The sequence below is a fragment of the Arthrobacter sp. H35-D1 genome (assembly GCF_030063185.1).
Taxonomy (GTDB): Bacteria; Actinomycetota; Actinomycetes; order Actinomycetales; family Micrococcaceae; genus Specibacter.
This window is the reverse complement of the sequence record NZ_JASISP010000012.1, coordinates 1-56,049: the sequence shown is the minus strand read 5'-3', so window position 1 is coordinate 56,049 and position 56,049 is coordinate 1. Positions and strand designations below refer to the sequence as shown.

At 62.6% G+C, this 56,049-nt stretch carries 59 protein-coding genes and 1 pseudogene (1 of these 60 only partly in view); 23 read left to right on the top strand and 37 right to left on the bottom strand.

Going from position 1 to position 56,049, the window contains the following annotated elements; translation table 11 throughout:
* From QMG25_RS12950 to QMG25_RS12935, 4 genes are all read left to right on the top strand, one after another.
* A protein-coding gene (locus QMG25_RS12950) for an MFS transporter (RefSeq protein WP_283460826.1) crosses the window boundary here: on the top strand, nt 1-1,082 show its 3' portion. Its footprint begins 178 nt before the window's first position; 1,082 of the gene's 1,260 nt are visible here — the last part of the coding sequence; its start codon lies beyond the left edge, outside the window; it ends in the stop codon at nt 1,080-1,082.
* A gap of 111 nt (nt 1,083-1,193) precedes the next feature.
* A complete protein-coding gene (locus QMG25_RS12945) occupies nt 1,194-1,460 on the top strand; it encodes a hypothetical protein (RefSeq protein ID WP_283460824.1) in 267 nt (88 codons plus the stop codon).
* Nucleotides 1,442-2,509, top strand: a complete 1,068-nt coding sequence (locus QMG25_RS12940; protein ID WP_283460822.1) for an ABC1 kinase family protein — start codon at nt 1,442-1,444, stop codon at nt 2,507-2,509. The genes QMG25_RS12945 and QMG25_RS12940 overlap by 19 nt, the downstream gene beginning before the upstream one ends.
* Nucleotides 2,506-3,219: an AarF/ABC1/UbiB kinase family protein gene (locus QMG25_RS12935; protein ID WP_283460820.1), complete on the top strand. Its 714-nt coding sequence runs from the start codon at nt 2,506-2,508 to the stop codon at nt 3,217-3,219. Before QMG25_RS12940 ends, QMG25_RS12935 begins: the two co-directional genes overlap by 4 nt.
* Before the next feature lie 159 nt (nt 3,220-3,378).
* Here QMG25_RS12935 and QMG25_RS12930 read toward each other — a convergent pair whose 3' ends face one another.
* On the bottom strand, nt 3,379-4,083 hold the full coding sequence (locus tag QMG25_RS12930) for a ferritin-like fold-containing protein (RefSeq protein ID WP_283460818.1): 705 nt from the start codon (nt 4,081-4,083) through the stop codon (nt 3,379-3,381).
* A 65-nt stretch (nt 4,084-4,148) separates the two neighbouring features.
* Between QMG25_RS12930 and QMG25_RS12925 the strand changes: the two genes are divergently transcribed.
* Nucleotides 4,149-5,633: an RNB domain-containing ribonuclease gene (locus QMG25_RS12925; protein ID WP_283460816.1), complete on the top strand. Its 1,485-nt coding sequence runs from the start codon at nt 4,149-4,151 to the stop codon at nt 5,631-5,633.
* Between the two features lie 374 nt (nt 5,634-6,007).
* The gene (locus QMG25_RS12920) at nt 6,008-7,636 is read left to right on the top strand and encodes a DEAD/DEAH box helicase (RefSeq protein WP_502866404.1); all 1,629 of its coding nucleotides are present in this window, start codon (nt 6,008-6,010) and stop codon (nt 7,634-7,636) included.
* A 252-nt stretch (nt 7,637-7,888) separates the two neighbouring features.
* On the opposite strand, the gene QMG25_RS12915 is transcribed toward QMG25_RS12920, so the two are convergent.
* From QMG25_RS12915 to QMG25_RS12905, 5 genes and pseudogenes are all read right to left on the bottom strand, one after another.
* Complete coding sequence (locus QMG25_RS12915; RefSeq protein WP_283460812.1) at nt 7,889-8,020, bottom strand: putative transporter small subunit; 132 nt, start codon at nt 8,018-8,020, stop codon at nt 7,889-7,891.
* A gap of 94 nt (nt 8,021-8,114) precedes the next feature.
* A complete protein-coding gene (locus QMG25_RS20550; RefSeq protein ID WP_502866405.1) occupies nt 8,115-8,546 on the bottom strand; it encodes a hypothetical protein in 432 nt (143 codons plus the stop codon).
* 223 nt (nt 8,547-8,769) lie between these two features.
* A pseudogene (locus QMG25_RS20545) lies at nt 8,770-9,021 on the bottom strand (sodium:solute symporter family transporter); the annotation flags it as partial.
* Nucleotides 9,022-9,111: 90 nt separating this feature from the next.
* Nucleotides 9,112-9,324, bottom strand: a complete 213-nt coding sequence (locus QMG25_RS20540) for a hypothetical protein (RefSeq protein ID WP_502866399.1) — start codon at nt 9,322-9,324, stop codon at nt 9,112-9,114.
* A 460-nt stretch (nt 9,325-9,784) separates the two neighbouring features.
* Nucleotides 9,785-10,633: a PHP domain-containing protein gene (locus QMG25_RS12905; RefSeq protein ID WP_283460809.1), complete on the bottom strand. Its 849-nt coding sequence runs from the start codon at nt 10,631-10,633 to the stop codon at nt 9,785-9,787.
* 131 nt (nt 10,634-10,764) lie between these two features.
* Between QMG25_RS12905 and QMG25_RS12900 the strand changes: the two genes are divergently transcribed.
* A complete protein-coding gene (locus tag QMG25_RS12900; RefSeq protein ID WP_283460807.1) occupies nt 10,765-12,339 on the top strand; it encodes an aminopeptidase P family protein in 1,575 nt (524 codons plus the stop codon).
* A gap of 227 nt (nt 12,340-12,566) precedes the next feature.
* Here the strand turns inward: QMG25_RS12900 and QMG25_RS12895 are convergent, their stop codons facing one another.
* The 3 genes from QMG25_RS12895 to QMG25_RS12885 form a co-directional block, all read right to left on the bottom strand.
* Nucleotides 12,567-12,701, bottom strand: a complete 135-nt coding sequence (locus QMG25_RS12895; RefSeq protein WP_283460805.1) for a hypothetical protein — start codon at nt 12,699-12,701, stop codon at nt 12,567-12,569.
* Nucleotides 12,702-12,889: 188 nt separating this feature from the next.
* Nucleotides 12,890-14,227, bottom strand: a complete 1,338-nt coding sequence (locus QMG25_RS12890) for an IS30 family transposase (protein WP_502866403.1) — start codon at nt 14,225-14,227, stop codon at nt 12,890-12,892.
* Between the two features lie 661 nt (nt 14,228-14,888).
* Nucleotides 14,889-15,764, bottom strand: coding sequence for a YflT domain-containing protein (locus tag QMG25_RS12885; protein WP_283460804.1), 876 nt, complete (start codon nt 15,762-15,764; stop codon nt 14,889-14,891).
* Between the two features lie 178 nt (nt 15,765-15,942).
* Here QMG25_RS12885 and QMG25_RS12880 point away from each other — a divergent pair, with 178 nt between their 5' ends.
* The 3 genes from QMG25_RS12880 to QMG25_RS12870 are packed head-to-tail and all read left to right on the top strand — an operon-like array spanning nt 15,943 to nt 19,013.
* Nucleotides 15,943-17,226 carry a magnesium transporter MgtE N-terminal domain-containing protein gene (locus QMG25_RS12880; protein ID WP_283460802.1) on the top strand — a complete coding sequence of 428 codons (1,284 nt, stop codon included), beginning with the start codon at nt 15,943-15,945 and terminating at the stop codon, nt 17,224-17,226.
* Nucleotides 17,219-17,851: a DUF1003 domain-containing protein gene (locus QMG25_RS12875; protein WP_283460800.1), complete on the top strand. Its 633-nt coding sequence runs from the start codon at nt 17,219-17,221 to the stop codon at nt 17,849-17,851. Before QMG25_RS12880 ends, QMG25_RS12875 begins: the two co-directional genes overlap by 8 nt.
* 10 nt (nt 17,852-17,861) lie before the next feature.
* Entirely contained in the window at nt 17,862-19,013 is a 1,152-nt protein-coding gene (locus QMG25_RS12870) for a P-loop NTPase (RefSeq protein WP_283460797.1), read from the top strand.
* A 174-nt stretch (nt 19,014-19,187) separates the two neighbouring features.
* Here the strand turns inward: QMG25_RS12870 and QMG25_RS12865 are convergent, their stop codons facing one another.
* Together QMG25_RS12865 and sigE are read right to left on the bottom strand one after the other, a co-directional pair.
* A complete protein-coding gene (locus QMG25_RS12865) occupies nt 19,188-19,604 on the bottom strand; it encodes a twin-arginine translocase TatA/TatE family subunit (protein ID WP_283460795.1) in 417 nt (138 codons plus the stop codon).
* A gap of 110 nt (nt 19,605-19,714) precedes the next feature.
* A complete protein-coding gene (gene sigE / locus QMG25_RS12860) occupies nt 19,715-20,359 on the bottom strand; it encodes an RNA polymerase sigma factor SigE (protein ID WP_283460793.1) in 645 nt (214 codons plus the stop codon).
* 188 nt (nt 20,360-20,547) lie between these two features.
* Here sigE and QMG25_RS12855 point away from each other — a divergent pair, with 188 nt between their 5' ends.
* Nucleotides 20,548-21,189: an O-methyltransferase gene (locus tag QMG25_RS12855; RefSeq protein WP_283460791.1), complete on the top strand. Its 642-nt coding sequence runs from the start codon at nt 20,548-20,550 to the stop codon at nt 21,187-21,189.
* Nucleotides 21,190-21,310: 121 nt separating this feature from the next.
* Here the strand turns inward: QMG25_RS12855 and QMG25_RS12850 are convergent, their stop codons facing one another.
* The 5 genes from QMG25_RS12850 to QMG25_RS12830 form a co-directional block, all read right to left on the bottom strand.
* Nucleotides 21,311-21,478 carry a DUF3117 domain-containing protein gene (locus QMG25_RS12850; protein ID WP_283460789.1) on the bottom strand — a complete coding sequence of 56 codons (168 nt, stop codon included), beginning with the start codon at nt 21,476-21,478 and terminating at the stop codon, nt 21,311-21,313.
* A 144-nt stretch (nt 21,479-21,622) separates the two neighbouring features.
* The gene (locus QMG25_RS12845; protein ID WP_283460787.1) at nt 21,623-22,876 is read right to left on the bottom strand and encodes a putative hexosyltransferase; all 1,254 of its coding nucleotides are present in this window, start codon (nt 22,874-22,876) and stop codon (nt 21,623-21,625) included.
* Nucleotides 22,873-23,469, bottom strand: coding sequence for a DNA-3-methyladenine glycosylase I (locus tag QMG25_RS12840; RefSeq protein ID WP_283460785.1), 597 nt, complete (start codon nt 23,467-23,469; stop codon nt 22,873-22,875). The genes QMG25_RS12845 and QMG25_RS12840 overlap by 4 nt, the downstream gene beginning before the upstream one ends.
* 6 nt (nt 23,470-23,475) lie before the next feature.
* The gene (locus QMG25_RS12835; RefSeq protein WP_283460783.1) at nt 23,476-23,853 is read right to left on the bottom strand and encodes a DivIVA domain-containing protein; all 378 of its coding nucleotides are present in this window, start codon (nt 23,851-23,853) and stop codon (nt 23,476-23,478) included.
* A gap of 71 nt (nt 23,854-23,924) precedes the next feature.
* Nucleotides 23,925-24,701 carry an LOG family protein gene (locus tag QMG25_RS12830; RefSeq protein WP_283460780.1) on the bottom strand — a complete coding sequence of 259 codons (777 nt, stop codon included), beginning with the start codon at nt 24,699-24,701 and terminating at the stop codon, nt 23,925-23,927.
* Between the two features lie 121 nt (nt 24,702-24,822).
* On the opposite strand from QMG25_RS12830, the gene QMG25_RS12825 reads away from it, so the two are divergent.
* From QMG25_RS12825 to QMG25_RS12810, 4 genes are all read left to right on the top strand, one after another.
* On the top strand, nt 24,823-25,578 hold the full coding sequence (locus QMG25_RS12825) for an amino acid ABC transporter ATP-binding protein (protein WP_283460778.1): 756 nt from the start codon (nt 24,823-24,825) through the stop codon (nt 25,576-25,578).
* A gap of 79 nt (nt 25,579-25,657) precedes the next feature.
* On the top strand, nt 25,658-26,566 hold the full coding sequence (locus QMG25_RS12820) for a glutamate ABC transporter substrate-binding protein (protein WP_502866398.1): 909 nt from the start codon (nt 25,658-25,660) through the stop codon (nt 26,564-26,566).
* A gap of 89 nt (nt 26,567-26,655) precedes the next feature.
* Nucleotides 26,656-27,306: an amino acid ABC transporter permease gene (locus QMG25_RS12815; RefSeq protein ID WP_283460776.1), complete on the top strand. Its 651-nt coding sequence runs from the start codon at nt 26,656-26,658 to the stop codon at nt 27,304-27,306.
* Nucleotides 27,303-28,145, top strand: coding sequence for an amino acid ABC transporter permease (locus QMG25_RS12810; RefSeq protein WP_283460774.1), 843 nt, complete (start codon nt 27,303-27,305; stop codon nt 28,143-28,145). Before QMG25_RS12815 ends, QMG25_RS12810 begins: the two co-directional genes overlap by 4 nt.
* 105 nt (nt 28,146-28,250) lie before the next feature.
* On the opposite strand, the gene dapE is transcribed toward QMG25_RS12810, so the two are convergent.
* Complete coding sequence (dapE, locus tag QMG25_RS12805; protein ID WP_283460932.1) at nt 28,251-29,369, bottom strand: succinyl-diaminopimelate desuccinylase; 1,119 nt, start codon at nt 29,367-29,369, stop codon at nt 28,251-28,253.
* A 203-nt stretch (nt 29,370-29,572) separates the two neighbouring features.
* Between dapE and QMG25_RS12800 the strand changes: the two genes are divergently transcribed.
* The 6 genes from QMG25_RS12800 (at nt 29,573) to QMG25_RS12775 (ending at nt 35,409) form a co-directional block, all read left to right on the top strand.
* Nucleotides 29,573-30,244, top strand: coding sequence for a fasciclin domain-containing protein (locus QMG25_RS12800; RefSeq protein WP_283460772.1), 672 nt, complete (start codon nt 29,573-29,575; stop codon nt 30,242-30,244).
* A 46-nt stretch (nt 30,245-30,290) separates the two neighbouring features.
* On the top strand, nt 30,291-30,902 hold the full coding sequence (gene sigK / locus QMG25_RS12795) for an ECF RNA polymerase sigma factor SigK (RefSeq protein WP_349307140.1): 612 nt from the start codon (nt 30,291-30,293) through the stop codon (nt 30,900-30,902).
* Nucleotides 30,899-31,708 carry an anti-sigma factor gene (locus QMG25_RS12790; protein WP_283460770.1) on the top strand — a complete coding sequence of 270 codons (810 nt, stop codon included), beginning with the start codon at nt 30,899-30,901 and terminating at the stop codon, nt 31,706-31,708. The genes sigK and QMG25_RS12790 overlap by 4 nt, the downstream gene beginning before the upstream one ends.
* 134 nt (nt 31,709-31,842) lie before the next feature.
* The gene (locus tag QMG25_RS12785; RefSeq protein WP_283460768.1) at nt 31,843-33,438 is read left to right on the top strand and encodes a molybdopterin-dependent oxidoreductase; all 1,596 of its coding nucleotides are present in this window, start codon (nt 31,843-31,845) and stop codon (nt 33,436-33,438) included.
* Between the two features lie 69 nt (nt 33,439-33,507).
* A complete protein-coding gene (dapD, locus tag QMG25_RS12780) occupies nt 33,508-34,497 on the top strand; it encodes a 2,3,4,5-tetrahydropyridine-2,6-dicarboxylate N-succinyltransferase (protein ID WP_283460765.1) in 990 nt (329 codons plus the stop codon).
* A 27-nt stretch (nt 34,498-34,524) separates the two neighbouring features.
* Nucleotides 34,525-35,409, top strand: a complete 885-nt coding sequence (locus QMG25_RS12775) for a hypothetical protein (RefSeq protein ID WP_283460763.1) — start codon at nt 34,525-34,527, stop codon at nt 35,407-35,409.
* Here QMG25_RS12775 and QMG25_RS12770 read toward each other — a convergent pair.
* The 6 genes from QMG25_RS12770 to fdxA all read right to left on the bottom strand — a co-directional run bounded on the left by QMG25_RS12770 (nt 35,406) and on the right by fdxA (nt 40,462).
* The gene (locus tag QMG25_RS12770; protein ID WP_349307139.1) at nt 35,406-35,963 is read right to left on the bottom strand and encodes a hypothetical protein; all 558 of its coding nucleotides are present in this window, start codon (nt 35,961-35,963) and stop codon (nt 35,406-35,408) included. The two genes, QMG25_RS12775 and QMG25_RS12770, sit on opposite strands and share 4 nt — an antisense overlap.
* Nucleotides 35,964-36,111: 148 nt before the next feature.
* Nucleotides 36,112-36,735, bottom strand: coding sequence for a TetR/AcrR family transcriptional regulator (locus tag QMG25_RS12765; RefSeq protein WP_283460758.1), 624 nt, complete (start codon nt 36,733-36,735; stop codon nt 36,112-36,114).
* Between the two features lie 260 nt (nt 36,736-36,995).
* Nucleotides 36,996-37,181, bottom strand: coding sequence for a hypothetical protein (locus QMG25_RS12760; RefSeq protein ID WP_283460756.1), 186 nt, complete (start codon nt 37,179-37,181; stop codon nt 36,996-36,998).
* Nucleotides 37,182-37,472: 291 nt separating this feature from the next.
* Complete coding sequence (locus QMG25_RS12755) at nt 37,473-38,756, bottom strand: citrate synthase (RefSeq protein ID WP_283460754.1); 1,284 nt, start codon at nt 38,754-38,756, stop codon at nt 37,473-37,475.
* 218 nt (nt 38,757-38,974) lie between these two features.
* Complete coding sequence (gene dapC / locus QMG25_RS12750; protein ID WP_283460751.1) at nt 38,975-40,129, bottom strand: succinyldiaminopimelate transaminase; 1,155 nt, start codon at nt 40,127-40,129, stop codon at nt 38,975-38,977.
* 9 nt (nt 40,130-40,138) lie between these two features.
* A complete protein-coding gene (fdxA, locus tag QMG25_RS12745; protein ID WP_283460749.1) occupies nt 40,139-40,462 on the bottom strand; it encodes a ferredoxin in 324 nt (107 codons plus the stop codon).
* Nucleotides 40,463-40,568: 106 nt separating this feature from the next.
* Here fdxA and QMG25_RS12740 point away from each other — a divergent pair, with 106 nt between their 5' ends.
* Entirely contained in the window at nt 40,569-40,802 is a 234-nt protein-coding gene (locus tag QMG25_RS12740; protein ID WP_283460747.1) for a putative acetyltransferase, read from the top strand.
* Nucleotides 40,803-40,852: 50 nt separating this feature from the next.
* Here the strand turns inward: QMG25_RS12740 and QMG25_RS12735 are convergent, their stop codons facing one another.
* The 9 genes from QMG25_RS12735 to QMG25_RS12695 all read right to left on the bottom strand — a co-directional run bounded on the left by QMG25_RS12735 (nt 40,853) and on the right by QMG25_RS12695 (nt 53,429).
* On the bottom strand, nt 40,853-41,335 hold the full coding sequence (locus QMG25_RS12735) for a hypothetical protein (RefSeq protein ID WP_283460746.1): 483 nt from the start codon (nt 41,333-41,335) through the stop codon (nt 40,853-40,855).
* Nucleotides 41,332-42,228 carry a PIG-L family deacetylase gene (locus QMG25_RS12730; RefSeq protein ID WP_283460743.1) on the bottom strand — a complete coding sequence of 299 codons (897 nt, stop codon included), beginning with the start codon at nt 42,226-42,228 and terminating at the stop codon, nt 41,332-41,334. Before QMG25_RS12730 ends, QMG25_RS12735 begins: the two co-directional genes overlap by 4 nt.
* A gap of 164 nt (nt 42,229-42,392) precedes the next feature.
* The gene (locus QMG25_RS12725; protein ID WP_283460741.1) at nt 42,393-44,156 is read right to left on the bottom strand and encodes a dipeptide ABC transporter ATP-binding protein; all 1,764 of its coding nucleotides are present in this window, start codon (nt 44,154-44,156) and stop codon (nt 42,393-42,395) included.
* A gap of 4 nt (nt 44,157-44,160) precedes the next feature.
* Nucleotides 44,161-45,156: an ABC transporter permease gene (locus QMG25_RS12720; protein WP_283460739.1), complete on the bottom strand. Its 996-nt coding sequence runs from the start codon at nt 45,154-45,156 to the stop codon at nt 44,161-44,163.
* Nucleotides 45,149-46,075, bottom strand: coding sequence for an ABC transporter permease (locus tag QMG25_RS12715; RefSeq protein WP_283460928.1), 927 nt, complete (start codon nt 46,073-46,075; stop codon nt 45,149-45,151). The genes QMG25_RS12720 and QMG25_RS12715 overlap by 8 nt, the downstream gene beginning before the upstream one ends.
* 215 nt (nt 46,076-46,290) lie before the next feature.
* On the bottom strand, nt 46,291-47,922 hold the full coding sequence (locus QMG25_RS12710; protein ID WP_283460737.1) for a peptide ABC transporter substrate-binding protein: 1,632 nt from the start codon (nt 47,920-47,922) through the stop codon (nt 46,291-46,293).
* A 722-nt stretch (nt 47,923-48,644) separates the two neighbouring features.
* Nucleotides 48,645-50,561, bottom strand: coding sequence for a translational GTPase TypA (gene typA / locus QMG25_RS12705; protein WP_283460735.1), 1,917 nt, complete (start codon nt 50,559-50,561; stop codon nt 48,645-48,647).
* A 354-nt stretch (nt 50,562-50,915) separates the two neighbouring features.
* Nucleotides 50,916-51,566 carry a hypothetical protein gene (locus QMG25_RS12700; RefSeq protein ID WP_283460733.1) on the bottom strand — a complete coding sequence of 217 codons (651 nt, stop codon included), beginning with the start codon at nt 51,564-51,566 and terminating at the stop codon, nt 50,916-50,918.
* 57 nt (nt 51,567-51,623) lie between these two features.
* Nucleotides 51,624-53,429, bottom strand: coding sequence for an ABC transporter substrate-binding protein (locus QMG25_RS12695; protein WP_283460732.1), 1,806 nt, complete (start codon nt 53,427-53,429; stop codon nt 51,624-51,626).
* A 133-nt stretch (nt 53,430-53,562) separates the two neighbouring features.
* Here QMG25_RS12695 and QMG25_RS12690 point away from each other — a divergent pair, with 133 nt between their 5' ends.
* Nucleotides 53,563-53,946: a VOC family protein gene (locus QMG25_RS12690; protein ID WP_283460731.1), complete on the top strand. Its 384-nt coding sequence runs from the start codon at nt 53,563-53,565 to the stop codon at nt 53,944-53,946.
* Between the two features lie 51 nt (nt 53,947-53,997).
* Here the strand turns inward: QMG25_RS12690 and QMG25_RS12685 are convergent, their stop codons facing one another.
* The 5 genes from QMG25_RS12685 to QMG25_RS12670 form a co-directional block, all read right to left on the bottom strand.
* On the bottom strand, nt 53,998-54,435 hold the full coding sequence (locus tag QMG25_RS12685) for an NADPH-dependent F420 reductase (protein WP_283460730.1): 438 nt from the start codon (nt 54,433-54,435) through the stop codon (nt 53,998-54,000).
* Complete coding sequence (locus QMG25_RS20535; RefSeq protein WP_502866397.1) at nt 54,389-54,607, bottom strand: NAD(P)-binding domain-containing protein; 219 nt, start codon at nt 54,605-54,607, stop codon at nt 54,389-54,391. The genes QMG25_RS12685 and QMG25_RS20535 overlap by 47 nt, the downstream gene beginning before the upstream one ends.
* A gap of 498 nt (nt 54,608-55,105) precedes the next feature.
* Nucleotides 55,106-55,360, bottom strand: a complete 255-nt coding sequence (locus tag QMG25_RS12680; protein WP_283460729.1) for a Txe/YoeB family addiction module toxin — start codon at nt 55,358-55,360, stop codon at nt 55,106-55,108.
* Nucleotides 55,361-55,612, bottom strand: a complete 252-nt coding sequence (locus QMG25_RS12675) for a type II toxin-antitoxin system Phd/YefM family antitoxin (protein WP_283460727.1) — start codon at nt 55,610-55,612, stop codon at nt 55,361-55,363. It abuts the gene before it with no gap.
* A gap of 141 nt (nt 55,613-55,753) precedes the next feature.
* Nucleotides 55,754-56,049, bottom strand: a 296-nt coding sequence (locus QMG25_RS12670; protein ID WP_502866396.1) for an ISAzo13-like element transposase-related protein, incomplete at its 5' end; no start/stop codon positions are given.

Here is a 56,049-nt window from a genome sequence, read left to right as displayed (position 1 = left end):
TGGGCATCACCGCCGCCCAGGCAGCCTTGTCCGTTTCAGCCGCCACTGTGGGCCTGGCCATCGCCGTCCTGCCGTGGTCGTTTGTTGCCGACCGGCTTGGCAGGGTCCGCACCATGGGATTGGCCGTGGTGCTGGCAACAATTCTGGGCTTGCTGGTCCCGGCAGCCCCCACCTTTGAAATTCTTCTTCTCTTGCGCGTGCTTGAAGGTGCTGCGCTGGGCGGAGTACCCGCACTTGCCATCGCCTACCTGACCGAAGAGATCAGCCCCCGGCACGCGGGTGCGGCCGCCGGCGTATACGTTGCAGGCACCACCCTGGGCGGACTCTCCGGACGGCTGCTGGCCGGGCCCGTGGCCGACATTGCAGGATGGCGCATGGGAACCCTCGCCGTCTCGCTCTGCGCTGCGGCTGCCGCCGTCGGCTTTCTCCTGCTGGCCCCGAAGCCCCGCGGCTTCGTGCCGGTGGCGGCCTCCGGCGGCTTTGGCGGGGTTCTGCGCAAACTGGTCCCACAGTTGCGCAACCAGTCCTTGCTGGCCCTGTACGCCCAAGCCTTCCTGCTGATGGGCTCCTTTGTCAGTGTTTACAACTACTTGGGTTTCCGGCTGGAGGCGCCACCCTACCTGTTGCCGGCCTCTGCCATAGCGCTGCTCTTCCTGGCGTATCTATCCGGAACGGTTTCCTCGCGTGCCGTGGCCGGACTGGCCACGCGGTTCGGCAGGCGAACCGTGCTGCTAGCCTCCACCGCCGTCATGGTGGCCGGGCTGGCCATGACGCTGGCCCGGCCCTTGACAGTAATTCTGGTGGGCTTGGTGCTGTTCACTGCCGGCTTTTTTGGCGCGCACAGCATCGCCTCCGGCTGGACGGGAGCCCTTGCCGTCACCGGCCGGGCGCAAGCCTCTTCGCTCTACAACCTCAGCTACTATGCCGGTTCAAGCGTGGTGGGCTGGAGCGCTGGTTTTCTCTTTCAGGGTTTCGGCTGGGCGGCCATGGCAGGCGCCCTGGCCGTCCTCGCGGCGCTTGCCGCCGCAGCGGCACTGGCGCTGCTTCCCGGCCGGCAACCAGTCCGGCGGCCCGCCTCCTAGCCACGTTCGTTCGCACAGCCCGTAAAAGCGCCCATGCACGGCTACAGTGAAGTTAGAAATCACCAGCATGCTGGGAGCCAAAGTGAACGTTGCCCGAACCAGTGTCAGCAAGTGCCAGCCCTGATGGCGGCCCTGGATTTTGTGGGGATAGTGCTGCTGAGCATCGCCGGGCTGCTGTTCCTGGCGCTGCAGTCATGGCTTGCCGCAACGGTGGTGCGGAGGGTGGTTGGCGTTCCGATCGGCTGGCCTCGGTCCATCGCGGTCGGCTTCGTGATGAGCGCCGCCATGGGGCTGAGTGTCCAGTACTTGTTTCGCGCAGGAACCGACCAAAACCCCAACGGCCTGAATGTGGCCCCCTTGTGGCCCTGCTGTTTTTGACATTGGCCGTCGGGTGGATTTTTGCCCTCGGCGTCGCCGCGCTGGTGTTCTTCGAGGCAGCATTCCCCACGGGTTCCCTGCCAAGTTTCAGCCAGCTTTTCACCGGTTGGAAAGCCAGGCGGCGCCGCACCCGACGCTATGCCGACGTCGTATCCATCGCAGTGCGCCACGGCCTGGGCTCCCGGCTGCGCGGATTCGGCCGCGACGACGAATTCGGCCAGGACGTAAAAACTGCCCGGGCCCTGCGCAACGCACTGAATGAGGCCGGCGTCGCCTTTATCAAGATGGGCCAGATGCTCTCAACTCGACGAGACCTCCTGCCGGAGGTTTACATCCGCGAATTGGAGTCGCTGCAGACAAAGGCAGCCCCGGAGTCTTGGTCAGCCATTGAACAGGCCCTTCAGGAACGGCTGGGCCAGCCGTTGGCGGAGGTTTTCAGCCATGTCGATCCCGTGCCTCTGGCTTCAGCCTCCGTGGCACAGGTCCACCAGGCAACCTTGCTGGATGGAACCGAGGTGGTGCTCAAGGTTCAGCGTCCGGGAGCCTTGGACCAGGTTGCCTTGGACACCGACATCATTCTTCGCCTGGCCCGCTGGCTCAACAAGACAACCCCATGGGGCAAGTCTCTTGGCGTATTTGCCTTGGCCCGCGGGTTCGTCGATTCGCTGGCGGAGGAGCTGGACTACAGGATTGAGCTGGAGAACATGCGCAGCATTGAGCATTCGCTGGAGCAATCGGGCAAGTTCGCCGTTACTGTCCCGCACGCCTATCCGGAACTTTCCGGCGAGCGCCTCCTGGTCATGGACAAGCTTCCCGGCCGTCCCGTCAGTTCCGCGGGCACGCTATTGACGGGCCTCGGCGCCGGCGAGCGCAGCGTCCTGGCAGCCACCTTGCTGGGTGCCACGCTTCAACAAATCATCACCGACGGCGTTTTTCATGCAGACCTGCACCCCGGCAATATTTTCATCACCCCCGAAGGGACGCTGGGGTTGCTTGATTTCGGTGCCGTGGGAAGGCTTGCCCCGCCACCCAGATGGCTTTGGGCATGATGTTGTACTCCATCGACAAAAATGACAGCGCCGGGGCCACCGACGCCCTGATCGAGTTGCTTGACCGGCCCGAGGGCCTGGATGAAAAAGCCTTGGAGCGTTCGCTCGGGCAGCTTCTCACACGGCTCCGAACCGGTTTTGGCCCGGGCGGCAGCCAGAAGATGTTCGGTGAACTCTTTGCCCTGGTGATCGCCCACAAATTCTCCGTACCGCCCCAGATCGGTGCTGCTGTCCGGGCCTTGGCCGCTGTAGAAGGAACCTTGCTTGTCATCGACCCGACCCTGGATTTGGTGGGCGCCGCGCGCACCGAGGGTGCCCGGATCATGAATGAAAAAGTGACGCTTGGCAGTGTCAAGGAAGAATTTGAACAACGGCTTATGCAGCTGCTTCCGCTGCTCGACAAGCTCCCGCGCCGGATCAACAAAATTAGCGACGATTTGGAACAAGGCCGTTTCTCGATGAACGTGCGGGTTTTGGGCCACTCCTCGGACCGCCGCTTCCTGACCGGGCTGTTCCAGCAGCTCATTGTGGCCATCCTGGCCGGTTCCGCCGTGTTGGGCGCCATCATGCTCATCACCAGCAATGAAGGGCCGCTGCTGACAGCGGAGATTCACCTCTACGGGTTCTTTGGTTTCGCCCTGCTCTTTGGTGGCCTCGTGTTGGGCATGCGCGCGCTGATGCTGGTCTTCAGGAGCGTCGCCGAGGATTGACTCCAAACCCGCGGAAACGTCGCGCCGACGCCGGGCCAACTCCCCAATGACGGCCCACGGAATCGAAAGCGGAGCAGTCGGCAATGTTCGCGCGCAACATTGCCGACTGCTCCCGTTTCGATTCAAATTTCGGCGCGGGCTCCGGGGAAGTAGCCGAGGCTAGGCGGTCAGCCCCAAAATGCTCATCCGTTTGGAGTGGTTGCGGGTCAACGTGCTGAGAATTTTCGAAACTTCGGCCGCAGCCTGCTCCTGCGTGGCATCGGGGCGCAGCCCCATCAGGAAGCTGTGCTTGGCACCGATGTGCTGCACCTGGGTCAGCGCCTCCCCCACCAGCCGGCGGCCCCACAGTGCGAGCCGGGAGGAAAGCCGCGGATCCTCGGCCAGCATCTTCTTCAGCATGGCCCTCAACTGTGCAACCTGCTCGTCGCTGGTGCGCACCCGGGCGATCGCTTCACGGGTGGGTTCGTCAAGGTGCTCGGCAATGGCGGCGTAAAACTCCTCGGTGATCGTCTCCACCACGTACGCCTTCATCAACGACTCGTGCCAGTCGGCCGGCCGGGTGCGCTCGTGAAAGGCATCCACCATGCGCTGGTAGGGGGCCATGGCCAGTTCCGGGTCCATGCCCATGGCTTCCAAACGCGCGCACATGGCTTCATAATGGCCAAACTCCGCGACCGCCATTTTCCCCAGCAACGCCCTGTCGCCCAGCGAAGGCGAGTGCCGCGCGTCGGCCGCCAGGCGCTCAAAGGCGGAGAGCTCCCCATACGCAATGCTGCCGAGCATGTCCACCACGAAGCTGTCGTAGCGGGCCCGCAGTTCCCCGGCAGTTACGTAATCATCGTCGTCGGATGCTGAAATACCCATGTGCCCCAGCGTAGTGCTTGCCGCGCCGCCCTTGTTCCTGGAGCGGAATCGTTTACGCTGAAACCGTGCCGTACTCCCATATTGGCGTCAGGCAGGGCGCCGCGCAGCAGTCCCTCGCCCAAGCGCTTGCCGCCCTTAACGCGGAGTTCAAGCTCCCCGACGGTTTTGCCCCCGATGTACTGGCCGAGGTTGATGCAGTCATCGCCGGCCATTCCCTCCCCGCCCCGGACCTGACCGCGCTGCCCTTCATCACCATCGACCCGGCCGACTCGCAGGACCTGGACCAAGCCATGCACCTGGCGCGCAACGACGACGGCTACGTGGTCCACTACGCCATTGCCGACGTGCCTTCCTTTGTGCCGGCCGGCGGCCCCCTGGATGCCGAGACGCGCCGCCGCGGCCAGACCATTTACACCCCCGGCCAGCGCATCCCCCTCCACCCGCTGCCCCTGAGCGAGGGCGCCGCAAGCCTGTTCGCCGACGACGCCCGTTCCGCCTATGTCTGGGAAATCCAGCTGGCCGCCGACGGATCGCAGCGTCGTTGCAGCGTCCGCCGTGCCACTGTGCGCAGCATCGCCAAGCTGGGCTATGACCAAGCCCAACGGATGTACGACGCCGGGGACGCGCCTGCCGAGTACGCCGACACCTTGGCGCTGCTGGCTGAGATTGGGACGAAGCGCATCGAGCTGGAGCGTGCCCGGGGCGGAGCCAGCCTCAACGTGCCGGCGCAGGAAGTCGAATTCGTGGACGGCCGCTACGTGCTGGAGTTTCGGCCCAACCTGCCCATTGAGGACTGGAACGCCCAAGTCTCGCTCCTGACGGGAATGGCAGCCGCCCAGGTCATGATCAAGGGCAAGGTGGGCATTTTGCGCACCATGCCTGCCCCGCATGAGGAAGCCGTTGCCGCCTACCGCGCGCAAACGGTGGCCCTCGGCAAGCCGTGGGCCCCGGACATGGCCTACGGCGAGTACCTGCGCACGCTCAACACCCACGATCCCAAGGACCTGGCGCTCATGCACGCAGCAACCGCCTTGTTCAGGGGTGCCGGCTACACGCCTTTCAACGGTGAAGTGCCTGAGCTGGTTTTGCAGGCCGCAGTGGCGGCTCCCTATGCCCACACCACAGCCCCCCTGCGCCGCCTCGTGGACAGGTTTGTGCTGGCCATTTGCGCCTCCTTGTGCGCCAATGAGGATGTTCCGGGCTGGGCCATTGCCTCGCTGGAGGAGCTTCCGGAGATCATGGCCACCTCCAACCAGCTGGCCGGCAGGGTGGACAAGGCGGCCATCGACACCGTTGAGGCGGCCCTGCTGAGCCACTACGTGGGAGGTGAGTTTGACGCCGTCGTGCTTGCCGGGCCCAAACAGAACGGGCACAACTCAAAGGCCTCCGCACGCAGCACCATCCAGATTTCCGTCCCCGCCGTGACGGGTTATTGCGACGGGGCGCTGGAGCCGGGCACCGTGGTGCGGGTCAAGCTTGTCAAGGCCGACATCGCCACCCGCACCGTCGCTTTTGTGCCCGCCACAGCCGCCCCCACCGCAAGTCAATGACCATGCCGGGACGAAAGCGCTGCCGCCAACTCCCTGTTCGCGAAGGGAATTTGACTCCGTGCCGTTAGACTAAAGGGGTAGACATGGATGCCCGGTCGTTGATTGATAGTTTTTAATTCAACAAACCCGCCCCTGCGCGCGTCTTTTCAGCTCCTCCCCCACCCGCCTTTCCGGCGGCGGGAGGGCACGTTTTTGTTAGCCCGCGATCGGCTTCCCTCAGTTTGTGCCGCCGTCCCCGGTTCCGTGAGGCCCATTATTGCGCCCGCGTTGAGCCCAGGCAGGAGGCACCTTGTATAGACGAATTGAACGGTAAGCACTTGAGCATTGAAGCAGATTCCCTCCTGCAGGCAGAAGACAGCAACGAGAACGTTGAAATTGACGGTTCGCTGAGCAGCACTGAACCTCCCCGCCAGGAGGAGAAGGAAACGTTCGCCAGCTTCGGCGTGCACCACGAGATCGTGTCCTCACTGACAGAGGCCGGCATCCTCCACCCCTTCCCCATCCAGGCCATGACACTGCCCATCGCACTGACAGGGCACGACATCATTGGCCAGGCCAAGACGGGAACGGGCAAGACGCTGGGCTTCGGCATCCCCGCCCTGAACAGGATCGTCAGCCCCAAGGACGAAGGCTTCGAGAAGCTGGCAGCCCCGGGCGCACCCCAGGCCATGATCATTGTGCCCACGCGTGAACTTGCCGTGCAGGTGGCCGGCGACCTCACCACGGCCTCCAAGCACCGCGGCATCCGCATCGCCACCATTTACGGCGGCCGCGCCTACGAACCCCAGATCGAATCCCTGCAAAAGGGTGTTGAACTGGTCGTCGGCACACCGGGCCGCTTGATCGACCTGCTCAAGCAGCGCCACCTGAACGTGAAGCACGTGCGCATCGTGATCCTCGACGAGGCCGACGAAATGCTCGATCTGGGCTTCCTGCCCGACGTGGAGACGCTGATCGCCGGCACCCCGGCCGTCCGCCAGACCATGCTGTTCTCGGCCACCATGCCCGGGCCGGTTGTTGCCATGGCCCGCCGCTACATGACCCAGCCCACGCATATTCGTGCCGCCGATCCCGACGACGAGGGCCTGACCAAGCGCGACATCCGCCAGCTGATCTACCGCGCCCACAACCTTGACAAGATCGAGGTCCTGGCCCGGATCCTGCAGGCCAAGGGCCGCGGCCGCAGCATCATTTTCACGAAGACCAAGCGCACCGCCGCCAAGGTTTCCGAGGAATTGGTGGACCGCGGGTTCGCCGCAGCCGCCATCCACGGCGATCTGGGCCAGGGCGCCCGCGAGCAGGCCCTGCGCGCTTTCCGCAACAACAAGGTGGACGTACTGGTGGCCACCGACGTCGCAGCCCGCGGCATCGACGTGGATGACGTCACACACGTGGTCAACTACCAGTGCGTGGAAGACGAGAAAATTTACCTGCACCGCGTGGGCCGCACCGGCCGCGCAGGCAACAAGGGCACGGCCGTGACGTTCGTCGACTGGGACGACATGCCGCGCTGGGCCCTGATCAACAAGGCCCTGGGCCTGAGCGTCCCGGAGCCCGTTGAGACGTACTCCTCCTCGCCGCACCTCTACACCGACCTTGACATCCCCGAAGGCACCAAGGGCCGCCTGCCGCGCAACAAGCGCACGCACGCCGGCATTGACGCCGAGACGCTTGAGGATCTCGGCGAGACCGGCAAGCGCAACTCCCCCAAGGCGGAGGCTCCCCGGGGAGGGAATCGGGGCGGGAACCGCGGCGGCAACCGTTCCGGCGCCCACCATGGTGAGAAGCGTCGTGAAGCACCTGCTGCCGGTGACAAGCGCCGCGAAGCTCCCGCTGCCGGTGAGAAGAACGACGCCGGGCGGAACCGCCGTCGTCCATCCAACGACGGTGCCGCACAGGCTGAGAGCGGCGCCCCTGCCGAGACCAATGCCACGCGTCCGCGCCGCAGCCGCACCCGCCGCCGCAACGGCGAGGTCGTTGCCCAGCAGGACAGCGCAGAGTAACCCCCGCACGCCGCTGATCGAGCTGGTCGAGATCCCGGTTCCGGCACGCTCAACCACCGATAGACGGAAAAGCCCCGTTCCCACCGCTTTCGCGGCTGTGAGAACGGGGCTTTTCTGCGCCATCGCGGACCTGTGTGCCGATGACGGGGCCAAGCTGCCACGACGGCGCATCTTTTCGGCCAGGTGGCAGGGCGGCCCCGTCGTCGGCGTGAACGGTGTTTTTTACCACCGTTCTCGTCAGTGGGCAGCCGGCTAGATCAAGGGACGTCCCTCGCGCCGGGCTTCAAGGATCTCCTTGATGAAGGCCCTGCCCGGAACGTGGAGCACGCCGGCAACAATGACAGGCCACATCAGCACATACAGGGTCAAAAAGAATACACTCATGGGTTCCTACGCTTTCTTTTCAAGGAGGTTGCCGGGAGCGTCGTCGTCGGCATCGTCTCGCTTGTCGAAGTCGCCAATGCGCTCCTTGATGGTGTCAAAGGTTGCCTTGTTTCGGAAGCACATGAAGTAGCACACCAGGGTGCTGACGGCATAGGCCAAGGACCACGCCGATGCCAACAACGGAAAGCACATCCACCGCGATTCCGGCGACCCCGCCCAACGGGATCCATTCGAACCGCACGGGAATGAAGACGGCCAGGGCCACAAGCACCGAGACGGTAAAGGCCTTGTTCGTGACCTTTTGCCAGTAGAAGCTGGCAATGACAGGGAAGACGAGTGCTCCCCACAGGGCACCGACAAACACCAGCAGGTCCAGGATGTTCAGCTGCCCACTGGCAAAGTACAGCCCCGCACCGGTGGCAACAATCATGGTGATGCGGCCAATGAACAGCATGGTCTTGGGGTTTGCCTCGCCCGTCTTGGCGATGTTCTGGCCATGGATGTCGGCCATCACAATGGAGGACATGGCAGAAGGATCCGAGTCCGCCGTGGAGGACAACGCCTGCATACGGGGCCATGACGCCCAGCAGGCCAATGCCGATGGTGGTGGCGCCGTAGCCCACCGTTGCAGTGACGTAGGCCGGCACTGCCGCGATGTAGGGGGCGCCCTGGTTCAGGAAAGCCTCGAAGGAGAAGAAGTTGGACTGTTGCGGGGTCAGAGTGGCTGCACCTGAGACAAACATGTCGGTGCCGCCAGCAGCAAAGAACACCACCGGAACAATGATCACCACGGCGCCCAGCATCGCGAAGACCTGCGCCGCATCGGTCAGCACCAAAGCCCGGAAGCCGGACCACAGCGAGTACGGCAAAATGCCGCCGCCAATGAAAAGGATGCCCTGGGTGAAGCTAAACGGCGACAGCAGAGATATCAAGGCTCCGCCGGCAATGAAGTTGGAGGTGATGCTGACCATGGAACCAACAATGTTGGAGCCTGCAAGCATCAACTGGCTCGACTTCCCGTGCCGGGCGTACATGACCTCTGCCAGGGTGTGGGCCTTGGGCGCAGCCGCGCGGATCCCTTTACCAAAGGGCTAGATGAACAAAATCATCAGCGCGCCCCACAAGCCGTAGTGGATGGGCCCGGAAATGCCATACGTATATCCCGACGTGGCCGAGGCATACATCGACGACGCCCAGATCCACGTTGCCGTCATGCTTCCGGCGGAGATCCCAAATCCAACCTTGTTGCCCGCGGTCATGTAACCGTCGGCGTTTTCATTCTTGCGACCAATAAAAAATGTCATCAGCAGTGTGCAGCCGTAAAACAACACTAAAAGTCCAATGACCATCCACCCCCGGTTGGTAAAGCTCTGCGCCATCCGGCACCATGCATGTCCTCTCGCTGGGACGGAACTCACCGGTATTCCGCCACTGTTGGAGTGCGCCACCTATAAAACGCGTGCTTGAAGCAATCCGGCGAGGATTCATCAGGCGCACATTCCCGCCCGGGACCAGCCGCCATGGCAAGCAGAATTTTCTGCGCTGGCGGCCCAAAGTGGAGCGCTTTCAAGACGCTCAATCACTACCGGAAATTCAACCGCTGACGTTCAGCCGGCAACGGGAAAACTACAGTTCGGGAGGCAAACATTGTTGCTCCCGCGAACGATTCACCGGCTCCCCCAGTAGCAGCGACCTGTACTGGCACTTGGTTGTTACGCGCCAGTAACGATAACGATGATGCCACCATCGCAGAAGGTGCAGCAGCTATGTCAGGAACGGATCAGCGCCCGTTCCGTACTCCAAAATACGTTCCAGGACGGCTGGTTCAGTCAAGTTTTCACCCAGCAGATTGGGCTTTCCCGCCCCATGGTAGTCGGAGGAACCCGTGATGAAAAGCCCGCGTTCCCGGGCCAGTTTCCGCAGCCAACTGCGGCCTTCGGCAGGATTGTCCCGGTGCTCGACCTCCAAGCCCAGCAGACCGGCGTCGATCATGTCATGGAAGACTTCCGGCGGCGCCACCCGTCCCCGCGCCGCAGCCACGGGGTGCGCAAAAACGGGAACACCCCCGGCGGCGCGCACCAGTTCAACGGCCTGCACCGGGTCCGCAGCATAGTGGCTGACAAAGTAGCGCGAACGCGATGTCAGGATGCTGGCAAAAGCCTCGGTTCGGTCGGGCACAATGCCTGCCGCAACCAGGGCGTCTGCAATGTGCGGTCGGCCAATGGTGGCGCCGGGTGTCACTTGGGCGCTGACGTCCGCCCAGCTCAACGGGTAGTCCTCGGAGAGGAGTTCCACCATGCGTTCGGCCCGGCTCAGGCGGGCGGTTCTGGCCTTGGTGATCTCTTCGAGCAGGCCCGGATGTTGGGGGTTCTGCAGGTAGCAGAGGAGGTGGACACTGACACCGTGGTCCGTCTTGCAGGATATTTCCATGCCGGGGATCAGCCCCGTGCCGTGAACTCGGGCAGCAGCCAGCGCTTCGGCCCAGCCAGCCGTGGAATCATGGTCGGTCAGTGCCATGACATCAAGGCGAGCCTGTGCAGCCGCGGCCACCAGCTCGGCGGGCGTTTGTGTTCCGTCGGACACATTGGAATGCGCATGCAGATCGATCCTCACGCTCCAAGCGTACGTCCCCGCCGACCCCACACGGCGTAGCCGCCACAAACTTCGCACAAACTCGGCACAAGCTCGGTACAGGTGAGGTGGCCGTCTTTGTCCCTTTTCGCCAGCGGTGGGAGACTTGTTGGATGAACCAAACTGAGCCAACCTCCGCGAACCTCGACCACTCAAGCGAGCAGCCTCTCGAGGAGCGGGTGAACAACCGCTCACACCGCCCCGACTCGGACGCCTTCCGCACCTTCATGGCATCCCAGTGGGCCCCGGCCTCCACGCAGCTGCCGGACCGGGCGGACGTTGCGGACCACGCAGCGCGCCGCCGTCGTGCCATTTCCGAACAGTTCAAGAGTGAGCGCCTCGTGATCCCCGCCGGGCCGCTGAAAGTGCGCTCCAACGACTGCGACTACCGCTTCCGCCCGCACTCCGCCTTCGCGCACCTGACGGGCCTGGGCGTGGACCACGAGCCCGACGCCGTGCTGGTGCTGGACCCCGTGGCCGAGGGAGTTGGGGACGACGGCGGCCATCACCGCGCCACCTTGTACTTCCGTCCCATGGCGGGCAAGGACACGAAGGCGTTTTACGCCGATGCCCGCAGCGGCGAGTTTTGGATTGGCCGCCGGCCCACCCTGCCCGAGTTCCAGGCCCTCCTCGGCCTGCCCACCGCCGATATCACCGAGCTTGAAGTGGCCGTCACCAAGAACGTGGGCGAGACAAGCGTGGGTGGCACGTCCATCCGCCTGGTGCGCAAGGTCGACGAGAACATCGACGCACTCGTGGACACGGCACGCTACAACACGGCCAAGGACCCCGACGCCATGGACTTCTCCGTCCTGGACGACCTCGATGCCCAGCTGGCCGAGGCGCTTTCCGCGCTTCGCCTGATCAAGGACGAGTGGGAAATTGAGCAGATGAAGGTGTCCGTGGCCGCCACGATCGCCGGCTTCGAGGACATTGTGAAGGCCCTCCCCCGCGCGGTTGCCCACAAGCGCGGCGAGCGGGTTGTGGAGGGTGCATTCTTCGCCCGCGCCCGCGAAGAAGGCAACGAACTCGGCTACGACACCATTGCCGCCGGCGGGAACAACGCCACCGTCCTGCACTGGAACCGCAACACCGGCACGGTTGATTCCGGCAAGCTGCTGCTGGTCGACGCCGGCGTCGAGGCCGACACCCTGTACACCGCGGACGTCACCCGCACACTGCCCGTCAACGGCAAGTACTCCGCGGTCCAGCGCAAGATCTACCAGGCCGTTCTGGACGCTGCCGACGCCGCCTTCGCCGTGTCGCAGCCGGGGCGCAAGTTCCGCGAAGTGCACGAGGCCGCCATGAAGGTTTTGGCCGAACACCTCTCCGACTGGGGCATGCTGCCGGTCACCCCCGAAGTGGCCCTCTCCCCCGAGGGCCAGCAGCACCGCCGCTGGATGCCGCACGGCACCAGCCACCACTTGGGCCTTGACGTGCACGACTGCGCCCAGGCCCGCGCCAACCTCTACATTGATGGCACCATCACCGAGGGCATGGTCTTCACCATCGAACCGGGCCTGTACTTCAAGGACGAGGACCTGGCCATCCCGGCCGAGTACCGCGGCCATGGCGTGCGGATCGAGGACGACATCCTCATCACCGCCAACGGCCCCGTCAACCTCAGCGCGGCACTGCCCCGCGAGCCCGACGCCGTCGAAGCGTGGATGGCGAACCTGCTCGGCTGATGCACCAGCACCAAGCGCACGTGCGGCAGTGCGCACGTGCGGCAGTGCGCTTGCAACAAGGGGCGACGTCGACACCCGGGCTTGGGTGCCGACGTCGCCCCTTGTGTTTGTTCCCTGCCGCACGCCCTGGCCACAAGGCAAACGGCTTAGATAGCCATGAGCGCGTATGCCCAGCGGCTGGCTTTTCCTGCACGCGGTCCTGAAACCCAGACCCCATTCTTGGCCTTCTAGGCACTGATCAAGACCCCCAGCCCGGCGAAGAGATCCAGCCGCATCAACTCACCGGCCCAGCCCGGCCATCCATCCGGCAGCTCCTGCGGGTGACCACCATCATTCAGCAGCTCCTGCGGGTCATTCGCCATTCGTGCAGTTGATACTGCAGCTCCTGCGGGTCCTTCGCGATCCAACCCACATCAGCTGCAATATGAGCGAATGAGACCCCGCCCCACCCACATCAGCTGCAGAACGGATCACCCGACACGGCGGGAGAGCGACTTAAATACAACAACCCGCAGGCGGCGAATTCTAGGGGTCGATGCAACACCCGAGGTTAGCTGGCTATCAGTAAATCACGAAGCGACTCCGCTGGTGTATTCCAGTTGAGTGTTTTGCGTGGGCGTGCGTTGAGTTCTTGGGCGACGTGCTCGAGGTCTTCGGGACTGTAGACGGTCAGGTCGGTTCCTTTGGGGAAGTATTGACGTAGGAGTCCGTTGGTGTTTTCGTTGGTGCCGCGTTGCCACGGGCTGTGCGGGTCGCAGAAGTAGACGTCCATGTCTGTAGCAATGCTAAGGGCTTTGTGCTTGGCCATTTCTACGTCTTGGTCCCACGTCAACGATCCACGCAGATGCGCAGGCAGAGTGCTCATGGTTTTGATGAGTCCGTCCCGGACGGACTCGGCGCTGTGGTCCACGGGCAGGTGCACGAGAATGACGTAGCGGGTGGTGCGCTCAACCAGGGTTGCAATCGCCGACTGGTTGCTGGTGCCGGTGATGAGGTCGCCCTCCCAGTGGCCAGGGATCGCACGGTCTTCGACCTCGGGTGGGCGTTCGGAAATGTTGATCATCGGGTCCCTGAAACGGCTGGTGCGCTCCTCTGGACTCTTGTGTTTCTTGCTGCGGGTCCGCCCGGTGCGCAACGCTTCCTTGACCTCGCGTTTGAGCCCTCCGCGGGCCTGGAAATACAGGGATTGGTAGATCGTTTCGTGGCTCACACGCATCTGCTCGTCATGAGGAAAGTCCTTGATCAGCACCTTGGAAATCTGTTCCGGTGGCCAGCGTATGCGCAGCTTGTCTTTCACGTAATCGCGCAGCGCCCCAAGTGTAGCCAGTTTACTGGCTTTGGGCCGTGCCCGGGCCGCAGTGGCGGTGCGGTGGGCGCCGTAGGGCTGGTATCCGAGCACGGGGTGGCTGTTGCGCTTGATTTCCCGACTGATCGACCCCGGGGACCGGCCCAGAGCCCGGGCGATGGCCCGCAGCGATTCCTCTCGGGTGAGCAGATCAGCGATCCTCTCCCGCTCCGGCAGGGACAAATAACGGGCGCTGACGGCCTGTTCCAGGGCTTCCAGCGTCACCGCAGCCGGCTCGGATGCCGCCATCGCCTGCAGCGCCGCCACTGCCGCCTCGGGCACCACCAGCGGGGCCAGGACCGTAGGGGCTGCCGGTGCCGTATCGGATACCGTTGGTTCAGAAAAAGTAGTACTCACCTCCCGTTTATACGGCACATCCAGGGACTCGGCGCTCACGGCGCGGCCCTTGGCCCGATCCCGTTCGTTTTCCCACAGATAACCGCTTTTCCGGCTTGCCCCAGCAACCGCGGCGGCCTCCTTCCGGCCGACGCCTGCCTCACGCAGTCGGAAGTATTCGGCACGTTTGGCCACCCCTGGGTGGATTGACCCAATTCCGGCTTTGCGGGCCCAGTTCACACACCGAGGCCTGGGCAGGCCAAGCTCCCGGGCGGCCACGCTGACGCTGCCCACACGAGCGAGCACGTCAAAGAACTCCCCCCTCTGCTCCGCAGTGGCAGAAGGCTCGGCCACCACCGGGTTCACACGCGGCGTGCGGGTCACGGCGCCGGCCTTGTAGGCCCAGCGAAAGCATGTTTGTACGTTGATGCCCAGCATCTTCGCAACGGCACTCACGCTCCCGACCCGGTCGAGGATAACGAAGAACTCGTCCTTCTGGGCCTGTGAGTATTTCTGGCCAGAAACCCGGTCGGAAGGCCCCGCCCAAGAACGACAAGTGACCGGGTTGAATCCCAGCTCCCGAGCGGCCGCAGGGATGCTTCCCAAACGCTCGAACACGGCAAAGAACTCCGCCCGATCAGCTGCCGAATAACGCCGGTAAGCACGCTTGCCCGGCGGTTTGGCAGTCGGATCAGCGTTTTTATCCGAAGACGACTTTTTCGTTAAGAAAGCATTATCAATCGATGGTGAATCCATAGGTGGTGCAACTCCCATTTTTCAGGGGGTGTTGCAACGACCGCTAGAACTCGCCGGCTGCGGGTTGTTGTCATTCAGTTTGCGGCCAGTCAGGGAGCTGGTGGCCGGAGAATCAGTGGCCGGACCCGCCATCGTGGCTGTCAGCGGGTGCGTTGGGGTCCCGCGGGGCGTTCGGGTCGCGCTCCGGCTGCTCCGGCTGCTCCACGCGAATGCCGTATTGCGGGCGACCGTCGGGCAAATCATGGAACTGGCCGCGTCGGGTGTTTGTTTGGGCGGGGTTCTGTCCGCTGCCATCGCCTTGGGCGGTTTCGCCTTGGCCGGAAGGCTCGGCTGCTGCCGGCTGCGCCGGAGCGTAGGGGTCATGCCAGCCTTCGGGCCTTGCCGGTGCGGACCCTGATGAAGCTGGCGGCTGCGCCGGCGGGCGGTAGCCCTGGCCTTGATTCTGCCCCTGCCCCTGGTAACCCTGCACCGGCCGGGGAGCATTGGAATTCATGGGGAGCTGGGCCAACAGGCGGCGTGCGTCCATGGCCACGTCCGCGGTGACAATCACGTCGTAGCTGGTGGCTAGAACCTGGTTGGTGGAGGTGAAGTCGCGCTTGCCTCGCTGGGCTGCATAGCCGATGATCGCGAACAGCATCCACAGTGCGGCGCCCAAAAGGACAGCCGTGAAAACGTTGACGTACGGAGCCCCGGCATTGCTGGCGGAGTCAAAGAAGGAGAGCATCACGCCGATGAACAAGCCAAACCAGGCACCTGTCATGGCGCCGGTGAGGGCCACGCGGGGGTAGCTGAGCTTCCCTGTCACACGCTCCACAATTTTCAGGTCGTTGCCCACAATGGAAACGTGCCGGACGGGAAACTTCTCATCCGCCAAGTAGTCAACTGCCTTTTGCGCATCCAAGTAGGAAGTGTAGGAACCGATTGTTTCGCCCGTGGGAACAATGCGGGCCTCGTCCAAGGGTTTGGTGCGTCCAAAGAGGTTTGCCATGCTTCCATTGTCCATCATGATGCTGCACGTTTGCTGGAGTATCGCTGGCAGTGAAATGAAAACGCCATGACAGCCGCCTCCGTTCTCCAAACCGGAGCAGCGCCATGGACTTTCTCGCCTGATCAAAGGTTGAGCCAAAGGTTGGGTCTTTGCAGGAACGGGGAAGTAGCCTGTACCTGTGAGCACACAACCAACGCGTATCTTTGTCGCCCGGCTTCTGGGCCTTGACGTCTTTGACCCCCTCGGAGACCGGCTTGGCAAACTGCGCGACGTCGTCGTGCTGGGCCGCGGATCCAACACCGCACCCCATGCGGTGGGCATCGTGGTGGAAGTTCCCGGCAAGAAGCGCGTCTTTGTGCCGATGACGAGACTAACTTCCATGGACCAGTGGCAAATCATCTGCACCGGATTGGTCAACCTGCGCCGTTTCGAACAGCGCGGCGGCGAACAACTCGTGGTGGGCGGCATCTTTGACCGCAAGGTGACGCTCGTGGACGGCGGCGGAGTGGCCGTCATTGAAGACATCGCCATGGACCAGCAGCGCAACGGCGACTGGCTAGTCACCAAGCTCTTTGTGCGCCGGGGCGCCTCCACCTCCCGCCTGCGCGGCCTGCGCCGGGGGCACACTGTCCTGATCGACTGGTCCGAAGCCCGCACCGAGGACGCCACCCAACCGCAAAGCGCAACCTTCTTCGTCGCCAACCACGAAGACCTCAAACCAGCCGACTTTGCCGACGCCCTGCAGGACATGAGCGACAAACGCCGGGTGGAGGTGGCCGGGGAATTGCGGGATGAGCGTCTGGCCGATGTCATGTCAGAGCTCCCCGAGGACGACCAGGTCGCGCTGCTGTCCGCCCTGGACAACGAGCGCGCAGCCGACGTGCTGGAGGAAATGGACCCGGACGACGCCGCCGACCTCCTGGCCGATCTGCCCAAGGCCAAGGCCGAACAGCTTCTGCGGCTCATGGAACCGGAGGAAGCCAAGGACGTGCGGCGCCTGCTCCAATATGCCGAAGGAACAGCCGGCGCGCTCATGACCCCCGTCCCTGTCATCCTGCCACCGGAAGCCACCGTCGCGGAAGCCTTGGCGCACGTTCGCAGCGAAGACCTCTCCCCCGCCCTGGCCTCGGCCATTTTCATTTGCCGGCCGCCGTTGGAAACACCCACGGGCCGCTTCCTGGGCGTGGTCCACATCCAGCAACTGCTGCGCAGCGCACCGCCTGAACAGCTGGGCACCATTGTGGACAAGGACCTCAAGCCTGTCTCGGACCAGGACGACATCGCGGTGGTCAGCCACATCATGGCGTCCTACAACCTCAACTCGCTTCCGGTGCTCAACAAGGAGAACCGACTTGTTGGCGCGGTCACCGTGGATGACTTATTGGACCATCTACTGCCTGATGACTGGCGCAACCATGAGGACGGCGCACCGTTTCGGAAATTAGGAGGACGCATTGGCTGAGCGGCACCATACAAAAGGCGGCGGCCTGGACACGCCGAAGGAACTGAAGTCCCGCCTCCTGCCCAGCATGACAAGCGATCCGGATCTATTTGGCCGCTTCGCCGAACGCTTCGCCCGCTACATGGGCACCGCGAACTTCCTGCTCTACATGACGATTTTTGTCATCGTGTGGGTCTCCGTCAATGCCATCGGCCTGTTCGGCCTGCACTGGGACCCCTACCCGTTTATTTTACTCAACCTGTTCTTCTCCACCCAGGCCTCCTACGCCGCACCGTTGATCCTGCTCGCCCAGAACCGCCAGGACGACCGTGACAGGGTGCAGATTGAGCAGGACCGTTCCCGCAATGAGCGTAACTTGGCCGACACCGAGTACCTCACCCGCGAAATTGCGGCGCTGCGTATTTCCTTGCGTGAAGTGGCCACACGCGACTTTGTCCGCTCTGAACTGCGCAGCCTCCTGGAGGAATTGAGCGACCTGCAAGACGCCGCACTTCAGGACAATGCGGACGCGGACGGTATGCAGGCAGACGGTGGGGATATCCTGAAGGAAACCCGCTCTCCCGCCCGCAATCCAGCCACCACCGGCATCAAGACCGTCAGCCCCAAACGCCCCACCAACCCCTAAGGCCTGCTCCATGAATGCCCCGTCACACTCCGCCCTGCTTGCCGCACTGGCCACGGTCATTGACCCCGAGCTGCGCCGCCCCATCACGGATCTGGGCATGGTCGAGTCGGTGGAGGCGTTCGACGGCGGCCGGGTACGCGCCGTCGTCCGTCTCACGGTGGCCGGCTGCCCACTGCGCGAAACCATCACGGCGGATGTCAACGCAGCCTTGGGCAAGCTCGACGGCGTCACTGACGTCGACGTGGAGCTGACCGTCATGACTGCCGAACAGCGTGCCGAACTGAAGGAGCGCCTCAAGGGCGACGCCCCCGAGCGCGGGATCCCTTTCAACGCCGAGGGCTCCCTGACCCGCATTTACGCCGTGGCCAGCGGCAAGGGCGGCGTGGGAAAGTCCTCAGTCACCGTGAACCTTGCCTGCGCACTGGCGGCGAAGGGCCTGCGCGTGGGCATTGTCGACGCCGATGTGTACGGCTTCTCGGTACCCGGGCTGATGGGCATCACCCAGGCTCCGACACGGATGGATGAAATGATCCTGCCGCCGGTGGCCCATGGTGTGAAGGTCATTTCAATCGGAATGTTTGTCGCCGGCAACCAACCTGTCGCCTGGCGCGGGCCCATGCTGCACAGGGCGCTGGAGCAGTTCTTGACGGACGTGTACTTTGGTGATTTGGACATTCTGCTGCTCGACCTGCCCCCGGGCACCGGGGATGTGGCGATTTCAGTGGCGCAGCTGCTGCCCCGGGCGGAGCTGCTGGTGGTGACCACACCGCAGGCGGCCGCAGCCGATGTGGCCGAGCGTGCCGGCGCCATCGCAGTCCAGACGGGGCAAAAGATTGCCGGCGTCATTGAAAACATGTCATTTTTGACCCTGCCCGACGGAACCACCATGGAGGTGTTTGGCGCAGGGGGCGGCGAAGTGCTTTCCAAGCGGCTGTCCCAGACTGTCAATGCGACTGTGGAGCTGCTGGGGAAAATCCCGCTCGAGGTTGCACTGCGCGAAGGCGGCGACGCCGGGCAGCCCATTGTCCTTTCGGATGCGCAATCGCCGGCCGCGGCGGCGCTGCTGGCCATTGCGGACCAGCTGGCCGTGCGCCCGCGCGGGCTGTCCGGGCTGAACCTGGGCGTCACTCCCACCAACGCTCCTGCAGATTCGGGGCGTTAAGCACCAACGCTCCAGCACTTTCGGCGCTGGCCGACGGCTTCGAAAGTGCGCCTCAGCCGCGAACCCGCGCCACGACCGCGAGACAGCGGTTGCCCGGCGGCGGTTTTGCGGGCCAGACGCGGGCATGCGGCTGGAGCGCGGTTTCGTGCCACCAGGCTGCGTGAAGAGGAGTGTTTACGTCGCTTCGACGTCGTACGGGGCGCGCTCACCTTCGGCAAGGCGGACAATCTCCGGCTCGTCGGCAACTGCGGCTGTGCTCTTGGCGTCGTCCTTGCCCATCATGGAGGCAATGGCGGCACCCGGTGCCATCTTCATCGAGTTCAGCGCTGCCGCATCGTCGTCGTCAAGCAAAGCCTCGCGAATAATGCGGCGGGGGTCGTACTGGCGCGGGTCAAGCTTCTTCCAGTCAATGTCGTCAATGTCCACCCCGGCCTCATCCCGAATGGTTTCGCGCGCGCCGGAAGCCATCTTGCGTACCTCGCGAATGAGGTTCTTCAGCTTCTCCAGGTAGCCGGGAAGCCGGGAGGGTCCAATCACCAGGACTGCCAAAACGACAATCAGGATCAGCTCAGGGGTATTGATACCAAACACGTTAGGAAGATTACCCTCTCAAGACTCAAAGCAACGATTCCCAGCAGTAATGCTCGAACGTTGTGTGATGGTTGTTTGCATCCGGCCGGTTGGCAGCTGCCGCAAAGAGTCTAGCGCGCGGTGCCCATCCGCGGCAGCGACAACAACGGCTTGCGCGCAGGGCGGGCGTCGCTTCCACGTCCGGGCGCCCTGTCGGCCAATGATTCACGCAACATGGCCCGGCCCCGGTGGATGCGCGAACGCACCGTGCCGAGCTTGATTCCCAGCGCATGCGCCACCTCGTCGTAGGAGAGGCCTTCCATGTCACAAAGCACGACGGCGGCCCGAAAGTCCGGCGGCAAGGCCTCCAACGCTGCCGCAATGTCATTGTCGAGGTTGTTGAATTCAAAGGTCCGCTCGGGGCCCGGATCATTGCCGGGAAGGCGGGCGGCAGCATCCTCGGACAGGGTGTCAAAGCGAATCCGCTGTTTGCGGCGGGCCTGGTCAAGGAACAGGTTCGTGGTGATGCGGTGCAGCCAGCCGTCGAGGGTGCCGGGCTTGAAATTTGCCAAGGATTTGAACACGCGCACAAAAACCTCTTGGGTGAGGTCTTCGGCGTCGAACTTGTTCCCTGTCAGGCGGTAGGCAAGCCGGAATACTTTCGCGGAGTGGTTTTCAACCACCTCGTCCCACGACGGCGCAACCCACTCGGGCGCCGCCAGCTCGCCTCCGGCTGCCTTCGCAGGAAGAATCACGGGGGTAACGGTTGAACCCATCGCTGCACCTCGCTTCAGTGGCGTCTGCTCATCCCGCTGCGGGAAAGCCAAGCCAAGGGAGAATTCCCTTTAGTTCCAATATCCTGTCAAACATAGCTGGCATTTAGCTGAACAGTTCCGGCCAGTACGCCGAGGGCGCAGGCAGTAGGCTAGAGCTAGCCACCGCAACAGTTTAGGAAACACTGCCCATGAGCGCCGATAAATCCACCAGCTGGTCCTACGCAGAGGGACTTCCCGTGGAAGACATTGTCCTGCGACGTGCCCGGGAACGTTCGCACGAGCTAGGCCTGTTTGCCGTGAGCCCGGGCGTGGCGGCCACATTGACCGTACTGGCAGCAACATCGAAGGCACAAACGGCCGTGGAAGTTGGCACCGGCGCCGGCGTCTCCGGTGTTTCGCTGCTGCGCGGACTGGGGCCGCGGGCAGTGTTGACCACCATTGACCCCGATGTGGACCATCTCAAGGCTGCCCGCGAGGCGTTTGCTGAATCCGGCTCGCCTGCCAACCGCACTCGCACCATTTCCGGCCGCGGGCAGGACGTCTTGCCGCGACTGACCGACAGCGCGTACGACCTGGTGTTCATCGACGCCGACAAACCCAGCTTCCCCGAGTACGTCGAACAAGCCGTCCGCCTGTTGAAGCCCGGCGGATTGCTGATCATCAATGACGCCCTGGACAAGGACAGGGTCTCCGATCCTGCCATCCGTGAGACCAGCACCGTGGTGCTGCGCCGCGTGGGCAAGCTCATTCGCGACAATGAAGCCCTGATCAGCACCATGCTGCCCACCGGCGACGGCCTGCTGCTGGCCGTCAAGAGCCAGCACCCGTAACTGCGTGATGCCTGCCGCATGATGTCGAGGATCAGTCGGCCTGACGAATGATGAGCACAAAAGAGTGGAGGGGCAGCATCTGCTGCCCCTCCACTCTTTTGCATCTTCTTGGTGCTGGACCCTACTTCGTAGCCCCCACCAGGCACTCCTTGAGGCTGACGGCCTCGTCGGCATTCATCTCAACCACGAGCCTTCCGCCGCCTTCCAGCGGCAGACGCAGAATCAAGCTCCGACCTTCTTTAGTCACTTCCATTGGACCGTCGCCGGTTCTAGGTTTCATGGCCGCCATCAGGAGTTCCCCTTTTCGTAGTGCACACCCGCCCCGCCTGGGTTTTCCCCAGCAGGGCTTTCTGTTGTATTGCTCACAACCCATTATTCCGTACTGGGTGCCCGCGCGCTAATCGGCGCGCCCACCCTGACACAGTCAATGCACTTACGGCGGCCAGGCCTGACCGGTGCTGATGGCTGAAAATTGCCACAACCACACCACCCACACGATTTGCAGCGTGCCAAACAGCACCAGCACGCTCCACCGGTAGGCTCGGGAGCCGGAGATGAAGGCGGCCGCCAGCGCCAGCGGGAACAACGGCAGCAGCAGGCGGAACGTGCTCGACTGCGGATGCAGCACGGCCAGCAAATACAACAGGTACATGGCGCACCAAATGCGCAGTTCAGGCCCAATGCGGCGCACGGCCCGGGAATTCAAGTAAAGCGCTGCCAACGCCACAAAAAGCAGCGGCAGCACAGGCCCCCAGAACGGCCCCACCAGTTCAACACCGGCATCAAACCACGGTTTGAAGAGCACCAGGGACGATCCGCGCCACGCGGTCTCCGTGTCCGTGTACGCCGTGCGCTCCCCCGTCACCCACCAAGCAGTCAGCATCCAGGCAAACGCCATGACAGTGCTGAGAACCAGCAGCACGGTGCCGGCGGCCAGGTCCCGGCGCGGAAAGGGTTTGTCCCTGCGGTGCCACCAGCGCAGCACTAGATGCCCTAGAACGACGGCGGCAAACGGCGCACCTGCCGGACGTGTCAGGCACAGCAGCACCACCATGGGCATGGCGGCCCAATAGTTGCCCTTGATCAGCAGGTGCAGGGCGGCCGCCAAAAAGAAGATCCCCAACGATTCCGCATAAGGCACCTGCAGGACCGGGGAGAGTGGGAACATGGCGAAGAAGGCAACGCCCCACAAGGCGGTGGAGGGTGGGGCCACATGCCTAAAGAGCCGGTAAATCACCAGCACAGCGGCCAACCCGGCCGCTGTTGCCACGATGGCGCCGGCGGCAGGCCAGCTCCATCCCATCACAGCGCTGAGCCCGCGCGCCAAGAGCGGGAAGACCGGGTAAAAGGCCCATTGGTTGGGCTGGGCGGTGCCGTCGGCATTGCGCGGAATGGTGGTGGGATAACCGCCGTCGTAGATCCGTTCATACCAGCCGGCGTCCCAGCGGTCGATGAACGTCAAGTAGTCGGGCTGCCGACCACCCCAGGGCGACTCATCGGCGTGCCAGGCCGCCCCGAGCAAAATGGCGTAGGAGACAAGCCTGGCGGCGGCATACAGCAGTGTGACTTTCAGCCACCAAGGCGCACGCCGCAACGGCGCCAGGAGCCTGCGCACCATGACATAGAGCGCATCGTTGACAGTGGGTGCCGGAGCCTGCACCAAAGCGCCCGTTTTCGGCTCGCTCATGGCTGCGTCGTGCCTGCAGGGTCTGCATCAGCGGCGAGCCAGCAGTCCGGCTGATGGTCGTTGACGACGCCTATGGCCTGCATCATGGCGTAGGCGGTGGTTGGACCCACAAACGAAAAGCCATGCTTCTTGAGGACTTTCGCGAGCTGCTGCGATTCCGGCGTTTGTGTCGGAATGGGTGCTCCCACCGGGCGGACTGCCGGGACATGGGCGGCGATCAGGGACCCCAGCGTGGTTCCGGAGGGCAGGGCGAGAAGCGCCTTGGCATTGCCAATCGTGGCATTGATCTTCAGGCGGTTGCGCACAATGGAGGCGTCCGCCATGAGTCGTTCGACGTCGTCCGGGCCATAGGCGGCCACAGTTGCCGGATCGAATTGGGCAAAGGACGCCCTGAAGGACTCGCGCTTGCGCAGGATGGTGATCCAGCTCAGCCCTGATTGGAACGCTTCCAGGCTCAAGCGTTCAAACAGTCCGCTCTCCCCTGTGACCGGCCTGCCCCATTCGAGATCGTGATAGCGCTGGTATTGCGCATCGCGCTCTATCCCTGTCCAGGCACAGCGGATCCGTCCATCGCTTCCTGCCACGCCATCCATGCCGGGTCAGCCGTTGAGGCTGGTGCCTGCCGTGTCTTCGCCGGGTGCAAGGCCTTCCTCGCCTGCAGGCCAAGCGGCACTGCCGGCTTCCAGCTGGCGGATGCGCTCGTTTTTGGCGGTCAGCTCGTCGCGGAGCAGGTCAAGGGCCTCGTCGACTTGATCCATGCGGTAGCCGCGCAGTCCAAGGGAGAACCGCAGTTTGTCCACATCCGCGGGCTCGGGCTTGCCTGGCAGCAGGACGGGCGGCAGATTCGCCACCGGCGCGGCCAACGCATCGGCGTACACCGGGGCATCGGGTTCGCCCCTGTTTAACCCCACCACGTACAGGGCGGCCGCTGCAGCCACAGCCACGGCCACGGCCACAAAGATCAAGAAGTAAGTCACTAGACCATGGTGCCAGATGCGCGGGCATACTGCGGTATGTCGCGGGACCGTATCAAGGCTTGGCTCAATATCTAGCTGCGGCGGTCGGCAACCTTCGTGCCGGCCTTGCCTGCCATGACCACTTCCACAGCTTCCTCGGCCGTGTCCACGAGCGTGATGATGTCCATGTCTGCTGCCGAGACTAGCCCTCGGGCCACCATGACGTCGCGGATCCAGTCCAGCAGCGGACCCCAGAATTCCTTGTCCACCAGCACGATCGGGAATTGGCTGACCTTGCTGGTTTGAACAAGGACCATGGCTTCAAAGAGTTCATCCAGGGTGCCCAGGCCACCGGGCAGCACCACGAACCCTTGGGCGTACTTGACGAACATGGTCTTGCGGGCGAAGAAGTAGCGGAAGTCGACGCCCAGGCCGACCCATTCGTTCATGCCTTCTTCAAAGGGAAGTTCAATGCCCAGACCGATGGACAAGCCGCCGGCTTCCGAGGCACCCTTGTTGGCGGCCTCCATGGATCCGGGCCCGCCGCCGGTAATGACGGCGACACCGGCCTCCACCAGACGCCTGCCCACTTCCACCCCTGCCGTGTAGAAAGGCGAGTCCCGTTTGGTCCGGGCCGAGCCGAACACACTGATGGCCGGACCAATTTCAGCCAGTGCGTCAAAGCCCTGGACAAACTCACTCTGGATGCGCATGACCCGCCACGGGTCGGTGTGGGTGAAATCGCTGCTGGGCGGAGTCTCCAAAAGCCTGGCGTCGGCAGTGTCGTCGCCTTTGCCGTTCTTGCGCCAGATGCCGAACCGTCGAAGCTGCGGGCGTACGGGGCTGCTGGATCCTGTGGGTGCACTCATGCCCCCAAGGCTACGTGAAAAGGCGCAGTGCTTTCGCTCACATTGTTTCGTTAGCGTTACGATCCGTGTCGGGGGCGGCAAAAGCTCTTCCACCCCTCGAGAAAGTGGATAGGTTAATTCCATGACGAATTCCGCACACGCTACTGCACTCGTGGAGCTAAAGGCTGTTAACAAGCACTACGGCCCCCTGCACGTGCTCAATGACATTAACTTGCGGGTTGCCAAGGGCGAGGTTTTGGTTGTCATTGGTCCTTCGGGTTCCGGCAAGTCGACCCTTTGCCGCGCCATCAACAGGTTGGAAACCATTGATACGGGTTCCGTCACCATCGAGGGCAAGGAACTGCCCAAGGAAGGCCGTGAACTGGCGAACTTGCGTGCCGACGTCGGCATGGTCTTCCAGTCGTTCAACTTGTTTGCGCACAAGACAATTCTGGAAAACGTCACGTTGGGACCCATCAAGGTCAAGGGCATGAGCAAGTCCGACGCCGAGAAGCTCGCGCTGAGTCTGCTGGACCGAGTCGGTATTGCCCACCAGTCCGCGAAACTGCCGGCCCAGCTTTCCGGCGGGCAGCAGCAGCGTGTGGCCATTGCACGGGCCTTGGCGATGAAGCCAAAGGTCATGCTTTTTGACGAGCCCACCAGTGCCCTTGACCCCGAAATGATCAATGAAGTCCTCGACGTCATGGTCGAATTGGCCAAGGAAGGCATGACCATGGTGGTGGTCACCCACGAGATGGGGTTTGCCCGCAAGGCTGCCGACAGGGTCATTTTCATGGCCGACGGGCAGATTGTCGAAGAGGCCACGCCCACCGCGTTCTTCACCAATCCGCAAACCGCCAGGGCCAAGGACTTTTTGTCCAAGATCCTGACCAACTGACACTCCATATTTTAGTTTTCCGGCTGTTTCAGCCGGTAATTTCACCGGCCATGGCGGCCGTTTATGAAAGGGAATACACGTGAAGAAATTTCTTGGAAGGACAGGCCTCGGAGTTGCGGCTGTCCTGACGGCAGCAGCACTGGCCATGACAGGTTGCGGCGGCGACACGGCAGGCGGAGGCTCAAGCGACGGCGGCAACGGCGGCGACGCCCCCTTCGAGGTAGCCAAGGATGTTGCCCTGACGGGCAGCCCCACCTTTGACAAGATCAAGTCCTCCGGCGCCATTCGCATCGGGGTCAAGGAAGACCAGCCCGGTCTGGGTTACCTGGACGCCGCAACGGGTGAGCGCAGCGGTTTTGACATCGAGATTGCCACGTGGATGGCTGCCAAGCTGGGTGTGGCCAAGGACAAGATTGAATTCAAGGCCATCCCGTCGGCGAACCGTGAAACGGCCCTCGCAAACGGAGATGTGGACCTCTACGTGGGCACCTACTCCATCACCGACAAGCGCAAGAAGCTCGTTGACTTTGCCGGACCCTACTTCATCACGGGTCAGGGCTTGTTGGTGCAGAAGTCCAACGAGACCATCAAGAGCGAAAAGGACCTGGCCGGCAAGAAGGTTTGTTCAGCGACCGGCTCAACGCCCATCCAGAACATTCGCGAAAACTTCCCGAAGGCCACCCCGGTTGAGTTCGACATTTACTCCAAGTGCGTGGATGCACTCAAGAGTGGCAGCGTTGACGCTGTCACCACCGACCAGGCCATCCTCTTGGGCTTTGCCTCACAGGACCCGGACAACCTGAAAGTTGTCGGCGAACCGTTCACAGTGGAGAAGTACGGAATCGGCCTGCCCAAGGGCGATACCGCACTGCGCACCTTCTTGAACGAAACCCTGACCGACGGCAACGCCACGTGGACAAAGATCTACGACTCCACGCTGGGCAAGTCCGGCACGAAGGTTGAACAGCCGAAGGTTGACCAGTACTAACCCTCCCAAAGTGGTGGTGTTGCCCCGGCCCCGGTCGCGGCGACACCACCACTTAGTCCTCTCGAATTCACTGAAAGCGACACGGCCCTGTGAATATAATTACTGACAACAGCGAGCTGTTCCTTACCGGCTTCAAGAACACCGGAATCCTCTTCATCATTTCCGGGTTCTTTGCCCTGATCTTGGGGACGATCGTTGCGGGCATGCGGGTCTCGCCGGCACCAGCCATGCGGGCGGCGGGAACGTTCTACGTCAACGCCGTCCGCAACACCCCGCTGACGCTGATCCTGGCCTTCTTTGCCTTGGGTTATCCCCGGTTGGGACTGCCTTCGGTCAGTTTCATGAATGCCGCCATAGTCGGGCTTTCGCTGTACACGGCAACGTATGTCTGCGAAGCAATCCGCTCCGGCATCAACACCGTGTCCGTCGGACAGTCCGAGGCTGCCCGGGCAATCGGGCTTCCCTTCATGAAAACCCTGTCGCTGGTTGTGCTGCCGCAGGCCTTTCGTTCTGTGGTGCCGCCGCTGTTCAGCGTTTTCATCGCCCTGTTGAAGAACACCACGGTTGCCGCGGGGTTCTCCGTCTTGGAAGCCGGTGCCATCCGCGCCTACCTCAGCGAACGCGGCGAGCCCATGTTGCCGGGGCTGTTGTGGGTTGCCCTGATCTTTGTGGTTGTGGTGCTGGGGATCATGACGCCGCTGCAACGCTACCTTGAAAAGAAGTGGAGGGTGGCACGATGAGCTCAGTACTTTTTGACGTCCCCGGACCCAAAGCCCGCACACGCAACGTTTACCTGAACGTCGCCACTGCCATCGTGGTGCTCGGCATCATCGGCTTCATCATGTTCCGCTTCTATCAGTCGGGGCAGTTCACCGCCGAAAAGTGGCAGATCTTCACGTTCCCCCTCGTCCAGCAAACCTTTCTGGAGGTCATCGGTGCAACGCTGAAGGCCTTTGCGGTTGGCGCCGTCGGAAGTTTGTTGTTGGGAATCCTGCTGGCGTTCGGCCGGCTGTCCGATTCCAAGTGGCTGAACATTCCCTGCTACTGGTTTACCGAGTTGTTCCGTGCAGTGCCGCTGCTGGTCCTGATGATGATTGTCTATTACGGCCTCCCGTCCGCAGGCGTCCCGGGCATTACGCCCTTCCTCGCCGTCGTGGTCGGCTTGATCCTCTACAACGGCTCAGTGCTGGCCGAGGTGTTCCGCGCGGGCATTGAATCACTGCCGAAGGGACAACGCGAGGCCGGGTATGCCGTTGGGTTGACCAAGGGCCAGGTGCTGCGCATGATCCTGCTCCCGCAGGCCGTGCGCGCCATGCTGCCTGTCATCATCTCCCAGCTCGTGGTCATCTTGAAGGACACCGCGCTGGGCTTCCTCATCACTTACCATGAAATCCTGTACTACGCCGACTTCCTCGGCTCGCAGGGTGGTTACGGCTCCCCCGTGGTCCCGGCACTGATGGTCGCCGCCGTGATTTACGTGGGCCTGTGCTTGATCCTCTCGGGCATTGCCAAGCTGGCGGAATCCAAGATGTCCTCCCGCGTCAAGGTCGTCAAGACCAGGGTCGGCATGGCTGGCTGACCCGAACCAACACAGCCAAGGGCCGGCGTCGTTCTTTCAAGAACGACGCCGGCCCTTGTCGTGGAAGCCTTCATCCACGGGCGCGGGGCTGCGACAGCCAGCGGACTATGACAGCCAGCGGGTCAGGGCAGCCAGGCATTCGTGAATGGCTTCGGCGTTGACATGCTCGTCGTCGCTGTGGGCCAGCAAGGCATCCCCCGGGCCAAAGTTGACGGCGGGAATGCCCAGTTCACTCAGTCGGGCCACATCCGTCCATCCATATTTGGGCTGCGGGACACCTCCGACGGCGGCAACAAAGCTGGCGGCGGCCGGCGCGTTGAGTCCGGGCCGGGCCCCGGAGGCTGAATCCGTGCACACCAGTTCGAAGCCTGCCAGCACCTCGCGCACATGGGCTTCGGCCTGTGCAGGAGTCTTGTCCGGGGCAAACCTGTAGTTGATCTCCACCACGCAGCTGTCGGGAATCACATTGGAGGCCGACCCCCCGTGCACCTTCACGGCGTTCAGCGACTCCCTGTAGTCCAGCCCCTCGACGGTGACGGTGGCAGGAACATGGGCGGCCAGGCGGGCCAACAGCGGGGCAGCAGCGTGGATGGCGTTTTCCCCCATCCACGCCCGTGCCGAATGTGCAGCCACACCGTGTGTGGTCGCTTCAAAGCGGATGGTGCCGTTGCAGCCGCCTTCCACCGTCCCGTTGGTAGGTTCCAGCAGGATGCCAAAATCGGCGTCGAGCAGCTCACGGTTTTCGCGCACCAAACGGCCCAAGCCGCTCTTGGAAGCTGCCACTTCCTCGTGGTCGTAGAAAATAATGGTGAGGTCCTTGCTCGGTGCAAGCAGTGTGGCGGCCAGGGCCAATTGCACTGCCACCCCGCCCTTCATGTCGGTGGCACCGCGTCCGTACAACACGTCGCCATCCCAGCAGCTCGGCACCGTCCCACGTGCCCCCGGCGTGGCCGGCAAGGGCACGGTGTCCAGGTGGCCTGCCAAAATGATCCGTTCGCGCCGACCCAAGGACGTCCGGGCCACGATTGCATCGCCGTTGCGCGTCACCTGCAGGTGGTCCAGCCCGGCAAGCGCCTGCTCCACGGCGTCGGTGATCGCCCGCTCGTTTCCGGAGACGCTCTCAATGTCCATCAGGGCGGCAGCAAGCTGTGCCACGTCCTGGTGGATGTCCAGCATCCCGATGCCATATTGCCCTGCAACGGAGGGGATGGCAGAGGCTGCCATAGCTGGATTTTCGGGGTTTCTGTCGCTGCTCATTCCCACAGTTTAGCGGGGACGAATGTCTGTCAAAAACTATTCTGCCCAATTTCCAATCCGTTTTCCGTGCAGTTCCGAAGTACTCTCTGACAGCCCAAACCGGAGCAGCGACAACAGCAACGGCAGGGAACAAACGGAATCTTTCCGCTTTTACATTATGGAGACTCATCATGAACACCACCTTGAAGACCGGAAACCGTAAGCGCGTCAGCTTTGGCCTGGGCATCCTGGCCGTCGCAGCACTGGGCATCACCTCTTGCAGCGGAGCAACCACCGAAACCCCGAGCTCAAGCTCCGAGGCGCCGATGAGCTCAGCGGCTCCCGCATCCGCCGATGCCATGTCAGCGGACCTTGTTGGATCCGGCTGTGCCGCCTACGCAGAAGCCGTCCCCGACGGCGCAGGCTCAGTTGCGGGCATGGCCGCCGATCCGGTCGCCACCGCAGCCTCCAACAACCCGCTATTGAAGACCCTGACGGCCGCCATTTCAGGAGAGCTGAACAAGGATGTCAACTTGGTTGACACCCTCAACTCCGGCGACTTCACCGTCTTCGCTCCGGTTGACGAAGCATTCGCCAAGATCCCGGCTGAAACCATTGATGGATTGAAGACGGACTCGGCTGCGCTGACCTCCATCCTCACCTACCACGTGGTCCCCGGCCAGTTGTCCCCGAGCGATGTTGCCGGCACGCATGCCACGGCTGAGGGCAGCGACCTGAAAGTCACCGGCAGCGGAGACAACCTGATGGTCAATGACGCCAAGGTCATCTGTGGTGGCGTCAAGACCGCCAACGCCACGGTTTACCTCATCGACTCCGTGCTGATGCCCCCGGCCAAGAAGTAATCCGGAGCATCAATAAAACGCAACACAGCTCCAAGGAAGTCCGCTTGTGGATGTGGAACGTGGCAATGTATACACCATGCGTGTACCTTGGCTGCGATCCGTGGAGTCCTTGACTCCATTATCCCATGAAGACCTTATCCGCCTCGTCGCCCAAGGCGACGAGGCGGCCTTCGAGGAACTCTACGACGCTGTGGCAGCCAGGGTTTTTGGCTTGGTGCGCCGCGTGGTCAGGGATGCTGCCCAGAGCCAGGAAGTGACTCAGGAAGTTTTCCTTGACGTCTGGGAACAAGCCTCGCGCTTTGACCGGGACAAGGGAAAAGCCATTTCCTGGATTTTGGTCATTGCGCACCGAAAGGCCGTGGACAAAGTCAGGGCCAGCCAAGCCAGCTCCGACAGGGACCTGCGCCAAGGCATCAAGGAGTACAAGGAAAGCTACGAGGATGTTGCCGACACCGTTGAAGGGCAATTGGAAGCGGAACGCGTCCAGCAGGCCTTGAAGTCCCTCACAACCGCTCAACAGGAAGCCATCAGCTTGGCCTACTACGGTGGATACACCCATCAAGAGGTGGCTGAGCTTCTTCAGGTTCCAGTGGGTACAATTAAGACTAGAATCCGTGACGGCATGATCAGGATGCGAAGCAAGTTAGGAGTCGCATGATGGACAAGCAATTGAACTTGAATACCGGCGCCTACGCTTTGGACGCCCTGGACAATGACGAACGCGCAGACTTCGAGCGCTACGCCCTGACCGACCCGCAAGCAGCCGACGAGGCACGCAGCCTTGCCGAGACGGCGGCACTGCTGGCCTTCGGCACCGAAGAAGAGGCGCCGCCGGCACAGCTGAAGACTGATCTCATGGCAGCGATTCGCACCAAGCGACAGCTCGCAGCCCCTTCTGAAGTGCGCGATATTTCCTCGGCCAAATCGCGTGCCCACCATGGGAGAAGTTCCCGCAGCGCCAAGGGCAATCGATGGATGCCGGCGCTCAGCGCCGCCGCAGCCTTGGTGGTCTTTGCCGGTGTCGTGGGATGGGTTGTCGGCCAAAACACCACCGACACGCACTTGCAGAAACGCCTGGTGGCCCTTGAAGACAAGCAGGCAACCGCCCAGGCCCAGCAGGAAGCCATGCTGGGCATCGTCAGTTCATCCGACGCCAAGATTGCCACCACCGAAATGGCCGACGGCGCCTCGGTGACGGTCGCGTCTTCCGGGAAGGCCAACCAGGCTGCCGTGCTGGTTCAGGGCATGGCTGAACTTCCCGCCGACAAAACCTATGAGCTGTGGTTCATTTCCGCGGCCGGTGCTGTTCCCGCCGGGCTGATGCAAAATCCAGGCTCCCCCACTCCCGGTTTGCAGGTCCTCGACGGGCCATTGGATGGTGCCACCCATGTAGGGATCACCGTTGAGCCCGCAGGCGGTTCACCGGCACCCACCACCCCTCCGCTGCTGGTGCAGGCACTTTAGCCGGTAGAAACTTTTTTGGAGCGGAACCCCTGTCGAAGCAATCCGGCAGCGGGTCCGCTCCGAACTACTTTAAGAGCACTTCTACCGAAAGAACGATTGCCCGGTAGCCACGCAACAGTCTTAAGGATCATCTGATGAGCACTCGGAGCAAGACACCACGCAAACACCGTATCCATGCCATTTGGCCAGGGGCGCTGGCTGGGCTTGTTGCGGCAGCTATTTTGTTCGCCGTGGCCCAACTGCTTTCGGTCTTTTTCGGCCCCGCCGCAGCTCCCCTGACATCGGTGGGATCCACCTTTATCGACTTCACCCCGAGCTGGCTGAAAGATTTCGCCATCGCCACCTTTGGCACCAATGACAAAATGGTCCTGCTCATCTCCATGGGTGTTGTCGCAGCAATATTCTCCGCAGTGGCCGGAATTCTGGCCCGGAGAAATTTCAAGGCCGGCGCAGCGCTGGTGATTGTCTTTGCCCTTGTCATGGCCGCCGCCATCATCACGCGCTCCGGTGCAGGCATCGCGGACCTGTTTCCTTTGCTTATCGGCACGGCCGCCGGTCTGTGGAGCTTGCGTTTCCTGACCCCGGTTCCGGAGCAATCCGAGGATGCCGAGGAGGCTCAGGCCCAAGGATCGGGCCCGCACAGCCCCACGGCCGGTTCACCCACCCGTCGGACCTTTTTGCTCAGGACTGCGGCACTGGCGGGAGTAGCCGTCGTGGCAGGTGTTGCCGGAAACGCCCTTTCCAGCACGCGCAACGCCGTCCGCCAAGTGCGCGAAGCCCTCAAGCTCCCGGCCGCCAAGACCAAGGCTGCGGCGCTGCCCGGCGGAGTCCAGGCGCCGGTGGAAGGTGTCACCCCCTTTGTGACACCCAACAACGACTTTTACCGCATCGACACCGCGCTTGTGGTGCCGGAGCTCGATCCTGCCAACTGGCAGCTGCGCGTGCATGGAATGGTCGAAGAGGAGTTCACGCTCGATTTCGAGGAGCTTATGGGATCGGATCTTATCGAGACCTATGTAACCTTGGCCTGCGTATCGAATGTGGTGGGCGGGAACCTGGTCGGCAACGCCAAATGGCTCGGCTACCCGCTGCGGGAGGTGCTGGCCCGGGCAAAGCCCAAGGCCGGGGCCGACATGGTCCTCTCCACCAGCAGCGACGGCTTCAGCGCCTCAACCCCGCTGCCCATCCTGCAGGATGACCGCGACGCCATTCTGGCCGTGGGCATGAATGACGAACCATTGCCGCTGCAGCACGGCTTTCCCGTCCGCATGGTGGTGCCTGGTCTGTACGGCTTTGTCTCGGCCACCAAGTGGGTTGTCGACTTGGAAGTAACAACCTTCGCCGAGAAGGCGGGCTACTGGACCTCGCGCGGATGGTCCTCGCATGGACCCATCAAGGCCTCCTCCCGCATCGAGGTGCCAAAGGCCTTGGCCCGTGTTCCCGCCGGCAAGGTCGCCATCGGTGGCAGCGCCTGGGCGCAGACCAAGGGCATTTCGAAAGTTGAAGTCCAGTTGGACAACGGCGAGTGGCTCGAGGCCGAGCTGGCTGCCGAAGCATCGGTGGATACGTGGCGGCAGTGGTCCTATGTCTGGCAGGACGCACCGGCTGGATCACACAATGTGCAGGTCCGTGCCTACGACGCGAACGGTGAACTGCAAATAGAAGAACAAGCTCCCCCTGCGCCGAACGGCTCTTCGGGCTGGCATTCCATCACCTTCACAGTTGCCTAAGCATCCCTATTGACGTTGGTGGGCCCCCGGTGGCAACAGCCGGGTGTCCGCTAGCGATAAACTTGTCCCATGACCCAAACAGCTGCACCCACAGAGCGCTCCGCCCACGGCTTCGGCCTTGCCACCACCACCGGCTCGGGCACCATCCTTGATGTGTGGTTCCCCAGCCCCGCTCTTGGCACCATTACCGGCACCCTGGGTGATGCACCCGAAGCCGATCCCGGGCTTGTTGAACTGGCGGCAGGCGGCACCGACACAGCCAGGGATGTGAGCTTGCAGTTGGTATTCGCCCAGATCGACTTGGACGCCGCCCCCGCGGACGCCGTCGACGCCTACCTGCGACTGCACCTGCTCTCCCACCGCCTCGTTGCCCCCAACACCATCAATCTCGACGGGGTCTTTGGCAAGCTCAGCAATGTTGTCTGGACAAACTTTGGCCCGGCCGCCGTCGAAGGTTTCGAACTCACCCGCGCCAAGCTGCGCCAACGCGGCCCCGTCACGGTCTACGGCGTGGACAAATTCCCGCGCATGGTGGATTACGTCATCCCGGCCGGGGTGCGCATTGGCGACGCCGACCGTGTCCGGCTCGGCGCCCATTTGGCCGAAGGCACCACCGTCATGCACGAAGGCTTCGTCAACTTCAATGCCGGCACGCTGGGCACCTCCATGGTTGAAGGCCGCATTTCGGCCGGCGTCGTGGTGGGCGACGGAAGCGATGTGGGCGGCGGCGCGTCCATCATGGGCACGCTGTCCGGCGGCGGACGCGAACGCGTCGCCATAGGCGAGCGAGTGTTGCTGGGCGCCAACTCAGGGGTGGGCATCAGCATCGGCGACGACTCCGTGGTGGAAGCCGGCCTGTACATCACCGCCGGGAGCCGGGTGCGGCTCCACGGATCCACGAACGACGGCGGCACGGCCACCAGCGCCGTGGTCAAGGCCAGCGAGCTCTCGGCAGTTCCCAACCTGTTGTTCCGTCGCAACTCAACTACAGGCGAAGTCGAAGCGCTGCCGCGCAAGGGAGCCACGGTGGCCCTCAATGAGATCCTGCATGCCAACTAGCGCTGCAGCAGCCCCAGGCTCGCTGCCATGAGCAGGCGGAGCAGGCGCATCACTGCGCTGCTGACGGTCACCGTGGTCTGTGCGGGCCTGCTTATTGGTGGCGGCGTTTGGCTTGTCGGCACGCTCCGGGACGTGATGGCTCCGGGGCTGTCCACGGGATGCACCGCCACCGTCGGCGACCGCAGCTACAAGCTGGAGCTTGACCAAAGTGAAAATGCCTCCCTCATTTCCGCCCTGGCCGTGCAACGCGGCATGCCCGCACGGGCAGCCTCCATCGCGTTGGCCACGGCCCTGCAGGAATCCAAGCTGCGCAACATTGACTACGGCGATTTGGATTCAGTTGGCCTGTTTCAGCAGCGCCCGTCCCAAGGCTGGGGCAGCATGGAAGACATCATGGACCCCGTATTTTCAGCCAACGCTTTCTACGACGCCCTGGAACAGGTGTCCGGATATGCCGACTTGCCCATCAACGACGCAGCCCAGATTGTCCAGCGCTCCGGATACCCGCACGCGTACGGCAAGCACGAGCAGTTGTCGCGGGCCTTTGCCTCGGCCATGACGGGGCAAAGCCGGGCGGGGCTCAATTGCACGCTCCCGCCAGCCGTCTCGGGCAGCAGCGCGCAAGACGTTATCGCTGCGGCAGAGGGAACTGTGGGCCGGTTGGAGGCCAACGCCGTGGAAGAGGAAACCGGCACAAAACTGCACTTTGAGGTCTCCGAAGCCCACGGCTGGATGTTGGCCCAGTGGGCGCTGGCCAATGCCGGGCAATTCGGCATCGTAGAAGTCAGCCACGCTGGACAAACGTGGGACAGAACAGCCAATGTTGACGGCGAAAATGTTGGCTGGCAGACCGGCGGCTCGGAAACTCCGTCACAAGTGGCCATCCATGTGGCCTTGGCACAGGAAAGCTAGACGAGCAGATCCACCACGGGCTGGACGTAGCTGCAGAATGCTTCCTGGTCGTCAAGCAGGTGGGTGCTCATGATCAGGCGGTTCGGCTCAATGAACCATGCACGCTGTTCGGCAAGGGGCACTTCCAGGATGGTCAAGGTGAAATCCCTGGCGCTGCGGCCGAGTTCCATTTCCCTGTTCTGCACCAGGTCCGCCAAAATCTTGTGCCCGCCCAAGGTTTCACGCTGTTGGGCAAGCATGGAATACAGCTGCGTCTGCTCCCGTGCCCAGGTTAGCGCCGCCCCATGGTGCGCATGTGCCACCCGCTGCAGCGCGGGCATGCCGGCCAGTTCGGGAAAGTCCGGAGCGGTGAGCGTGTCTTCGGTGCCCGGCACCTGCTGCAACAGCCTGCTCCACCAGAATTCCCACTGGTCTCGCAAGGCATCGGTGCCGCCGACGCTGGATATCAGCATGGTGTGGTCCGAGGCATTGACAGTGGGCGCCACATGCGAGAGGGCAGGGGTGCCGGCGCCAACCAGACCTGCCACATCGCGAAGATAAAGGGCCATGAGCATGGGTCCACACGTATCCATGGTAATCCGCCACCCGGGGCCGCCTGTATGGTGCATTCTTCTTCCGCCTCCAGCCGCCGCAGTATTGGTGCAGCAATCCCACCTTCGAGTTTACGCTGAAGCGGCCGACTCGGCACCGGGCCAACTGCAGCTAGTTTGCCAGCAGCGCGTTCAGGTGCCTGCGCAGAGTGGCCCGGCCTTGTTCAGGAGCTGCCCAGTCGGGCTGCAGGACCATGCGCAGGCTCAATCCATCCAATAGGCCGATCAGTCGCTCGGCCTCATCCACGGGCACCAGATTGGCAGTGGCGAGCGGGCTTTCCAACAGCTGCAGCACCACGCGGCCCACGACGGCGCCCGTGGCCCGGTAGTCGTCCCGGGCGGCAGCGGAGAGTTCGGTGTTGGTTCGGGCAGCAAGCATGAACTCCATGTGCACCACCGCGTCCGCACGCCGCGCCTCGTCCAGGGGCAACAGCTCCTCCAGGACGCCAGCACATGCTTCCACGACTTCCACCGCTGCACCCGGCAGCGGCTGCCCCTCGAGCACTTCGAGCTTGTCGAGTGCGCGGACGTGGATGCGCTCGGAGTTGACCCGGCAGGCAAACTCCATCAGCTCTGCCTGGTTGTCAAAATAGTGCCGCACCGAGCCCAGGGCAAGCCCGGCCGCCTGGGCCACGTTGCGCAATGACGCTTGTGCCAGGCCACGCTCTGAAATCACGTTGAATACAGCGTCCGCAACAAGTTCGCGGCGGTCATCGGCATCAATAATTTTAGGCACATGTCTTTTTTAGCACACTTGTTTCAACTGTGCTCATTCATTGGGCTCATTTACCGGGCTCAATTGCCTGGCTCAATTGCCGGGCTCAATTACCGGGTCTCGACGCGCTCGACCACCGGGCCCGCTTTGCCGCCCGCGCACCGTTTGGCGCGGATGTGCCGCCACTATTGCAGGGGCGCAGGGTGTCGAACCGTCCATGCGCAGACGTGCAAGCAACAGCACGCGGGCCGGGTCTCGACGCGCTCGACTGCCAAGCCTGCCTACTTGCTGGCTGCTGCGTCCTTTTTCTTGTCCAGGTACAACAGCACCAGCAGCACCAGCATGGCGACAACTGAGGCGATGAAGTATGGGAGGAACACCGTTTTGCCCACCAGCAGCAGGATGCCCAGCACCACAACAACAATGGGGAACGCCATGGAGAAGGTATGCAGCAACAATTTCAGCATTTGGGTTGTTCAACTTTCGTGACGAGGGTTTCGTGACAGGGGCTTGCATGAGAAAGGCGGTGGGCGACTCTCCCAAGGGAAAGCCACCCACCGCCGGAATACCCGGGCCCACGGGGGATGGGCCCACGCGCCCGAGGGCCCCGCCCCGAACTTGTGAGGGGCAGAAGCGTGGTGGGCCCACACTTGCCAGGTTCCCGGGAAATCGCGCCAGCGATTTATCGGACCCACACTCTGGGCCCACGCGCCCGAGGGCCCCGCCCCGAACTTGTGAGGGGTGGGAGGGCGTGGGGACTACCGCGAGGGGTACATGCGCTCCGGCTCGCCCGTGTAGAGCTGGCGCGGGCGGCCGATCTTGGTCTGCGGATCCTTCATCATCTCGCGCCACTGGGCAATCCAACCGGGCAGGCGGCCAATGGCGAACAGGACGGTGAACATCTTCTCGGGGAAGCCCATGGCCTTGTAAATCAGGCCGGTGTAGAAGTCCACGTTCGGATACAGCTTGCGGGAGACGAAGTACTCATCCGTCAGGGCAACTTCTTCCAGGCGCATGGCGATGTCAAGGAGTTCGTCGTTGCCGCCGAGCTTTTCCAGGATTTCGTGGGCCGTGGCCTTCACGATCTTGGCGCGCGGATCGTAGTTCTTGTAGACGCGGTGCCCGAAGCCCATGAGCTTCACGCCGTCTTCCTTGTTCTTCACGCGCTCCACGAACTTTTCCACGGGTTCTCCGCTGTCCCGGATCTGGCGGAGCATGTTCAGCACTGCCTCGTTGGCTCCGCCGTGCAGGGGGCCAAACAGGGCGTTGATGCCGGCGGAAACGGAGGCAAACATGTTCGCGTTGGCGGAACCCACCAGGCGCACGGTGGAGGTGGAGCAGTTCTGCTCGTGGTCCGCGTGCAGGATCAACAGCAGGTCCAGGGCCTTCACAACCACCGGGTCCATCTCGTAGTGCTCGGCGGGAACGCCGAAGTTCAGGCGGAGGAAATTCGAGACCAGGTCCATGGAGTTATCCGGGTACAGCATGGGCTGGCCGGTGGACTTCTTGTGCGCGTAGGCGGCGATGACGGGCATTTTCGCCATGAGGCGGATGGTGGCCATTTCCACCTGCTCGTCGTCGAACGGGTCAAGGGAGTCCTGGTAGAACGTGGACAGCGCGGAGACGGCCGAGGACAGCACGGGCATGGGGTGCGCGTCGCGCGGGAAGCCGCCGAAGAAGCCCTTGAGGTCTTCGTGCAACATGGTGTGGCGGCGGATGCGCTGGTCGAAAGCGTCAAGCTCTTCCGGAGTGGGCAGGTTGCCGTAGATCAGCAGGTAGGACACTTCGAGGAAGCTCGAGTGCTCTGCCAGCTCCTCGATGGGGTAGCCGCGGTAGCGCAGAATGCCCGCATCGCCGTCAATGTAGGTGATGGCGGAAGATGTTGCTGCGGTATTGACGAAGCCGGGGTCGTAGGTGACGGTGCCGGTTTCCTTCAGAAGCTTGGAAACGTCATAACCGGCGTTGCCTTCTGCTGCTTCGAGTCGCGGCAGTTCAAGCTCTCCGCCGTCGTAGCGCAGGAATGCGCTCGTGGAATCAGTCATGGAGTCCCCTTCATGAGGTAGCCTGCGAGAGGCTTTGGTTAGTTCAGTGCAAGTTTCATGCCCCGCGGGAGACCCGCGCCGGTTGAGATTATATCCAAGAAAAACTCAGCACATTAAACGTCCGGTGGCCTAGACCGCTATCTACGAAACTACCGCTTAACTGCTCTTCAGCACTAATCCTGCGCCGGGAATCGGGGCCTTGGAGCCAAATGCCGCGATCAATGTCCGCGGAGCCGCTCCGCCGCGGCGTCAATGCGCTCGTCGCTGCCCGTCAAGGCCACGCGGACGAAGCCGTTGCCGGCGTCCCCGTAGAAGGTGCCGGGACCTGCAACAATGCCCAGTTCGGCCAGCCTGCCGATGGTGGTCCAGGTGTCCTCCCCTGCTGTGCACCACAGGTACAGCCCGGCCTCGGAGTGGTGGATGGCGAGCCCAAACGCCTCAAGGGCGCCCACGAGCTGTGCGCGGCGCCTGCGGTACAGGTCCTTTTGGGCCTTGACGTGTCCGTCGTCGGCCAGGGCAGTGCGCATGGCTTCCTGCACCGGAAGGGGCACGATCATGCCGGCATGCTTGCGGCTGTTGACCATGTTGGCCATGATGGCACTGTCTCCGGCCACAAATGCCGCCCGGTAGCCAGCCAGGTTTGACTGCTTGCTCAGCGAGTAGACGGCCAGCAAGCCCTCGTGCGAGCCGCCGCAAACCCGCGGGTCCAGTACGCTGGGCACTGCTTCGCCGCCGTGCTCCGGGTCCCAGGCGCCCCAGCCAAGTTCGCCATAGCATTCATCCGATGCCACGACGGCGCCCAGCTCCCGCGCCTGCTCGACCAGCTCCTTCAGCTCGGCCACACTGCGCACAATGCCGGTGGGATTACCCGGGGAATTCACCCAGACCAGGCGCACCCGGGCGCGGGTTTCGGCGTCGAGCTCTTCCAGCGAATCGGCGGCAACACTCGCGGCCCCGGCAAACACGGCACCCATGTCATAGGTGGGGTAGGCCACGCGTGGCCGCACCACGACGTCGCCCGCGCCCAAGCCCAGCAACAGCGGCAGCCAAGCCACCAACTCCTTCGAGCCAACAGTGGGCATGACATCCCGGGGATCCAGCCCGGGCACGTTGCGACGTCGCGCAAACCAGTCCACGATCGCTTGGCGCAATTCAGCCGTGCCGTGCGTGGTGGGATAACCCGGCGCATCCGCGGCAGCCTTCAGCGCGTCCTGGATCAGGGCCGGAGTGGGATCCACGGGAGTGCCAATGGACAGGTTCACCACGCCGCCCGGATGCTGGGCCGCCTTGGCCTGATAGGGCGCCAGCGCATCCCAGGGATACTCGGGAAGCTGCAGGCCAAAGGGCTTGCTGGAAGCGTGTGGGGGCGTCATGGGTGCCGGTCAGTCCTGGTTCTGCGGCGGAAGCACCGCAATGATGGGGTGGTCGGTGTGTGTGTTTCCTACCTTGGCCGCACCCCCGGGGGAACCGAGCACGTCAAAGAACTCCACATTTGCCTTGTAGTATTCGGCCCATTCCTCGGGCGTGTCATCTTCGTAGTAGATGGCCTCGACAGGGCAAACAGGTTCACAGGCACCACAGTCAACACACTCGTCGGGGTGGATGTAGAGCGAGCGTTCACCCTCGTAGATACAGTCAACGGGGCACTCTTCGACACATGCCTTGTCCTTGACATCCACGCACGGCTGCGCAATTACGTACGTCACGTAACCATCCTTCCTCAAAAGCTTAGTCCGGCACGGATCGAACCGGTGCTTCCATTATCCCCCACCACCGCCGCGCCCGCATCCCGGCGAGACTTAGTATGAAGAGGTGAACAGTGCACTTGAACGCTTGGCCGGCCTTCCGTTGGGCACCCGCATGGTGGTCCGGTACAGGATCGACGGCGGACTCACCGATGCCTTGGGCGAGTTGAGCGACCGCGACGAGGGTGGCTGCACCATCGCCACGCGCTGCGGAAATGTCGCCATCAAGTACGACGACGTCCAGTTGGCCAAGGCTGTCCCCCCGCCTCCCGTGCGGCGCGCCAAGCGCGTACAGGAGTAGCAACGGCGGGCGTTCCTGTCCGGGACGCCTCCCTGCCAGCTAGCCAGCAGCTACCTTTTCTTGCGGAGCAGGGCCCAGGCGAGCCAGGACGTCAGCGGGGTCGCCACCGCTATCCCGTAGAGCCAGACGGTGCCCTGGAGGTTGTTGGTGATCATGCCAACGGAGCCGAGTTGCAGCGACAAGGCCCCTGCCGTCAGGTAAGCCGCAGCCCCGCAGACCACCGCGACCCATGAATTCCTGCTCCACAGGCCCACGAACAAGCACACGGATGCCAGCAATAGCAGCGCCAGGACGGCGCCGTAGGGGACCACCGTGTCGCCACCATTGAAGTACCAGGCGTGGCCGTGCAGGGAAGTGCCCAAAAGTCCGCTGCCAATCCCGGCTCCTGCCGCCGCCGCCAGCGCGGCCCAACGATGTGGCTTCGGCGTGCCTGATTTTCGCTCCGGCAGATGTTGCGCCGGGCTCGGTGGCTGATGGTCCGGGTCGGCAGGGTGTTGGGCGGGAGTTGGCTGGTGTCCGGTTGAGTCCGTCACGTCGCGTCCCTCCGATCCGGCTGTGCCTGACCGTAAATGCCCGCCGGGTCGACGGCGACAAACTCCTCCACCCCGGAGATGTCCTTCCACACATTGTCTGACAGTGCGTAGCGGTCACCGGCGACGGTAATTTGTGTCCTGTGGGCTGCCATGGCTGCCGTCTTTGCTGCCACATCGCCAGCCACGGCCAGCCGCGGCACCCCGGCTTCAAGGGGCCGTTCGGGCCGGTCGCTGACAATTGCGTAAATGGCCGGAACCTTCCAGCCGGTCACTACCGCAGCGGTGCCTTCCGGCCCAACACCAGCGGGTCCCGCGCTTGCCGCCAGGCGCAGGGCCGCCACGGTGAGTTGGTGGGTGCCCACGTGGTCGGGATGGCCGTAGCCGCCGTCTGCGGCGTAGGTGATGACAATGGAGGGGCGCAGTTCCCTGATGGCTGCGGCAAGCAGTTCGGCCGTCTCGGCCAGGGGCGCACGCGAAAGGGAACCGGGCAGCACCTTGTCGGCGGCCATGGCACGGCCATCAGGCCCCCACTGCATGCCCGAGTCGCGGAACACCACCGGGCCGTCGGCAGGAGCGGTGGGTCCCTGACCCAGCCACAGGTGCTCGTGGACGCCCAGTGCAGCCAAGGCAGCGGCCAGCTCATGTTCCCGCACCGCGGCAAGCCCCGCACCGTCTGCCAGGTTCCCGGCCTTGACTTCCAGGTGGGCCAGCTCCGGCGGGATGACTTCCCCCAATTCCCCGCGCGTGCAGGTGAGCAGCACAACGCGCGCACCGGCGGCAGCGGACGCAGCCATGGTGGCGCCCGTGACAATGGTTTCATCGTCGGGGTGGGCATGCACAAGCAGGATCGTGGCATCGGGGCCGACCCCGGGCAACAAAGCGGATGTTTCCATGTCATCCAATCTACCCGCAGGCGCCCGCGGAACCCCAACAAACCACCCTGGCAATCAGCTCCAACAAAAAACACTGGCTGGCACCTCCGCTTCGCGGGGAGGAGCCGGCCAGTGCTGCAGTTAAGCCTTCGCGGACCAACAAGGATGCTGGGCCAACAGGAATGCTAGACCAACAGGGTTGCCCCGGGGATGGCGTTGAGCAGGTCCTGCGTGTAGCGCTGCTTCGGGTTGTTGAACACCTCGTCGGTGGAGGAAGCCTCAACCACCTTCCCCGTCTGCATCACCGTGACATGGTCGGCGATCTGGCGAACCACAGCCAAGTCGTGCGTGATGAACAGGTAGGTCAGGCCCAGCTCTTCCTGCAGCTCATTGAGCAAATTCAGCACCTGTGCCTGCACCAGCACGTCAAGGGCCGAGACGGCCTCGTCGCAAATGATGACATCCGGGTTCAACGCCAGGGCACGGGCAATGGCGATGCGCTGGCGTTGCCCGCCGGAGAGCTCGTTGGGATAGCGGCTCATGCTCGAGGACGGCATGGACACCTGGTCCAAAAGTTCGCGCACCTTCTTCTCACGGGACTTTGCGTTGCCGATCTTGTGGATCTTCAACGGCTCCTCAATGGTCCTGTAGATGTTGAACATCGGGTCGAGGGATCCATACGGGTCCTGGAAGATGGGCTGCACGCGGCGACGGAAGTTGAACAGGTCCTTGCCCTTGAGCGTGTTGACCTCCACCCCGTCAAACAGGATGCTTCCCTCCGTGGGCGCGAGCAGGCTCAGTGCCATCTGCGCCACAGTTGACTTGCCCGAGCCCGACTCCCCCACGATCGCCATGGTGGTGCCGCGCTTGACGCTGAGGCTGACATTGTCCACAGCCTTGAAGTCGCTTGACTTGCCCAGTGCTCCGCGGAGCTTGAACACCTTCGTCAGGTTCTTGATTTCCAGGAAGGTGTCGCCCTTGCCGGAATCCTTGGGAAGAACGGGCTTTGCCAAGGACGACGGCGCGTGCCTGGCAGTCTCCGCCGGGGCTCCGAGGTTTTCGGCGGCAGCGGCCAGGGCGTCTTTCGCCTTTTGCGACTGAAGCCGGCGCGATGCCAGCGACGGGGCGGAGTTGACCAGGCGTTGGGTGTAGGGGTGTCGCGGGTTGCGCAGGATCTCCAGTGCAGGCCCCGATTCGACCACGCGGCCCTTGTACATGACAACGAGCTTTTCCGCCCGCTCCGCGGCCAAGCCGAGGTCGTGGGTGATGAGCAGCACCGCGGTGCCCAGTTCAGTGGTCATCGAGTCCAAGTGGTCAAGGATCTGCCGCTGCACCGTCACATCCAGCGCCGAGGTGGGTTCGTCGGCGATGAGCAGGCGCGGCCGGCAGGCCAGTCCAATGGCGATCAGTGCGCGCTGGCGCATGCCGCCGGAGAACTCGTGCGGGTACTGCTTGGCTCGGGCTGCCGCATCGGGGAGACCTGCCTCGGTGAGCACCTCCGTCACGCGTTCCTTGTGGTTGGACCCGGCAAGCCCGTTCGCCTTGAGCGTCTCCTTGACCTGAAAACCAATTTTCCAGACCGGGTTCAGGTTTGACATGGGGTCCTGGGGAACCATGCCAATGGAGCTTCCGCGGAGTTCAACAATCCGCTTTTCACTGGCATGGGTGATGTCTTCACCGTCAAAGATGACCTGTCCAGCGCTGACGCGCCCGTTGCTGGGCAGCAGTCCGATGGCGGCCAGCGCCGTGGTTGACTTCCCTGAACCGGACTCGCCCACAATGGCCACTGTCTCGCCGGGCATGATGGTCAGGTCCGCCTTCCGTACCGCCTCGACGGGGCCGGTGGAGGTCTCAAACGTGATGGCCAGGTCCTTGAGCACCAGCAAGGGAGTGTCGTCTGACTGCTTGGCCGGGTTGTTCCCGATCATGCCTGTTTCGTAGTTTGACATGGTCTCACCGCTTCCTTGCCTTGGGATCAAGCGCGTCGCGCAGGGCGTCGCCGAGCATAATGAAGCTCAACACCGTGATGGACAGCGCAACAGCGGGCCAGAGGAGCACGCCGGGGTTGTTGCGCACCTGGGGCTGTGCGTTCGCGATGTCATTGCCCCAGGAAATGTCGGTCGGGGGCAGGCCGATGCCCAGGAAGGACAGCGTTGCCTCGGCCACGATGAACGTGCCCAGTGAGATGCTGGCCACGACGATGATGGGGGCCAGGGAGTTGGGCAGCACGTGGCGCAACAGGGCTGCAAAGCGGGAAAGGCCCAATGCCTTGGACGCCGTGACAAAGTCGGCATTGCGGTTTTCAATGACGGCGCCGCGGGTGATGCGGGCAATCTGCGGCCAGCCAAAGATCACCAGGGCCACCACCACCGTCCAGACGCTTCGGTTGTCGCGGAAGGAAGGCAGCTGGTTGATGACAATGGCGCCGAGAATCAGCGGCAGCGCAAAGAACACATCGCCGAGGCGGGCCAAGATGATGTCCAACCAGCCGCCGTAGTAGCCGGCCAAGGCACCCATGATGCCGCCGATGATGAGCACTCCGATGGTGGTGAAAATACCCACCGTCAAGGATGCCCGCGTGCCGTAGATCACGCGCGAGTACACATCGCAGCCCTGCAGCGTGAACCCGAGGGGGTGCCCGGGCCGCGCACCCTCAGCCGAGTCGGCCAGGCTGCAGCTGCTGGGTGAAACGTGGGCAAAGAACTGGGGGAAGATCGCCACGACGAACACCACCAGAATCAGCAGGACCGAAATAATGAACAGGGGCTGCTTGCGCAAATTGCGCCAGGCATCCGCCCACAGGCTCAGCGGGGCCGATGTCTCGTCAACATTGTCAATGGCCGCCAGCGGGGTTTCCTCCAGCGGTGCCACGAAATGTTCAATGACGCGGCTGGAGGTTTTCCCCTGCCGCAGGTTCAGGTCTTTGTTGGGAGTGGGGTTCTCAGACATAGCGAATCCTTGGGTCGAGCAGCGCGTACAAAAGGTCCACGACGAGGTTGGCGACGACAAACACAATGACCAGAATGCCGACGACGGCAACCACCGTGGCACTTTCGCCCTTCAAGATGGCCTGGTAGAGCAGGTTGCCAACTCCGGGGACGTTGAAGATGCCCTCTGTGACAATGGCCCCGCCCATGAGGGCGCCCAGGTCCGCACCGAGGAAGGTCACCACCGGGATCAGCGAGTTGCGCAGGATGTGGACCATCACCACGCGGCGGCGGCTCAGGCCTTTGGCCGTTGCCGTGCGGACGTAGTCGGCGCTCATATTTTCGCTGATGGATGCACGGGTGAGTCGGATGACGTAGGCCAGGGACACAAGCCCCAGCACCAGCGCCGGAAGCACCAGTTCATCCCACGGCGCCGTGCCTGAGACTGTGGGACGCGCCCAGCCAAGTTGCACGCCGACCACCAGCTGGAGGACGAAGCCAAGGACGAAGGTTGGCACGGCGATGACGATGAGCGAGCCCACCAGGACAGTGCCGTCAAACAGCTTGCCTTTCCGAAGCCCGGCAATGACGCCGAAGAGCACGCCAAAGATCGCTTCGAATGCCAAGGCCATAATGGCCAGGCGGGCCGTGACCGGATAGGCGCGGCCAATCACGGCTGCCACCTCCTGGCCGGAGAAGGTTTGGCCAAGGTTCAGCGTCACCAAGTTCTTCAGATACAGCCCGTATTGGATCCAGAACGGCTGGTCCAGGTTGTATTGGGCGCGGAGGGCCTCTTCGACGGCCGGGGCCATCGGCTTGCCGCCGGACAGGGCCGCTATGGGGTCCCCCGGGGTCGCGAAGACCAAGAAATAGACCAGCAGGGTGGCCCCAAAAAACACGGGAATCAGCTGCAGGAAGCGTCGGAGCGTGAACATGAGCATTACGGCACCACCATGTCCCTCATCCGCAAGCACAAATCATTCATTAAATTACCTGTTCAATAGTTGACTATGCAGAGTGCCGTTGGGATCGTCCACGCCATCCTGCACGAAAAATATCACGTAGTGAAGGCAACACTATGTGAGTCCGGGCAAAAAAAGGGGGAACCCGGCTGTTCACGCCTGGTTCCCCCTTTTTTGTCACGGCATTGCTGTGGTTACTTGGCAGTCACGTTGTAGTACAGCGGAACACCGTTCCACCCGAACTCAACGTTGTTCACGTTGTTGCTCCAGACGCCTTGGGCTGCCTGGTACCAGAGGGGCACCACAGGCAGGTCCTTGAGCAGGATCTCCTGTGCTTCGTTGAAGATCTTGTTTCCTGCTTCAACGCTGGTCTGGGCCAGTCCTTCCTTCAGTTTCTCGTCAAACTTCGGGTTGGAGTAGTTGCCGTCGTTGGAGCCAGCCCCGGTGCCGTACAGCGGGCCGAGGAAGTTGTACAGCGACGGGTAGTCGGCCTGCCAGCCGGCGCGTGATGCACCGGTGAGAGACTTCTTGTTGACCAGCTCACGCATCTCCTTGAAGGAGGAGACCGGGTTCAGCTGGGCCTTGATGCCCAGATTAGTGGAAATCTGGTTGGCCATGGCTGTGATGTATTCCTTGTTGCCGGGCCCGTCGATGTTGGAGGTGATGGTGAAGACCTTGCCTGCCGGCCACGGCTTGATCGCATCGGCCTTCTCCCACAGGTCCTTGGCCTTGGCGGCGTCGAACTTCAGGACCTCGTTGCCGGGCAGGTCTGCCTTGTAGCCGTCAATCACCGGAGAGGTGAACTCGACGGCAGGCTTCTTGGTGCCGTAGAAGATCTTGTCGATGATCTGCTGGCGGTCAATCGCCATGGAGATCGCCTGGCGGCGCATGCTACCCGCCTCACCCTCGAATTCGGGGAGGTAGCTGGGGATCGTCATGGTGGCGTTGCCGGCGTAGGGCTGGTTGACGAAGCGGCCCTTGAAGTCTGACTCATAGTTCTGCAGGCCGCTCGGGGGGACCTGCTGCAAAATGTCCAAGGTGTCGGACTGCACACTGGTATAGGCAGCATCCGGGTTGCTGAAGATCGTGAAGGTCACGCCGCCGTTCTTTGCCTTGCGCGGGCCTTCGTAATTCTCGTTCGGCACCAGTTCAATGCTGACGTCGTGCTTCCAACCGCCTTCCGCCAATTTGTAGGGGCCGGTGCCCACCGGGTTCTGCCCGAAGGCATCGATGTCGTCGTAAGCCGACTCGGGCAGCGGGTAGAACGCCGTGTAGCCCAGGCGCAGCGGGAAGTCAGACTCTGGCTGTGCCAGCTCGACGGTGAAGGTGGTGTCGTCGACAACCTTCAGCCCTTCCATCTTGTCCTCGGTGGACTTTTCGGCGTTGACCTTGTCGTAGCCCTTGATGGATTCGAAGAAGTAGCTGTTGAGCTGTGCGTTCTTCGCAGCAGCGCCAAAGTTCCAGGCGTCCACAAAGTTCTTGGCCGTGACGGGGCTACCGTCGCTGAACTTCATGCCGGACTTGAGCTTGATGGTGTAGTTCTGTGAATCCTTGGTGTCAATGGAGTCAGCGATTTCGTTGACAATCTTCCCGTTGACGTCATAGCTGACGAGGCCGGAAAAGACGAGGTCCATGACTTTTCCGCCGCCAACTTCGTTGGTGTTGGCGGGGAGCAGGCCATTCTGCGGTTCAGTGTTGTCGGCCGTAATAACCTTGCTGGTGTCGCCGCCGGCGTTGCCGCCGCCATCCGAGCCGCCACATGCGGTGAGGGTCAAGGCCAGTACTGCTGCCACGCCCAATGCTTTGGAAGTGCGTGAGTAACGCATTCCGCCTCCTTGATTCTGTAATGGTTCGATCCGAACCGTCATCGATGCTGAGAAGCCAAGCTCAACGTTGAACTCAACCTGTGATTCACCTCATATAGACCTAGGCTAGCCCCTAAACGCTACTAGCCAGTACTCCAAACGTGGTTAGCAGGCTTTCTTTATAGATTTGAAACCTTCATAAGCGCAACAGCCCGACTGCGGAGCCAATCCGCCGCCCATCCCCCGTTGGTTTGCCAGCTCCTGCGGGTACCACCAGCCACTCCCCACTCAAACAGCAGCTCCTGCGGGTCCTCGCGCCTGCCACCCGCATCAGCTGCAGAACGAACTCGGGGGCCGGGGCCCCACCCGCATCAGCTGCAGAACGAACACAGGTAGCAGCATCAAGCCCCTTGCAATCAGCCAGCACGGGCGCCGGGGACGAAAACGGAGCCAATTACACCGCCTACCCCATCGGTTTGGCAGCTGATGCGGGTACCACCAGCCACTCCTCACTCAAACAGCAGCTCATGTGGGTCCTCTCGCCTGCCACCCGCATCAGCTGCAGAACGAACACGGGGGCCGGGGCCCCACCCGCATCAGCTGCAGAATGGAACGTAGCAAGCTCCATAAGTGAGACATCCCGACGAATCCAGCCACCAAGCAAAAATAGCCCGCCCCTGCAGATGCAGGGACGGGCTATTCGCGGCGCCGAGGCGCCATTCCAGCTACTGGTCAGTTGCTAATTAGACCTTGGCGCGGGCGCGGAATGCCTTGGCGCGGTCGCCGGCGTTCAGGATCAGTTTGCGGATGCGGACCGCCTCCGGGGTAACCTCAACGCACTCATCTTCTCTAGCGAATTCCAAGGACTCTTCAAGGGTCAGGTTGCGCGGCGGGGTCATGTTCTCGAAAGTGTCAGAGGAAGCGGCACGCATGTTGGTGAGCTGCTTTTCCCTCGTGATGTTCACGTCCATGTCGTCGGAGCGGGAGTTCTCGCCGACGATCATGCCTTCGTAGACCTCGGAAGTGGGCTGCACGAAGAAGTTCATGCGTTCCTGAAGTTTGATCATGGCGAACGGGGTGACAACGCCAGAGCGGTCAGCCACGATCGATCCGTTGGTGCGGTATTCGATGGGGCCGGCCCAGGGCTCGTACCCTTCGGCGATGGAAGCTGCGATGCCGGCACCGCGGGTGTCGGTCATGAAGCGGGTGCGGAAACCGATCAGGCCACGGGCTGGCACGATGAATTCCATGCGGCACCAGCCGGTGCCATGGTTGGCCATGTTAGTCATGCGACCCTTGCGGGATGCCATGAGCTGGGTGACGCCGCCCAAGTATTCCTCGGGTACGTCGATGGTCATGTGTTCCATCGGCTCGTGGGTTTTGCCGTCGACCTGCTTGGTCACAACCTGAGGCTTGCCAACGGTTAGTTCGAAGCCTTCGCGGCGCATCTGCTCCACGAGGATGGACAGAGCCAATTCGCCACGCCCCTGAACTTCCCAAGCATCGGGACGCTCGGTGGGGAGAACCTTCAAGGACACGTTGCCGACGAGTTCCTTGTCTAGGCGGTCCTTGACCTGGCGTGCTGTCACCTTGTGGCCCTTGACGCGGCCAGCGATCGGTGAGGTGTTGATACCGATGGTCATGGAGATGGCCGGCGGGTCAACGGTGATCAGCGGCAACGGCTGCGGGTTGTCCACATCGGTCAAGGTTTCACCAATGGTGATGTCCTCGATGCCGGCAACAGCAACAATTTCACCGGGGCCGGCAGACTCTGCAGGCACGCGAGTCAGTGCCTGGGTGGCCAGCAGCTCGGTGATCTTGACGGACTTCACGGTGCCATCCTGGCGGCACCAGGCAACGGTCTGGCCCTTGCGCAGGGTGCCGTTGAAGATACGCAGCAAAGCCAAGCGGCCCAGGAAGGGGGACGCGTCAAGGTTGGTGACGTGCGCCTGCAGGACACCTTCGGGGTTGTACTTCGGGGCCGGGATGTGATCGATGATGGTCTTGAACAGCGGCTCAAGATCCTCGCTGTCCGGGGCGGCGCCGTTGTCGGGCTGCGTCAAGGATGCGCGGCCCAGCTTGCCGGATGCGTAAACAACCGGAACGTTCAAAACAGCGTCAAGGTCCAGGTCCGGAACTTCGTCAGCCATGTCGGAAGCCAGACCCAGAAGCAGGTCCATGGACTCGGCAACAACCTCGTCGATGCGGGCATCGGGGCGGTCGGTCTTGTTCACGAGCAGGATGACGGGGAGCTTGGCGGCAAGCGCCTTGCGCAGCACGAAGCGGGTCTGCGGCAGGGGGCCCTCAGAAGCGTCCACCAGCAGCACAACGCCGTCAACCATGGACAGGCCGCGTTCAACTTCGCCACCGAAGTCGGCGTGGCCGGGGGTGTCGATGACGTTGATCGTCATGACCTGCCCGTCGGCCGACGGGCCGTTGTAGGCCACTGTGGTGTTCTTGGCCAAGATGGTGATGCCCTTTTCGCGCTCCAAGTCCCCGGAGTCCATGACGCGTTCAGCAACATTGCCGTGTTCGGCAAATGAGTGCGTCTGCTTGAGCATGGCATCGACCAAGGTGGTCTTGCCATGGTCAACGTGCGCCACAATGGCTACGTTGCGCAGGTCATTGCGCGAGGCGGTGTTGAGAGAAAGATCGCTCATGGATGAAGACTCGTTTCAGTTGGGCCCGGCTGCAGGCCCGGAAGGGCAAAGCAGAAAGTCACATTGATAGTTGGCCGTGAAGAATCGGCAGATAACACCATTCTAGTCGAACGGACAAATACGGCCTACTCACTTTATCCCATAACGGGCACTTTTTTCGACTCGACAGCCATACCTCTCCCGCGCCAGTGCTCAACCTCGGCAGATTTTCACTCCAAAAGTACGACGGCGGCGGGCGCCTCACGTGACGAAACTCACCTCCGCCGTCGTGCGGCATGCGCCCGACAGCGGTGTTTTCTCAGCCCTTCGGTAGGCATTCCCTTGACTTCTTGCCGGATGCCCGGACGCCGGGGATCACGCGGCAGACGGGAATTTTCCACGCACCACGTCACCGGGCAGCTGTCCTGCGGGTATCGCGGTGACCGTCAGTTGGCCGTCCTCGGTCATGGGCAAGGCAGCAAGTTGGCGGGTGCCGTCGGCATTGACCTTGACGTTGGCTACGACAACGTCCTTTCCGCTCGCGTGTTGACGGGTGACAACCAGGCCACCATCCATGCCTTGCGCCTCTTCCACTGCACCGTTGACGGTCTGAGCCACAAGATCCAACAAATCAGCGTCCTCCAACAACGGCAGGCACACGTATTCGCTCAAAGGCCGCAGGAACAGGGCAGCCCTGCCATGGGGTGAGCTCACCAGGTAGGAAGGGAGCGAGGACTTGGCCCCGAACCGGCTCACTTCATACCACTGGGTGGCAGTTGAAAGGATGACGGAGAGGATCCGGGCCCCGCCGAGCAAGTTCACTTCCTCCCCCGCAATTTCCGCCATGTCCCGGACATTCAAGGTGGTCAGGCCGGCCCGCACCAGATCGTTGTCTGCGGGAAGGTCCGCCAGCACCAACACGCCACGGCTGAGCTCCGCCCCTGGTCCTGGGTTGAAGGACAACAAGGCCAAAAGTTCGTGGCTGGTGATGCGGATGGCACTGTCGGGGAGTACTTCTGGCTTCATGGGTTCCTCAACTCTCGTAACGGTTGGAATTATTCTTGGCGCCCCAAGCGGATGGGGCTACTTCACGTACGACCATTGCGCGACGCTTTGCCACGGTCCCAGATCCAGCGGTGAATGTTCCACTCCTGCCACATGGTCTCCAGTGGCGCTCACTGTGGTGCGCTGAAACAGTGGCAGCCCGTAGCCAGCTTCAACGGCCAGCTTGTCGATCTGCAGCTTCAGTGCGTTCTGCTTGGCCTCGTCAGGCTCCACGGCAAGTTGTTCCGTGAGCTGGTCCACCACAGTGTTGGAAAAGTTGTTGAAGTTGGAGACGGCACCGGTCCTGAAGATCTGCGGGACCTGGAACGAGCCCGTCGGGTTGCTGGTCCAGCCGTAGAGAGCCACGTCAAAGGCACCGTCCTTGAGCGCACCGATCCATTGCTTGGCGTTGCGGCCGGCATCGGTGACGGAGAAACCTGCCTCCGTGGCCGCGGCGGCGATCAGGGAATACTCCTTGACCCGGTCCGGATCATCCTTGTTGTACAAGATCCGCACGGTGGGCTTGGCGCCGTCGAGCAGTTCCTTGGCTTCATCTATACCGGGCGTCTCCGGCGTGGCCGCGGAGAACGCTGCTGTGCCGTTGCTCTGCGCAGCCTCCTTGTAGGGCACCTGCGCCGGGCGGAACAAGAAGGAGTTCAACATCTCGGCCTTCGGATCCAGAGGCTTGGCCACCTTGTCAATGATTGCCTGGCGCGGAATGGTGTGCATGAAGGCCGTGCGGAGGTCGGGTGGCGAAAGGACACCCTTAAAGTTCAGCACCAACTGGTCAAAGCCCAGGGCCTGGCCTTGTTGGACGTCCACGCCTTGGGACCCCAGCTCTGTCAGGGTCTTGAGTCGTTCCGCCGTGACGGCCGGTGTGATGACATCGGCCGTTTCGGCTTTCAGGGCGGCTATTTGCTTGTCTGGATCGGCTTCGTAGTGCACTGTGAGAGTGTCGAGCACGGGCTTCTCGCCCCAGTTGTAGTCCGGGTTTTCGGTCAGGACAACTTCCTTCCCCGCTGTGATGGCCTTGACAAGGAATGGGCCGTTGGACAGGGCCAGTGAAGGATCGGGCATGCCCCGGGTGTCAAAGCCGGTATTCCAGAAATCAGCCACCTTGCGCAGCGCGGGGTCTGCCGGAACCGGGCTGGCCGGGTCCCCTGGGGGAACCCCTTGCAGTAGTTTCGTCAACGCGGAGGCGTCCTTCAGCCCCGAACGGAGAGCGACGATGTGCGCCGGCACGTCCACAGTGGTGCCGAGCGCCGTCTCCCAATCGGAGAACGGCGTGGTGTAGGTCAGGGTCAACGAGGTCCTGTTGTCCCCGATCACGGGAAGTTCGGTTTGCGCCAATCCACTGTTGTCCCCCGCCGCATGAAAATAGGCCGTCCCTCCGGTAACGGCAAAGGACCCATCCAGTGTTGCATCGTCAAAGTAGCCCGAGGCTGCAGCCCACGCCAGGAAGAGGTCATCGGCAGTCACGGGGGCGCCGTCGGACCATTGGACAGCACTGTCAATGGTGTATTTGATGGTCAGCGGATCGTCCTTGACCTTCTCAACCTTGCCGAACTTCTCATTCTTGACGATTTCCAGCTTGTCATCCACGGAGTAAAACCCGGAGTGGGTGGCCGACCCTATCCTCGTGTTGGTCAGCGTGCTGCCCGTGACGCTGGTGGCATTGAATGAGCTGAACGGAGCGCTTTCCAGGACGGTGACGTTGCCGCCGTCGGACACGGTCGGGGATGCGCTCGTTTCGGTGGGGCCGGGAGTATTTCCCGTGCACGCCGCCAAGCCCAGTGCCAGGGCTGCGGCTGTCGCCAGTACTTTGGATATGCGTCCGGGCCGCATTCCACCTCCAGGTTTTCGCGTCAATGTGGGCTTCGGGATGCAAGTGGCGTCGGCCCGTCCCTGGGATCAATCCTGTTTGCAAGAGTACCGCAGCACTCTGGACTGGCGGGCGCACCGAGTGAACAATGGCTGCATGAGCTCACGAATTGAGACCTGCTCCTTTGACTCTGCAGCGCCGGCTGAAACCGCACGGTTCTGGGCTGCGGCACTGGGTTGGGAGGTTGTCGACGACGACGATCCCGACGAAGCGGGCGTGCGGCGCCCGGAACGCGCCCCGGAAGCCGGGGTCCAGCCGGAACTTGTATTCCTGCGCGTGCCCGAGACCAAGACGGTGAAGAACCGGCTGCACTTGGATTTGCGCCCGGACGACCAAGCAGCCGAGCTTGCCCGCTTGGAGGCATTGGGGGCCACCCGCGTTGACATTGGCCAAGGCGACGACGTCACGTGGGTGGCGATGGCGGACCCGGAAGGCAACGAGTTCTGCGTGCTGCAGACACCGGATCCAATGCCGGCTTGACCACCAACGGGGCAGGGGCCCGTTGGCCCGGAAAAGCGGGTTCCGTCTGCCTTAGCGAACCACGCGGATATTGAGCCCGGTGGTGTCCAGTGCCTCGGTGAGATACACCCACATGATGAAGTAATGTTCCGGTCCCTTGGCCGTCGAGATTCCGCCCAGGTCGACAATGGAATCGCCGTTCCAGCCCAGATCCCGCAGGAGGGTCGTTGCCTGGCTTTTCGCGGCCGCGTCGTCGCCTGATACGAAGATGCTGCTGAGCTCCAGCGAGGATGGGTTGACGAAGACCTTGCCGGCGCAGGTGTTCATCGTTTTGACGACTTTCGCGTCCGGGAGCAACTCTTGCAATTTTTCACCCAGGCTGGAGTCCGGGTAAAGCAAGTTGTTGGAGGACGAGGCGGCGTTGGCCACGTCGATGAGCAGCTTTCCGCTAAACGCTTCGGCATCAAGCTGGGCCAGGAGTTTCTCCGAGCAGGCACCGGGGGGTCGCATTCACGATCACGTCGGCATCTCGCGCCGTCTCGTCGAGACCGGCGACCGGGTACGGGAGGTCGGTCCGGGAATCAGGATGCCGAGAGCCGAAAGCTACCGAGTGCCCGGCTCCGACGCAGCCTCTGGCGAGGGCCTGCGCGACGCTGCCTGTGCCCAAAATCCCGATCTTCATGACTGCCCCTTTTGCTCGCTTCGCTGATCCAGGTTCCACCGGTCAGTCTACGTTCGCCGGGGGCCGGACGTCTCCTCTTGGTGCAATCCGACAGTGCACGAAACGACGAACGTGCAGAAGCCCGCGTCGACTTTTTCGACCCCTGTGAGCCACGAATGCCCGGGTCCGCGAACTTCTTGAAATGTATCCAGTTCGTTTCGTTCGGCTGGCTGAAATTTTCAGGTGCTCTTTGGTACTGGAGGTGCTCGGCTCAGGCACGTGTGCGCACGTCGTCGGGCAGCCACGGCGCGATCCGTGTCCACGAGATCGACCACGGCACATCCTCAAGTTCTTGGTTGTCGAGGTCCTGGCTGGGGCGCTGACCGGTCTGCGCGGTCCGACATCACCACGTGGCGCTGCGATGCCTCAAGCGCAGTGAAACTTGGCCGTTGAACCCAAACTCCTCCACATCTCCGCGGTTGCCGAACCTTTGATATGCCGGTGGCCTGTAGCCTGACGTCAGTAGTGGTACCGAGCCTGCAGAATTACCAGATCGTCGCCCTCGACGAGGTACACGAGCCGGTGCTCGTCGGTGATGCGCCGTGACCACCCGCCCTGCGCACCGTACTTGAGCTGCTCAGGCTTCCCAATGCCGGCGAACGGCTCCCGAAGGCACGCATCAATGAGCGTGTTGATCCGCTTGACGACCTTGCGATCCGCCGCCTGCCAGTGCCGGTAGTCTTCCCAGGCAGACCTATCCCAGACCAGACGCACTCACTCGCCCCTATCGAGCTCGTGCGCTTCAGTCTCCCCCGCACGGGCGCGTTCGTAGGCGTCGAGCAGCCTTCGGGCATTGGCGGGCGAGCGGAACAAGTATTCCGTCTCCTTCCACGCCGCGTACTCGTCAGCCGGCATGAGAACAGCGTTTCCTTTGCGGGAAACGATTTCAACAGCCTGATGGTCCCCGTTGATGCGTTCGATGAGCGGGAACAGCGTCTTGCGCGCCTCGCTTGCACTAATGGACATGGCAATAACCCCTTTCGCAGCCAAATGGTACAACTATATGGTACCACTGACGTTAAGGCGCCCCAAGGTTGCCCGTCATCAGTCAAGCGTTAGACCGGAGCTCGCCTACACGGTAAGGGACTGCCAGTTTTTAACACGGGGTTATGGTGCTTTGTTGGGGTTGAGGGTGTAGTTCCATTCGCCGTGGAATTCGTGTCGGGTGATGGGCAGGGCTGCCATGGCGGTGTCGGCGATTCTAATCCCGGTCGGGTAGCTGTTGTCGTCGAGTTCGGCATGGACTTTCAGCCCGGTTTTGGTGGTTGTGGCACCGATGAGGTCGATGATGACCTGGTGGCTGTTCAGGGGGCGCCCGCGCCAATTCATGGAGATATGGCTGAAGAGCCTGTGCTCGATCTTGTTCCACTTGCTGGTTCCGGGCGGGAGGTGGCAGACGGTGA

Coding starts and splice junctions, on each gene's coding strand:
- QMG25_RS12850 (WP_283460789.1), bottom strand. CDS start 21,478: ATGGCGGCCATGAAACCTAGAACCGGCGACGGTCCAATGGAAGTGACT.
- QMG25_RS12760 (WP_283460756.1), bottom strand. CDS start 37,181: ATGCTGAAATTGTTGCTGCATACCTTCTCCATGGCGTTCCCCATTGTT.
- QMG25_RS12870 (WP_283460797.1), top strand. CDS start 17,862: ATGAATGCCCCGTCACACTCCGCCCTGCTTGCCGCACTGGCCACGGTC.
- typA (WP_283460735.1), bottom strand. CDS start 50,561: ATGAGCGATCTTTCTCTCAACACCGCCTCGCGCAATGACCTGCGCAAC.
- QMG25_RS12840 (WP_283460785.1), bottom strand. CDS start 23,469: ATGGATGGCGTGGCAGGAAGCGATGGACGGATCCGCTGTGCCTGGACA.
- QMG25_RS12755 (WP_283460754.1), bottom strand. CDS start 38,756: ATGACTGATTCCACGAGCGCATTCCTGCGCTACGACGGCGGAGAGCTT.
- QMG25_RS20535 (WP_502866397.1), bottom strand. CDS start 54,607: ATGAAGATCGGGATTTTGGGCACAGGCAGCGTCGCGCAGGCCCTCGCC.
- QMG25_RS12845 (WP_283460787.1), bottom strand. CDS start 22,876: ATGAGCGAGCCGAAAACGGGCGCTTTGGTGCAGGCTCCGGCACCCACT.
- QMG25_RS12770 (WP_349307139.1), bottom strand. CDS start 35,963: ATGCTCATGGCCCTTTATCTTCGCGATGTGGCAGGTCTGGTTGGCGCC.
- QMG25_RS12715 (WP_283460928.1), bottom strand. CDS start 46,075: ATGCTCATGTTCACGCTCCGACGCTTCCTGCAGCTGATTCCCGTGTTT.
- QMG25_RS12900 (WP_283460807.1), top strand. CDS start 10,765: ATGAACCAAACTGAGCCAACCTCCGCGAACCTCGACCACTCAAGCGAG.
- QMG25_RS12790 (WP_283460770.1), top strand. CDS start 30,899: ATGATGGACAAGCAATTGAACTTGAATACCGGCGCCTACGCTTTGGAC.
- QMG25_RS12685 (WP_283460730.1), bottom strand. CDS start 54,435: ATGCGACCCCCCGGTGCCTGCTCGGAGAAACTCCTGGCCCAGCTTGAT.
- QMG25_RS20550 (WP_502866405.1), bottom strand. CDS start 8,546: ATGTCCTCCATTGTGATGGCCGACATCCATGGCCAGAACATCGCCAAG.
- QMG25_RS20540 (WP_502866399.1), bottom strand. CDS start 9,324: ATGACATTTTTTATTGGTCGCAAGAATGAAAACGCCGACGGTTACATG.
- QMG25_RS12775 (WP_283460763.1), top strand. CDS start 34,525: ATGAGCAGGCGGAGCAGGCGCATCACTGCGCTGCTGACGGTCACCGTG.
- QMG25_RS12830 (WP_283460780.1), bottom strand. CDS start 24,701: ATGAGTGCACCCACAGGATCCAGCAGCCCCGTACGCCCGCAGCTTCGA.
- QMG25_RS12885 (WP_283460804.1), bottom strand. CDS start 15,764: ATGGCAAACCTCTTTGGACGCACCAAACCCTTGGACGAGGCCCGCATT.
- QMG25_RS12800 (WP_283460772.1), top strand. CDS start 29,573: ATGAACACCACCTTGAAGACCGGAAACCGTAAGCGCGTCAGCTTTGGC.
- sigE (WP_283460793.1), bottom strand. CDS start 20,359: ATGGGTTCAACCGTTACCCCCGTGATTCTTCCTGCGAAGGCAGCCGGA.
- QMG25_RS12915 (WP_283460812.1), bottom strand. CDS start 8,020: ATGAGTGTATTCTTTTTGACCCTGTATGTGCTGATGTGGCCTGTCATT.
- dapC (WP_283460751.1), bottom strand. CDS start 40,129: ATGACGCCCCCACACGCTTCCAGCAAGCCCTTTGGCCTGCAGCTTCCC.
- QMG25_RS12785 (WP_283460768.1), top strand. CDS start 31,843: ATGAGCACTCGGAGCAAGACACCACGCAAACACCGTATCCATGCCATT.
- QMG25_RS12825 (WP_283460778.1), top strand. CDS start 24,823: ATGACGAATTCCGCACACGCTACTGCACTCGTGGAGCTAAAGGCTGTT.
- dapE (WP_283460932.1), bottom strand. CDS start 29,369: ATGGCAGCCTCTGCCATCCCCTCCGTTGCAGGGCAATATGGCATCGGG.
- QMG25_RS12710 (WP_283460737.1), bottom strand. CDS start 47,922: ATGCGTTACTCACGCACTTCCAAAGCATTGGGCGTGGCAGCAGTACTG.
- QMG25_RS12720 (WP_283460739.1), bottom strand. CDS start 45,156: ATGTCTGAGAACCCCACTCCCAACAAAGACCTGAACCTGCGGCAGGGG.
- QMG25_RS12895 (WP_283460805.1), bottom strand. CDS start 12,701: ATGGCGAATGACCCGCAGGAGCTGCTGAATGATGGTGGTCACCCGCAG.
- QMG25_RS12695 (WP_283460732.1), bottom strand. CDS start 53,429: ATGCGGCCCGGACGCATATCCAAAGTACTGGCGACAGCCGCAGCCCTG.
- QMG25_RS12730 (WP_283460743.1), bottom strand. CDS start 42,228: ATGGAAACATCCGCTTTGTTGCCCGGGGTCGGCCCCGATGCCACGATC.
- QMG25_RS12700 (WP_283460733.1), bottom strand. CDS start 51,566: ATGAAGCCAGAAGTACTCCCCGACAGTGCCATCCGCATCACCAGCCAC.
- QMG25_RS12690 (WP_283460731.1), top strand. CDS start 53,563: ATGAGCTCACGAATTGAGACCTGCTCCTTTGACTCTGCAGCGCCGGCT.
- QMG25_RS12935 (WP_283460820.1), top strand. CDS start 2,506: ATGATGTTGTACTCCATCGACAAAAATGACAGCGCCGGGGCCACCGAC.
- QMG25_RS12810 (WP_283460774.1), top strand. CDS start 27,303: ATGAGCTCAGTACTTTTTGACGTCCCCGGACCCAAAGCCCGCACACGC.
- QMG25_RS12930 (WP_283460818.1), bottom strand. CDS start 4,083: ATGGGTATTTCAGCATCCGACGACGATGATTACGTAACTGCCGGGGAA.
- dapD (WP_283460765.1), top strand. CDS start 33,508: ATGACCCAAACAGCTGCACCCACAGAGCGCTCCGCCCACGGCTTCGGC.
- QMG25_RS12675 (WP_283460727.1), bottom strand. CDS start 55,612: ATGTCCATTAGTGCAAGCGAGGCGCGCAAGACGCTGTTCCCGCTCATC.
- QMG25_RS12855 (WP_283460791.1), top strand. CDS start 20,548: ATGAGCGCCGATAAATCCACCAGCTGGTCCTACGCAGAGGGACTTCCC.
- QMG25_RS12725 (WP_283460741.1), bottom strand. CDS start 44,156: ATGTCAAACTACGAAACAGGCATGATCGGGAACAACCCGGCCAAGCAG.